Source organism: Stenotrophomonas sp. TEPEL, assembly GCF_004348785.1.
Taxonomy (GTDB): Bacteria; Pseudomonadota; Gammaproteobacteria; order Xanthomonadales; family Xanthomonadaceae; genus Stenotrophomonas; species Stenotrophomonas indicatrix.
In genome coordinates, this window is record NZ_QQXJ01000001.1 from 2,362,621 (window position 1) to 2,412,389 (window position 49,769).

Below are 49,769 nucleotides of genomic sequence, written 5' to 3' on the forward strand. Positions count from 1 at the left end.
GGCTTTCANGGGCGGGGCTCTTGCATCAATGTAATAGCGTGTTAGTACATTAACGCATTCTTGCGCACCGCGTCAAACCGTGAGGCCATGGGGTCAGATCCGTTTTCCAAGGGAGAACGGATCTGACCCCTGAACCGGCCGGCGGAAACGAAAACGCCCACCGGGCGGTGGGCGTTCGGATGCGGCAATGGACAGGGCTTCGATCAGGGCAGGCAGCGGACCTCTGCCTGCAGCGCGCCGCGCCGCAGGCATTCACCGAACAGGCTGCCCTGCCGGCTTGGACGAGGCTGCAGGTTCTGCAGCGCTCCTGCCCGGCCCGGGCACGCCCGCTCGGCAAGGGCCTGCAGGTCCTGCTCAAGCTGCGCCTGGTCGATCACATGGCAGCGATCAACCACCAGCTGGTACCGCGCCGGGCTGATCCGGGTGCTGCGCAACGCCGGATCGCTCTGGCATACCGCCAGCAGGAACAGCATCAGCGTTCCTGCAGCGGCACGCGTCACGGCATGACCCGCGACTGCTCCAGTTCCACCTGCAGGGTGCTGGCCAGTTCATCACGGGAGACCTCGAACTGCTGCTCGCGCAGCAGGTCCTTCACCGCCACCACGCCGCGCGCCAGCTCGTCTTCGCCAGCCAGCACCACGAAACGGATACCGGCCTTGGCCGCGTACTGGAACTGCTTGCCGATCTTCTTCGGCTCCATCTGCACTTCGGTGTTGATGCCACCGGCGCGCAGGCGGCGGGCGATGTCCAGCGACTGCGGCATGCCCTGCTCGTCCATCAGCGCCACCAGCGCCTGCACGCTGCTGGCCTCGATGCCCTCGATCAGGCCAGCTTCGCGCAGCTGCCAGAACAGGCGCGACAGGCCGATGGAAATGCCCACGCCCGGCAGCTTGGACTTGCTGTAGTGGCTGGCCAGGTCTTCATAACGGCCACCGGAACAGATCGACCCGATCTGCGGGTGGTCGGTCAGCGTGGTCTCGTACACCGTGCCGGTGTAGTAATCCAGGCCACGTGCAATGGAGAAGTTCAGGCAGTACGCGCTTTCCGGCACGCCCAGTGCCTGCACCAGCTGCAGTACTTCGCGCAGTTCGGCCACGCCGGCACGCAGGATCTCCGAGGAACCCGCACCGTCTTCCAGCGCTGCCAGCTGTGCCAGCGCATCGGCATGACCCTGCGAACGCACGGCGACGAAGGCCAGGATCTTCTCGACCTGTTCGGCCGGAATGCCGAAGCCCTCGCCCACCAGCGTCTCGCGCACGTAGTCGGGGCCACGCTTGTCCAGCTTGTCCACTTCGCGCAGCACTGCCAGCTGGCGTTCGCCCTCGGCCACGCCCAGGCTTTCGAAGAAGCCGCGCAGCAGCTTGCGGTTGTTCAACTGGATGCTGAAGTCACCGATGCGCAGTTCGGCGAACACCGCATGGATGACCGCCAGCACTTCGGCGTCGTAACGCACGCTCAGGCTGTCCTTGCCGATCACGTCGATGTCGCACTGGTAGAACTCGCGGAAGCGGCCGCGCTGGGCGCGCTCGCCGCGGTACACGCGCTGCATCTGGTAACGGCGGAACGGGAAGGTCAGCTCGTGTTCGTGCTCGGCCACGTAACGCGCCAGCGGCACGGTCAGGTCGAAGCGCAACGCCATCTCCGGCAGCGAACGATCGCCGGATTCGGCAGCGTTGGCCAGCGCGCCGGTGGACTGCACGAAATACACCTGGCGCTCGGTCTCGCCGCCGGACTTGGTCAGCAGCACATCGGACAGCTCGAACACCGGCGTCTCCACCGGCAGGAACCCGAAGCGCTCGTAGTTGCGGCGGATGACGTCCAGCATGCGCTGGAACGCAATCTGCTCGCGCGGCAGCAGTTCAAGGGTGCCGGGCGGGGTACGGGGCTTGATCACGGGCGGAGCTCCTGCGGAATCGGGGACGTGGGAGGGGGCGACATTCTAGCGCCCCGCATCGCTCAGCCGCAGACAAGGGGTGCAACGGCCGCTTGAAGTATCATAAAGCCCTCCCCCGCCCGCGATACGCCCACGCAACATGTCCCGGCCTTCCGGCGCTCCGCCCGCCACCAACGACCCCGCCGCGCCGTCCTGCGCCACGCTGGACTGCCTGCACTGCTCGGTACGCCACCTGGCGGTGTGCTCTGCGCTGTCGCCCGATGAGGTGCAGGCGCTGGAACAGGTGACCGTGTCGCAGCAGCTGGCGATGGGCAGCACTCTCGCCCGCAGCGGCGAAGAGCGCCAGCATGTCTATACATTGACCGGTGGCGCGCTGCGGCTGGTGCGCACGCTTGCCGATGGCCGTCGCCAGATCAATGGCTTCGTGCTGCCTGGCGATTACCTGGGCCTGAGCGGCAGCGACCACCATCGCTACGACATCGAGGCCATCGCCGACAGCCGCGTGTGCCGCGTTGCCCTGCCGCAGATGAAGGGCCTGCGCGCCCGCTATCCGCACCTGGAGCGCAAGCTGCTGCAGCGCGCCTGCCAGGAGCTGGACGCCGCACAGGATGCCGCGCTGGCGCTGGCACGCCTGCAGCCGGCGGAAAAACTCGCTGATTTCCTGCTTCGCCTGGCCGCGCGCGAGGCCAAGCTGGGCGGAGATGGCCTGCGCGTCTCCCTGCCGATGGGCCGCGGCGACATCGCCGATCATCTGGGCCTGACGATGGAGACGGTCAGCCGCACCTTCACCAAGCTGCGCCAGCAGGGGTTGATCGCCCTGCCCCATCTGAACGTGGTCGAGATCCTCGACGAGGATGGCCTGCGCATGCTGGCCGGTGACGTGCAGGGCTGAGCGCCCGGTCAGTATCAGGTTGCCGGCCAGCGGCCGGCACTACCACGATCGATTGGTGACATCTGCGGTTGCCGTCCAGCGGCCGGCACTACCCGTGATGCGTGCTTCTGGTAGTGCCGGCCGCTGGCCGGCAACCACGCAGACGCCTCCATCAACGCAACAGCACCTCACGCAATGCCGCGTAGTCCGCCGCCAATGGCTCGGCATGTGCCGGACGCTGCAGCAGTGCATCCAAGGCCGGCGGCACCGCCACTGATTCGCCGATCAACGGTTCCACCACCGCCTCGAACTTGGCCGGGTGCGCGGTAGCCACCACCGCCCAGTCACCCTTGGCGCCACCGGCGCGAAGATCCTGCAGCACCTTCACCGCCGTGGCCGTATGCGGGCAGAACAGTTCACCGTCGCTGGCATGGGCGCTGGCGATGGTCGCGCGGATGGTCACGTCATCCACCGCGAAGGCGCGGAACGCCGCCCGCAGCTCGGCATCGTCGCCCTGGTACAGCCAGCGCAGCCGCTCGAAGTTGCTGGGCGCGCCGACATCCATGGCGTTGGCCACGGTCGCAACGCTGGCCGCTGGCTGGTACGGGTCGCCACTGAAATAGCGCGGCAGCACCGCGTTGGCGTTGGTGGCCAGCACGATCTGCCCGATCGGCACGCCCAGCGCGCGCGCCAGCACTGCCGCCATCGCATTGCCGAGGTTGCCGGTCGGCACCACCAGGTTCAAGCGCCGCTGATGCTGCGCATGATGGCTCAGCGCCGCGTGCGCGTAATAGCTCATCTGCGGCAGCAGCCGGCCCAGGCTGATGCTGTTGGCGGAGCTCAGCGGCACCTGTGCCTGCAGATCGCGGTCGGCCAGCGCCTGCTTCACCATCGCCTGGCAATCATCGAACGAACCGGCCACCCGCAGCGCCTGGATGTTGTCGCCAAAGCAGCCGAGCTGGTGCGCCTGTCGCGGCGACACCCGCCCATCGGGATACAGCACAACCACGCGTACACCGGGCTGTCGATGGAAGGCCGCCGCTACGGCTGCACCGGTGTCACCGGAGGTGGCCACGACGATGGTCAGATCGCGGCCCTTGCCGGTCTGCAGCCGCGACAGCACACCGGCGAGGAAGCGCGCGCCGATATCCTTGAACGCCGCCGTCGGCCCATGGAACAGCTCCAGCACATGGTCACCGCTGTTGCGCAGCGCGCGCAATGGCACGGGGAAATCGAAGGCCTCACGGCAGATCGATGGCAAGGCCTCGGCCAGCACATCGCCCGCGAAGAACGGCGCCAGCAGGTCAGCAGCGGTATCGGCCAGGCTCGCGCCGGCCTGCAGCGCGCGCGGCGCCGGCAGCACCTCCGGTACGTACAGGCCGCCATCGGGGGCAAGGCCGGCAGCGATGGCCGCACTGAGTCCAACGGCCGGCGACTGGCCACGGGTCGAAACGAATTGCATGGGGTCGATATCCGGTAGGGGGGAAGAATTCAGCACAAGCAGGCTCCGGGTGCATCCAGCGGCGAGATCCAGGCATCACTGTCGAAGCCGGCACCGGCAAACGCCGCACGCACCGGCTGCGCTGCCGCGCGCGCCTGGTCGGCATCTTCGAACCAGGCAAAGACGCTGGGCCCGGCGCCGGAAATGCCCGCGCCCATCGCGCCGGCGGCCAGTGCAGCGTCGCGTGCCGCGTCGAAGCCCACGATCAGGCCCGCCCGCCGCGGCTCCACCAGCACATCGCGCAGGCCGGCGCGCACCAGCGAGGCGTCGCTGCGATGGCAACCGCTCAACACCAGCGCCAGGTGGGCACTCTGCGCAACGAATTCGCCCAGCGCATAGCTGCCCTGCAGCGCCTGTCGTGCCCGCCGGGTCTCCAGCACCGCATGCGGATGCACCAGCAGGCTGTGCCAGCTGGCCGGTACCGGCACCGGCACCAGGCGATCGGCCGTGCACAACGCCACGCCGCCCAGCAGCAGCGGGCCGACGTTGTCACCGTGGCGGCCACCACTGGCCACGGCTTCGCCATCCAGTGCGAACGGATACAGCGCTTCGCGCGACAGCGGCGTGTCCAGCAGTGCATTGGCTGCCACCAGCGCGGCCACGCAGGAAGCCGCCGATCCGCCCATGCCGGAGCCGAACGGAATGCCCTTGTCGATCTCGATGGCGAAACCGAAGCCCAGCCCCAGCGCTGCACGCAGTGCGACCAGCGCGGCGCCGGCGGTATTGCCGGCCGCATCCAGCGGCAGTTCAATCGCACTGCCACGGATCGCATCGATGCGCACCAACGGTTCGTCGATGCGGCGCACGCTTACCGTATCTCCGATACCGGCGATGGCGTGGCCGAGGATATCGAAGCCGACCGCCACGTTGGCCACCGATGCGGGTGCGAAAGCGCGTGCGATCACAGCCGCGCTCCTTCGCCGGCCGCCACCCGCAGCAGATCGGCGAACACGCCAGCCGCGGTGACTTCCGGGCCCGCGCCCGGGCCCTGCACCACCAGCGGGTTGTCGCAGTAGCGGCGTGTACGGAACTGCACCACGTTGTCGGTCAGCCGCAGGTTGGCGAACGCGTGGTCGGCCGGCAGCTCCTGCAGCGCGACCGACGCGCCATCCGGCCCCAGCCGCGCGACATAGCGCAGCACCGCACCGCGCTGGCGGGCATCGTGCAGCCGCGCCAGCAGCGCCTCATCGGAGGCACCCAGGCGGGCCATGAAATCGTCCACGCTTCCTTCGCGCAGCAACGCCGGCACCAGGCTCTCCACCTGCACCTGCTCCAGGCTGAGCGCGTGACCGGCCTCGCGGGCCAGGATCACCAGCTTGCGCGCAACATCCACGCCGGACAGGTCGTCGCGCGGATCCGGCTCGGTGTAACCCATCGAGCGCGCCTGCGCGACCAGTGCCGAGAACGGCTGGCTGCCGTCAAAACGATTGAACAGCCAAGCCAGCGTGCCGGAGAAGATGCCTTCGATCGCCAGCACTTCGTCACCGGTATCGACCAGGTCGCGCAGCGTGGTGATCACCGGCAGGCCGGCACCCACCGTGGCCTCGTAGCGGAAGCGCGCACCACTGGCCGCCGCCGCCGCGCGGATGCGCTGGTAGCGTGCCAGCGGCCCGGCGCCAGCCTGCTTGTTCGGGGTGACCACGTGGATGCCGGCGGCCAGCCAGCCTTCATAGCGCTCGGCAACCTCTGCACTGCCACTGCAGTCGATCACCACCGCGTGCGGCAGATGCGCGGCCAGCAGGTGCTCGGTGAAGTGGTCCAGATCGCTGGCCTGGCTGGCGTCCTGCAGCGCCTGGCGCCAGTCTTCATGCAGGCCGTCGGCCTCCAGGCGCATGCGCGAGCGTGACGCAAGCGCGCGCAGGCGCAGATCGACATTGGCCTTGGCCAGCAACTGCGGGCGCGCCGCCAGCAGCTGGTCCAGCAGCGCAGCGCCGACATTGCCCGGACCGATCACCCCCACCGCGAACGTCTGCGGCGACAGCCAGAACCCGGCATGCGCGGCACGCAGCGCGCGGGTCGCGTCGGCACTTGCCACCGCCACCGAGATGTTGCGTTCGGAGGACCCCTGCGCGATCGCCAGGATGTTCACCTGCGCCCGGCCCAGCGATTCGAACAGCCGTGCGGCCACGCCCGGCTGGCCCGCCATGCCATCGCCGACGGCGGCCAGTACGCTGACGCCCTCGCTGACCTGCACCCGTTGTACCTGGCCGGCAGCCAGTTCGTGCGAGAACGCCTGCACCACGGCATCGCGACCGCGCGCCGCTTCGCCTGCGCGGACAACACAGCAGATCGAATGTTCGGAAGAGCCCTGCGAGATCATCACCACCGACACCTGTGCCTGGCGCAGCGCGGCGAACACCCGTTCGGCGGTACCCGGCACGCCGATCAGGCCGGTGCCTTCCAGGTTCAGCAGGGCCAGATCCGTGCTCAGCGTCAGCCCTTTCACCGGGCCACGTGGCGAGCGCTCGGCGCTGATCCGCGTACCCGGATGGCCGGGCTGGAAGGTATTGCGGATGAAGATCGGCAGGCCCAGCCGGATCGCCGGTGACATCGTCTGCGGATGCACCACTTTCGCCCCGAAATAGGCCAGCTCGCAGGCCTCGTCGTAGCTCAGCGCGTGGAGCTGCACGGCCTCCGGTACCAGCCGCGGGTCGGCCGACAGCACGCCGTCGACGTCGGTCCAGATATGCAGTTCATCGGCGTTGAACAGCGAGGCGAAGATCGCGCCGGAATAGTCGCTGCCGTTGCGGCCCAGCGTGGTGACGCGGTCCTGGCGGTCGCGGGCGACGAAACCGGTGGCGACCACGCGCGACTGCGGGTGCTGCAGCCGCCACGCGGCAAGGCGGCCGGCACTGGCATCCCAGTCGACATCCACGCCCAGTTCGCCGTGGCCGACCACCAGCACATCGCGTGCATCCAGCACCGCGCAGTCCTCGCCCAGCGCGCGCAGGTGGGTACCAAGCAACTGTGCGGAGAACACTTCGCCCAGGCCCTGCACGCGGTCGAGCACCTCGCGTGGCAGTTCGCCGATCACCGCCAGCGCGGCCAGCACCTCGGCCAGCTGGTCGAAGCGCGCATCGATCCAGTCCACGGTATCGCCCACCTGCTCACCCAGCAGCGCTACCGCGGCACCCCGATGCCGCGCGCGAAGCGCATGCCACGCCTCCTGCCAGCCGGCATCGCCCTGGGCTGCCAGGTGCGCCAGCTCGATCAGCGCATCGGTAACGCCCTTCATGGCGGAGACCACGCTGACCTGCAGCGACTCGGGGCGGGCCAGCAGCAGGCCGGCGACATGGCGATAGCGCTCGGCGTCGGCCACCGAGGTGCCGCCGAACTTGTGCACGACAGTGGACGGCGCAGCCAGTGCGGACACGGCAGGCGAATGGGCGGGGGCGATGGAAGACATGCAGACCTCGGTTGGAGGCCCCGTCGCATGCAGGTGGTCGAGTTTCCCCGTCACCTGGATGGTGCGGGGCCGTTGTTTTCGGGAGTTACACGAAGACGACGGGCCGCACCAGGGCAGTGGTGGCGGTGGTGGTGGTAATGCTGGTGGTGATGGCGACCGGCGCAGTCGAACGGCCCGCGGCAGCGGGGGCGATCAGGCGGGCGTTGGCGGCATCAAGGACCATGGCGTACAGAAAACACCGCCGCGATGGTAGCTGTCAAGTGTTGCGGCGCAATATTTCCTTGCGGCGATCATCGGTCAACGTGCCGGCATTTGGTTGCAACTGAGACCAACAGGTGATCGTCGCCCTCAGTGCGTCGATTCAGCCGACATGTTCGGTGATTGCGCGCGACGTGCGATGCGCATGCGCGCACAACAGCACCCCGCCCACCAGCAGCACGATCGCCAGCAGTTCCAGCAGGCTGGGCCAGCGCCGCTGCCAAGCGAAGGCGTACAGCAGCGCGAACAGGGTCTCGAACACGATCATCTGCCCGGTCAGGGTCAGCGGCAGCAGGCGACTGGCCCGGTTCCAGAACGCATTGCCGAGGATCGAGGCGACCACCGCCACGCCGGCGCTGATGGCCCAGAACCCACCCCATTGAGCAGCCGTATGCGCCTGGTTGTGTCCACTGAACGCCATCGGCACCAGCAGCAGCGACAACCCGCCGGTAGTGACGCCGGTCAGCAGTGACCAGTCGTGGCTGGAAAGGTCGGGCCGCCGCGACAGCCAGCGGCTGTTGCCGATGGAATACAGCGCCCACGAGAACAACGCACCGAACGCGCACAGCAGGCCGATCAGGCGTTGCCGCCAGGGCGTGCCCAGATGCTCGGACATCAGCGCCTCCCAGCCGACCATCGCTACGCCGAGCACGCACAGCGCCAGCGCCGGCAGCAGCTGCTTCAACGGCACCGCACCCTGCTCGCGCACGCCCACCAGGGTGACCACGACCGGAATCAGGCCGACAATCAACGAAGCAGCGGCGCCACCGGCCCACTGCACCGCCGTGGCCAACAGCAGGAAGTACACCAGGTTGCCGGCCAGGCTGAGCCACAACAGGCCGATCCACTCGGCGCGACCGAGCATCGGCGCCAGCCGCTTCCAGCGCGGCAGCAGCAGGACCACGGCGATCAGGCCATAGACCAGATAGCGGCCAGCGGAAAGCTGCAGGGCATTGAACGTGCCCAACACGGCGGGCGCGAGGAAGACCACGCCCCACAGCGCACCGGCGGCGATGCCATTGGCGATGCCCAGGGCAATCGGGTTGTTGCGCATTGCAGGTTCACAGCAGGAACGGGCCGCGCAGTGTAAGCGCCCCCTTGCCGGCCGGTCTTGACCGAGGCTACTGCCGGTTCGCTTCCGCAGCGTTGGGTGTGGCTCGCCGCCATGCCGCCGGCGTCTGCCCGCATTCGCGGCGCAGCGCACGGGTCAGTGCACTCTGCTCGGAATACCCTGCGGCCAGTGCGATATCGCTGATCGATGCCGGGCTGACCCGCAACTGGTGCTTGGCCCAGCGCAGGCGGCTGGCACTGAGCCACGCCTGCGGGCTGAGCCCGAACTCACGCCGGAACACCGCATGCAGGCGGCTTTCACTGATGCCGACAAAGGCAGCCATGCGCGCTACCGACCACGCCTGCCCCGGCATCGCCTCGACCGCAGCGCACAGGCCCTGCAGGCGCGCACCACTACCGGCAGGCGCGAAGACCCGCAGCAGCTCCGGCAGCAGCGCTGGCACAGGCCGGCCGGTCTGCACCTGGGCAAGCCGCTGCCGCAGCGAGAGCGGGAGATGCAGCCAGCGCTGCCAGCACAGGTGCTCCTGGGTCGCATCATCGAGCACACCCGACCCGCAGTCGACAATCACGAAACCGTTGGGACCCTCGGCCATCTGGTCGTGCGCTTCGCCGGCCGCCACGAATGCCCCCTGCAGCAGGTCAAGACGGCCGCCCCTGCCTTCCATCTCGAACTGCAGCTCACCCTGCAGCGGCAGCACCCACTGCGCATAGCCGTGGCGATCCAGGCCGGTGGCCTGACCGTAGTGCCGTAGATGAAAGATGGCGCCCATTTGTCCAGTGTGCGCGTGACACTGGCGGCCCGCAACGATGCCGGGCACCGGCGGCCTCGCGCTACCCCTCCACGCCCAGGAAGGTGAAGGGTGCGCTGGGCACGAAATGGCCCAGCGCATCGCCGGCGAAGGTATTGCGCTGGTCACGGCCGAGATCGAGCTTGAGCACCTTTCCGCCGAAATCGACCTTGGTCAGGTCGACCCAGAAGGCGTTGGGCGTCAGTGCCGACTCGAAGAAATACAGGCGCCGCTTGTGGTCGGCGACCGTACGCCAGCGGGTGGACGAGATGTTGGGCTCGCCCGGCGTGGTGATGCCGAACGGTACCGACACGTTGCGGATCACGCTGAACACACTGGCCAGCGCCTCCACCGGATCTTCCGCTTTCGGAATCGCGTTGATGTAGAAGGAGGCCCGCGCGAAGCGGTCGGCCGAACGGTTGGTGCCCGGCAGCATCACCGTGCCACCGATCTGCTGCCAGTAGCTGTTCAACGCCAGCTGCTGCTCGAAGATCGGCGAATTGGTCATCACCTGGTAGCGCCGATCATGGTGGATCACCTGGCGTCCGCCGATGTACTCGACGATCGCGCTGTCACCCGTGGCGTCGGACAGCGACAGATGCAGTGTGGCCTGGCGGTCCTCGCCTGGCACCTTGTCGGTGACGATCGCGTACGGCTCGCGCTGCAGGGCGGTCACCGCCTCTTCCACCGTGGCGAAATTGTCCAGCACATACTGCGCCCACAACGAGATGGACAGGCCGGGCTTGCCGCTGCGCTGGGCCGGGTACTCCGACTCGACCAGCCACAGCAGGTTGGCGACCAGGCCCTTCTCGTTCATGCCATCGGTGGTGGAAATGTCATAGCCGGTGGCCACCACGCTGCCGTAGCGTGCAGTCCAGGCGATCGACCCCGGCCCCGCCTTTCCGGTGCGCGCGATGCCACGCGGCAACACGTAGAGATTGGTGGCCACGTCCACTTTCCAGTCCATCGAGCGGGCGGTGATGACATCGCCGTTGTCGCCCAGATACACCGCGCGCGTGCACGCCATCGCCGGCATTGCCGCCGTCGCCAGTGCCGCCGCCAGCAACGCGCCGCCTTTCCATTTCATCCGTGCCATGTCGTCCTCCGTTCCCCGGGAAAGGTGATCTGAACCCCGCAACGGTGAGACGAACGTGAAGCCTCAGCGCAGCCAGCGACCATGCAGCCAGAAACCGGCAGCCATCGCTGGCACGAACCACAGGGCTTCGCGCGCGCCCACCGCCAACGCGGCCAGCGCGGGCCCCGGGCAATAGCCGACCCAGCCCCAGCCGATACCGAACAGCACCGCACCCAGCAGCAACCGCGTGTCGACAGCCTGCGCCGTCGGCAGCTCGAAACGTTCGGCGCACCATGGCCGCTGCCGCCGCCGCAGCCAGAATTGACCCAGTGCACTGACCAGCAGCGCCGACGCCAGCACCCAGGCCAGCGTGGGATCGAAGTCGCCAGCCACGTCGAGGAAACCGAGCACGCGGCGCGGATCGGTCATCCCGGCCAGCGCGAGGCCGGCACCGAACAGGCCACCGGCCACACCAGCCGTCCACAGCCCGCGACTCATGCCAGGCCTCCGCCGTGACGCACCAGGAACGTGGTGAGCATCGCGCAGGCCATGAACACCAGCACCGCCACGAGGGATCGTCGTGAACCACGGGCGAGGCCACAGACACCGTGGCCGCTGGTGCAGCCGTTGCCCAGCCGCGTACCCACGCCCACCAAGGCACCGGCAGCGATCAATTGCCAGGCCGGCAGCGCGTCACGCAGCAACGCGCGTGGTGGCTGTCCTGCACCCGCCTGCCAACTCAACACCGCTGCCGCCGCCAACATCAGTCCGAGCAGGAAAGCCCAGCGCCAACCACGATCACCGCGCGGCGCGGCAGCGGCGCCGGCAGCGATACCGCTGATGCCCGCCACCCGACCGAGCGTGGCCAGCAGCAGCACCGCCGACGCACCGATCAGGCCGCCGCCTGCAATTGCCGCCCATGGCAGGTTCATGCCCTGCCCCTCCGCATCGCGCGCATCGGCTTGCCCTTCAATTTAGATTTTTCTAAATTAGACTTTCCTGAACTACCGGGTCAAGCCGTGCCCAGCATCACCACCGACAGTGCCGCGATGGCTACGCATGCCGCACAAGCGGCTGCCCTGCTGAAATCGCTGGCACACCCGGCGCGACTGCGCGTGTTGTGTCGCCTGGTGGAAGGCGAAGCACCGGTGCCGGAACTGCAGGCCCTGACCGGCCTGAGCGCATCGGCGCTGTCACAGCATCTGGCCGTGCTGCGCAATCTCAATGTAGTGGCAACGCGGCGGCAGGCACAGACACTGCACTATCGGCTGCTGGACGGTCCGGCGCTTGGGGTGCTGCAGGCACTGCACGCAGCGTACTGTGCGCCGCAGCGCTAGCGGTCAGCCTGCGCTGAGCACCGGCCGCACGACCTCGGCCAACAGATCCACCGCCGTAAGCACGACGCTGTCACCGTTCACCGAGCGGGCGAATCCCGACCAGTCGCCTGCGGAGAGCTGGCGCAGCAGCGCGGCATCGACCGGCAGCCCGCGCATTGCCCAGTACGGAAACTGGCGCTGGCCCAGCCGGCCACGCGCCAGCTCGACGATGTCGACGTGGCTGCCGGCCTGCAGGATGCGCTCATAGACCGAATCGATGCCATCCGGCGGGCCTTCGATGTACTGCAGGAAACGCTCGCCGTCATGCAGCAGCACGCCCGTCACTCCTGCCATCTTGTTGAAGCGTGCGGCGTCATCGACCAGGGTCTGCAGACGTGCGGCAGACAGATCCGGCTTGGCCTGGCTGACATAGGCGATGGCACGCAGTGGCATGGAGCTTCCTTTGCAAGAGTGGTGCCACGGTAGCAGTTGCGGACGAGCCCGTCTCAGTTCGCTCACGCGCCAGCTGAAGAATTCAGGAAACCGCCGGACTGCGCACATCGGATCGACGAGGCAGCAGCGCCTCGAACACTACGTGCCCTGCTTCGTTGCGCGCGCTCAACTGGCCACCATGGGCACGCACGAACTGGTCCACGATGTACAGCCCCAGCCCGAGCCCGTTGCTCTGGTGGAAGCTGGCCTTGAAGGGTTCGAACAGGCGCGGCAGCAATGCCTCATCGACATGGCCGGTGTTGCGTACGCGCAGCGCGACCACACGTGCATCGCCACCATCGACCTGCACCTGCACCGTCGCGTCGGCGCCATGGGTGAGTGCGTTGCCGACCAGGTTGGCGACGATCTGCCCAAGTCGATCCATGTCGCCCTGCAGCGTCGAATCGCCACGGACATCCAGCGCGATACGATCGGTTCGATGGCCGGCACCGGCCTCGACCAGCACCGCACGCGTCACCTCGGCCAGGTCACAGACGCTGCTTTGCAGGCGCAGGCCACCGCTGCGGATCCGCGAGAAGTCCAGCAGCTGCTCGACCATGCGTGCCATCCGCAGGGTGCTGGCTTCCAGGTAGCTCAGTGTCTGCTGCGCTCCGACATTGTCGTCCGGCAGTTCCAGCGACAGCTTGTCGGCACACAGCAGGATGGCCGACAGCGGCGTGCGCAGGTCGTGGGTGAGCACCGCGGCCATGGTCTCGTTGAGCTTCAACGCGCGCTCCAGCGCTTCGTTGCGCGCCTTCAGCAGCTGCCGCTGCTGGTAGAGCTCGATGAACACATTGACCTTGCTGAGGATCACCTGCGGTGCAACCGGCTTGTGCAGGAAATCCACCGCGCCGGTCTCGTAGCCCTTGAACACTCGCAGTGGATCGTCCGGCGATGCGGTCAGGAAGATGATCGGCACATCCCGGCTGCGCTGCGAGCCACGCATCAGCTCGGCCAGCATGAAACCGTCGATCTCCGGCATGTGCACGTCCAGCAGCGCCAGCGCTACCTCATGCTCCAGCAGCAGCTCCAGCGCCTGCGCGCCAGAGTCCGCCAGCAACAGGTTGACGCCCTCGCGGCGCAGCAGCGCCTGCATGGCCACCAGGTTCTGCGGCACGTCATCGACGATCAGCAGGTTGACCGGCGCCTGCGACTGGGCAGGGTCCGGCGGCAGCAGGTTCATGCAAACAACTCCTTCAGGCGGCGGCACATCAGTTCAAGGGGCAGCACGGCGTCGGCGCCGGCATGCTGCAGGGCAGAGGCCGGCATCATCGATGCCTCGGCCTCCTCGGGACATTGCAACCACGCCTGGCCGCCAGCGGCGCGCACGGCGGCCACGCCATCGCTGCCATCGCTGCTGGCACCGGTCAGCAGGATCGCCAGCACCCCCGTGCCGAACGCGGCTGCGGCCGATTCGAACAGCGGATCGATGGCCGGCCGCGAGAACAGCACCGGTTCGTCCATCGACAGTGCGATGGCCTGCGTGTCCTCCACCAGCAGGTGATAGTCCGGCGGCGCGAACGTCACCGTTCCGGCCTGCAGCGGCTGCTTGTCCTCCGCTTCGCGCAGCGCCAACGTGCAGTACGGCGCCAGCACCTCGGCGATGCGGCTGGAACGGTCGCGCGGCAGGTGCAGCACCACCAGCACCGGCACCGGCAGCGTGGCAGGCAACGCACCCAGCACGATCTGCAGGGCGGCCACGCCACCGGCCGATGCGCCGATCACCACGACCTCAGGGCGGGACATCGCCGCCATCAGGCCACCTTCCGGTACAGGCGGTGCTCCCGCGAACAGGCTTCGAAGGCATCGTGATGGCGACCGAACTGCAGCGACTCCTTGCTGCCCAGGCCGAGGAAGCCGCGATGTACCAGGGCTTCGCGGAACAGGCCCACCGCGCGATCCTGCAGGTCGCGGTTGAAATAGATCAGCACGTTGCGGCAAGACACCAGGTGCACTTCCGAAAACACCGTGTCGGTGGCCAGGCTGTGGTCGGCAAACACCACGTTGCGGCGCAGCTGGCGGTCGAAGACCGCGCCGTCGTAGGCGGTGCTGTAATAGTCCGACAGTGACGCGGTGCCGCCGGCGGCAAGATAATTCCGGCTGAACTGGGCCAGGCGGTCGATGCCATAGGCGCCGGCCTCGGCCGTGGCCAGTGCAGCGGGGTTGATGTCGGTGGCGTAGACGATGCTGCGCTCAAGCAGCCCCTCCTCGTGCAGCAGGATCGCCAGCGACCACACTTCCTCGCCGGTACTGCAGCCGGCCACCCACAGCTTCACCGAGGGATAGGTGCGCAGCACCGGTACCACCTGTTCGCGCATCTGCCGGAAATACTCCGGGTCACGGAACATCTCCGAGACCTGCACGGTGAAGAACTGCATCGCCTGGGCGAACAGCTCCGGCTCGTGCAGCAGCCGATGCTGCAGGTCCGACAGGCGCTCGCACTCGTAGCGCTGCATGGCCTGGCTGACGCGACGGCGCAGCGAGGACACCGCATAGCTGCGGAAGTCGTAGTGGTAGCGCTGGTACAGCGCTTCCAGCAGCACCTTCAGCTCCAGGTCGAACAGCGCCTGCTCGTTCATTGCCGCGAGCACCAGACCCGGCACAGCGATACCAGCTTGTCCACGTCGATGGGCTTGGCGATGTAGTCGTTGGCACCGGCCTGCAGGCAGCGCTCACGGTCATCGGGCATGGCCTTGGCGGTCAGCGCGATGATCGGCAGGTCCTGCAGGTGGCGCTGCGCGCGGATCTCGCGCATCGCCTGCAGGCCATCCTTCTCCGGCATCATGATGTCCATCAGCACCAGGTCCACCTCGCGCTGGGCCAGGCGGTCGACGGCCTCCTGGCCGTTGCGGGCGATCTCCAGCGTCACCCCCAGCGGCTCCAGCACGCTGGACAGCGCGAAGATGTTGCGCACGTCGTCCTCGGCCAGCAGCACGGTGCGTCCATCGAGTACGGTGTCGCGGCGGCGCGCTTCGCGCAGCAGGCGCTGCTGGTCGCTGGGCAGGTTGGCCTCCACGCTGTGCAGGAACAGCGTCACCTCGTCGAGCAGGCGCTCGGGCGAGCGCGCGCCCTTGATGATGATGCTCTTGGAGTAGCGGCGCAGGCGCTGCTCTTCTTCGCGGCTGAGGGCACGGCCGGTGTAGACGATGACCGGCGGGAAGCCGACATCATCGTTGCCTGCCATGTGCTCGAGCAGGTCGTAGCCGCTGCCGTCGGGCAGCGACAGGTCCATCACCATGCAGTCGAAGGTGACCGTGCTCAGCTGCTCCACCGCTGCGGCAAGCGTACCGACCGCGGCGATCTGCAGCTGATCGCGGCCCAGCAGCAGTTCCAGGTTGCGGCGCAGATCGTTGTCGTCCTCCACGATCAGCAGGCGCCGCACGTCGCGCTGGCTGGTCTGTTCAAGCTGTTCGATGGCGGCCACCAGGCGCTCGCGCGTGGTCGGCTTGATCGCAAAGCCGATCGCGCCCAGTTCGCGTACCACCTGGCCGCGGTCCATGCCCGAGACCACATGCACCGGAATGTGCCGGGTGTCGGGGTTGCGCTTGAGCCGTTCGAGCACGGTCAGGCCCGAGACGTCGGGCAGGCCGATGTCCAGCAGGATGCCATTGGGACGCAGGTCCGCCGCCAGCGCCAGCGCCTCTTCGGCCGTAGTGGCCACCACGCAGTCGAAATCGAGTTCGTGCGCCAGCGTCACCAGGGCTTCGGCGAAGACCGCGTCGTCCTCCACGGCCAGGATCAAGCGCCCCGCATGGTTGCGTCGGCCACGGTCATCGGCCACCGCTGCCACCGGCGCGGCACTGGACCGCTGGGCAAGGGGGGCTGGGGCAACGGTGGTGGCGGCTACCGGCTGCACGGGCACCGGCGCTGCGGCGCCTGCGGCGGCCTCGGCTGCCGGCGCGCCCTGCAGGGGCAGTTCGAGAATGAAACAGCTGCCCCGGCCCGGCTCGCTGTCCACCTGGATGTCACCGCCCATGCGCACCGCAAGGTCACGCGAAATCGACAGGCCCAAACCGGTGCCGCCGTAACGGCGGCGGGTGCTGCCATCGGCCTGGCGGAACGCTTCGAAGATCAGCTGCAGCTGGTCGCGTGCAATGCCGATGCCGCTGTCGGCCACTTCGAATCGAATCCGGCCAGTGCCGCCGCTGCGAACGTGCAGGCTCACCTTGCCGTGCTCGGTGAACTTGACCGCATTGGCCAGCAGGTTCTTCAGGATCTGCTGCAGACGCTGGTTGTCGGCCACCAGCTGGCTGGGGGCAAGGCTATCGGCCTCGATCTGCAGGGCCAAGCCCTTCTGCCGCGCCATCGGCTCGAAGGTTTCGCGCAGTCGCTGCAGCACGCTGTCGACCACCACCACTTCGTCGGCCAGTTCGACGTGCCCTGCTTCGATACGCGACAGGTCCAGGATGTCGTTGATCAGGGCCAGCAGGTCGTTGTTCGACGACAGGATGGCGCGGGCGTACTTGACCTGCTCGTCGCTGAGCGAGCCGTCCTTGTTGTCGGCCAATAGCTTGGCCAGGATCAGCGAGCTGTTCAGCGGGGTGCGCAGTTCGTGCGACATGTTGGCCAGGAACTCGGACTTGTAGCGCGAGGTGGCGGCCAATTCGTTGCTGTTGCGTACCAGCTGCCCCTGCGCGACCAGCAGCGCCTGCTTCTGCGCCTCCAGCTCGTGGGTGCGTTCTTCCAACTGCACATTGCTCTGTTCCAGCTCGGCCTGCTGCTGTTCCAGATGCGTCTGCGACTGCATCAGGCTGCGGCTCTGCTCTTCCAGTTCCTCGTTGGCCACCCGCAGCTCTTCCTGCTGTGCCTGCAGTTCTTCGCCCTGGCGCTGCGACTCTTCCAGCAGCACCATCAACTGTCCGCGCAGCATCGACGTGCGCAGGGCCATGCCGATGGTCTCGGCGCAGCGCAGCAGCAGCTCGTCATCCAGCGCGCGCTGCTCACCGACAGCCGCTCGGCCCAGCTCGATCACGCCCATGATCGCGCCGTCACTGCTGACCGGGGCGAGGATCCGTTCACGCACGGGCACGCGCCCCAGGCTGGTCTGCAGCTCCAGCGGGGCCGCTTCATCCCCCTGCAGATGCCGCGCCCGCTGGTCGCGCGCAACCTGCCCTGCCACCCCTTCCTGCAGGCCCAGTGTCTCCGGGATGCCGTTGGGCAACGCCAGTCCACCGGTCAGCTGCAGTCGCCCGCCTTCCAGCCGGTAGAGCGCACCGACATCGGCACCCAGCTGGGTCGCCAGCGTCGACACCGCCGCTTCGGCGATCTGTTCCGGCCCGAGCTCACCGCGCAGGCTGAGCGCCACGGCGTTCTCCGCCTCCTGCAGCCACAGCGCACGCATTGCCTCGCGCCGCGCCTGGATGGCGCGCGAGGCGATGAGCGCGATCATCAGGAAGGCCGCGCCACCGATCGACCGGTTGACGAACGAGAAGGATGAGTTGTTGCTGGCCGGCGCCACGTTGTAGCCCACCGCCAGCAGCACGCAGGCGCTGACAGCCACCACGAACGGCACCCGGGCACTGCGCTGGAACACAGTGACGCCGATGGCCATGAAATAGGCCAACCACACGGCATAGCCCAGGGGTACCACCAGTTCCAGCGCGGCCGTCGCCGCCACCAGCACCGCCGACGTCATCCAGATCCAGCGGTCACGCGTAGTCGCACCAGGACGCATGCAGGTCGGTTCCAGTTTGGAAAAGGGGGCTGATGTTACTCCTTGTCGCATTCAGCCGCATACGACCAATGGCACAGGCGTCGCATGCACGTCCTCTTCACACTCCACTGCCTACGTTCTCGTTCTTCACAGAGGTAATACGCATTTCACCGTGGTCGCTGCCGTTTCGACGCCGTCCGTGTTGACGGACCCCTCCCGACAGCTGCGATTGCTGATCGACAGCGTGCGCGACCATGCGCTGTACCTGCTCGATCCTGACGGCATTGTCTGCAGCTGGAATCCCGGCGCCGAACGCATCAAGGGCTATCGGTCGGAAGAAGTCATCGGCACCCACTTCGGGCGCTTCTACCTGCCAGCTGACCGCGATGCTGGTGAGCCGCAGCGCCTGCTGCGGCTGGCGGCGGAATGCGGGCACCATGCCGCCGAAGGTTGGCGGGTGCGCCGAGATGGGTCTCCCTTCCGTGCCAGCGTGGTCATCGAGTCGGTGGTGGAGAACGGCGAGCTCGTCGGCTTCGTCAAGATCACCCGCGACATCACCGAACAGTGGCAGGCGCAACGGCTGCTGCGCGATGCGCAGCGGGCGCTGCGCCAGACCCAGCAGTTCGAGACGGTCGGCCAGCTCAGCCGCGGCCTTGCCCATGAGTTCAACAACCTGCTGACCACCATCGTCAATGCGCTGGACCTGCTGTCGGCACGGATGGGCGATGACGAGCGTGCCAACACCCTGCTGGCCACCGCGCAGGCGGCCAGCGATCGTGGTGCGCTGCTGACCCGGCAGCTGCTGGCCTTCAGCACCGGGCAGACCCTGATCCGCGAAACGCTGGACATCAATGCGCGGATCCGCGACTGGTTGCCCGCCCTGCAGGCCACCTGCCCTGCCGGCGTCACCCTGGAAACCGCACTGGCTGCGGGCCTGCCTGCCATACTCAGTGATACCGTGCAGCTGCAGACCGCGCTCGCCAACCTGGTCGGCAACGCTGCGGACGCCACCGTGGGTGACGGCCGGGTAGTGATCGCCACCGCGCTGGAACACCGCATGGACCCCGACGCCGACACATCCCGGCAACGGACCTATGTGACGTTGAGCGTCTGCGATGAGGGCCACGGCATGGCCCCGGACATCGCCGAGCGCGCGACCGAGCCTTTCTTCACCACCAAGGACATCGGCAAGGGCAGCGGCCTGGGCCTGAGCCAGGTGTTCGGATTCACCACCCAGAGCGGCGGCTTCGTAGACGTGTCCACCACGCCCGGTGTTGGCACCACGGTCAGCCTGCTGCTACCCGCCACAGAGGAACCCAACCCATGACCGATGATCCGATCCGCGTACTGATGGTGGAGGACCAGACCGATCTGCGCGAAATGATCGGCATGGCCCTGCGCGACTTCGGCATCGACGTGGCTACCACGGCCGATGCGCAGGAAGCGGTCGCGCTGCTGCAGGGCGATACGCGTTTCGATGTGGTGTTCAGTGACATCAGCATGCCCAACGGCATGTCGGGCATCGAGCTGAGCGAGCATGTGGCACGCGACCAGCCGCAGGCGCGGATGATCCTTTCCTCCGGCTACGCGCGCTCGCAGTTGCCACCGCTGCCCGAGCAGGTGGAATTCCTGCCCAAGCCCTACCGCCTGCGGCAACTGGTGGATCTGCTCAGGCAGGCGTGAGTCGCCGTTGTCTTGCCAGGCATCGCCTGGCACTGTTCCGGCCGCCGGACCGCCCTTTCCGGCAATTCGTCACGCATTTTCGGAGCCGGCACGATGCGGCAGGCGCGGGGCGCACACAGAAAAACCGCCGGGCCATGGGCTACCGGCGGGAGCTGAAGTGGAAGGGGGATCGCGCCGCGCTTGGCGGCAGCCAGGCTTCTACCAGGGCACGAAGAGCAGGATCAGCACGATCGCCAGCAGCACGGCGGCGACAGTCAACAGCACGTTGCGCTGGCGCCACGAAGGCTTGGGGGTGCCGGGGGTGTTCATGAGGGCGCTCCTTGGCAACCGATGGGGACGGCACCAGACTGCCGAGTCCGCTTGCAGGAGCGCGTGCAGGCGATGTGCAGCGGGAGTGCAGAGCCCTGCCCTTTCCCGCTCAGGTTGCACGGCGGGCCATGAACAGCAGCTCAGGCGTGGAAGCGTCTTCGCTGGCGACGAAGCCGAGGTCGCGATATAGCGTCACGGCCGCCTGATTGTCCCGGTAGACCTTCAACGTCAGCTGCACGGCAGCGGTGCGGCGAACCGCTTCGGCGCACAGTGCCGTCATCAACACCCGGCCAAGACCTCGGCCGCGTGCCTGCGGCGACACGATGATGCGCCCGAGGTGCGTGCTGCCGGGTGCTGTCTGCCAATACTGGCCGAAGCCCAGGCAGGTGCCGTTGGCATCCTGCAGTGTCCAGCCGGGACGCGAAGGCAACCCCAACGCAGCGGCGAAGGCTTCGGCAGGCAAAGGGAAGGCAACACCGGGACCTGCCCAGCGCAAGGTCGCCTCAGGTGAGTCGAGCCAGCCGGCAACAACGGCAAAGTGCGAAGGCTGGACAGGCTGCAGGACGTAATCCATGGCGCCGGCGCTGTTGCGGGGGCGCGTCGATGCGCCCGACGTGGATGGTGACCCCGGCCCGATTCGAACGGGCGACCTTCCCCTTAGGAGGGGGACGCTCTATCCAGCTGAGCTACGGGGCCATGCAGCCGCCAAGTTTACAGGCAAGCCGCCCTGCCCTCCAAGTATTCATCTGCCACGCCACTGCCACTGGCGCGGCGCACCATGGCCAATCCGGACGCTCTGCTACCATCGGCGGCTCAGTTCGTCGCGCCCCCACCTGCCCGTGACGGCACCAAACACAACGTAACGAAACACAGGAGTCTGCATGTCTTCCGAGCTGCTCAAGTCCCTTGGTCTGGACGCGATCAACGCTGGCACCTACCTGGGCAACGGGGAGTGGTCGAGCGCTACCGGCGGTGAACTGATCACCCCGATCAATCCGACCACGGGCGAGCCGATCGCGCAGGTCCGCGCCACCACCGAAGCCGAGTACGAAACCGTCATCGCGCGCGCCCAGGAAGCCTTCAAGGTCTGGCGCACCACGCCGGCCCCGCGTCGCGGTGAAGCCGTGCGCCTGTGTGGCGAAGCGCTGCGCAGGAACAAGGACGCCCTCGGTTCGCTGGTCGCGCTGGAAATGGGCAAGAGCAAGCCCGAAGGCGACGGTGAAGTGCAGGAGATGATCGACATCGCCGACTTCGCCGTGGGCCAGAGCCGCATGCTGTACGGCTACACCATGCATTCCGAGCGCCCCGGCCACCGCATGTACGAGCAGTACCAGCCGCTCGGCCTGGTCGGCATCATCAGCGCGTTCAACTTCCCGGTGGCGGTGTGGGCATGGAACGCGTTCCTGGCCACGATCTGCGGCGACATCTGCCTGTGGAAGCCGTCCAACAAGACCCCGCTGACCGCCATTGCCTCGATGCGCATCTGCAATGAAGCGCTGCGCGATGCCGGTTTCCCGGACCTGTTCTTCCTGATCAACGACGCCGGCACCGCACTATCGGAAAAGATGGTGGCCGACAAGCGCGTGCCGCTGATCAGCTTCACCGGCTCGACCCAGGTCGGCCGCACGGTCGCCGAGAAGGTCGCCCACCGCCTTGGCCGCTGCCTGCTGGAACTGGGCGGCAACAACGCGATCATCCTCGACGAAACCGCCGACCTGAAGCTGGCCATTCCCGGCATCGTGTTCGGTGCGGTCGGCACCGCCGGCCAGCGCTGCACCACCACCCGCCGCCTGATCGTGCACGAATCCATCCATGACGACGTGCTGGCCACGCTGGTCAAGGCGTACAAGCAGGTGGAAGGCAAGATCGGCGATCCGACCGACCCGGCCAACCTGATGGGCCCGCTCAACAGCGACGGCGCCGTGCAGCAGTTCCTGGCGTCCATCGAAAAGGCCAAGGCCAGCGGCGGCACCATCGAAACCGGCGGCACGCGCATCGACCGCCCCGGCAACTTCGTGCTGCCGGCCATCGTCACCGGCCTGAAGAACAGCGATGAAGTAGTGCAGCACGAGACCTTCGCGCCGATCCTGTACGTGATGAAGTACAGCACGCTGGAGGAAGCCATCGACATGCAGAACGGCGTGCCGCAGGGCCTGTCCTCGTCGATCTTCACCACCAACCTGAAGACCGCCGAGCGTTTCCTGTCGGCCGCCGGTTCGGACTGCGGCATCGCCAACGTCAACATCGGCACCTCGGGCGCGGAAATCGGTGGCGCCTTCGGTGGCGAGAAGGACACCGGCGGTGGTCGCGAGTCCGGTTCGGATGCATGGAAGGTCTACATGCGCCGCCAGACCAACACCATCAACTATTCGGATTCGCTGCCGCTGGCCCAGGGCATCAAGTTCGACCTGTGATCGCGAACGGTCCGGCCATGCACATGGGTCAGAGCCCCTCCGGGGATCCGACCCATGCCGTGCCGACCACTCAGGGTCGGATCCCCGGAGGGGCTCCGACCCTCGATTTCACCGGCCGCCGGGTGCTGATCGCCGGTGGCAGCAAGGGCATCGGCCGCGAACTGGCGCTGGCCTTTGCCCGCGCCGGTGCGCAGGTGTCGGCCTGTGCCCGCGGCCAGGCCGGGCTTGACGCCCTGCAGGCCGATGCGCAGGCCCAGGGCACGCCGCTGCACACCTTCGCCACCGACCTGGGCGACCGCGGCCGCATCGGCGCCTGGCTGCAGGCCGCCGCCGACGCGCTCGGCGGTATCGATGTGCTGGTCAACAACGCCACCGGCTACGGCATGGCCGATGACGAAGACGGCTGGGCCGCCAGCCTGCAGATCGACCTGATGGCGGCAGTCCGCGCCTCGCGCCTTGCGCTGCCGTGGCTGCGCGCCTCGTCCGACGCCTGCATCCTCAACCTGTCCTCGATCGCCGCGCAGCAACCACGTCCCGGCGGCGCACCGTATGCGGCGGCCAAGGCCGCGCTGTCGCACTACACGACGTCGCAGGCCCTGGCGCCGGCACCGGACCGGATCCGGGTCAACGCCATCGCACCGGGCTCGATCGAATTTGCCGATGGCCTCTGGGATCGACGTCGTGTCGAAGATCCCGCCCTGTACCACGGCACCTTGGCGAAGATTCCGTTCGGCCGCTTCGGGCAGCCGCGCGAGATCGCTGATGCCGCGCTGTTCCTGTGCTCGCCGCTGGCGCGCTGGATCACCGGCCACGTGCTCAATGTCGATGGCGGCCAAGTGCTGATGGGCTGATACCGGCACCCCGGTAGCTGCCAACCTCGGTTGGCATGCCGTTCGTCGACCAAGGTCGACGCCTACCTTCGTATCCGCCAGGCATGGGATTGCCCGGGCAGACGCACTATCATGTGCACACTGCCAAGGAGGACCCCGATGAGCGTGGCACCCCGACAGACAAGCACCCTGGCCGTGGTCAGCCTGGTCATGGGCATCGCCAGCTGGACCGTCCTGCCTTTCGTGGCCAGCATCGTCGCGATCATCACCGGTCACATGGCCCGCGCCGAGATCCGCCGCCGCCCGTACGAAATTGAAGGCAACGGCATGGCCGTCACCGGCCTGGTACTGGGCTGGGTGATGGTCGGCGCCGTGCTTGCCGCCATTCTCATCATCATCCTGTTCTTCGGTGGCCTGGCGTGGCTGGCGGCGGTATCGAACTGACGCCATGACCTCCGCCGACAGCACTGAACGCTTCAGCAGCCGCGTCGCGGACTATGTCCGCTACCGCCCGGACTATCCGCCTGCCCTGATGGACTGGCTGCATGGCCCCATGGCCGTGGCAACCAGCGCGCGTGTCGCTGACATCGGCGCCGGCACCGGCATCTCCAGCCGGCAGTTCCTGGCCGCCAGCCATCCACTGGTCGCCGTCGAACCCAACGCGGCGATGCGCGCTGCCGCCGAACACTGGCTGGCGCCGCAGTATCCGCAGTTCTCCGCCGTCGATGGGCGCGCCGAGGCCACCGGCCTGGCCGATTCCAGCGTGGACCTGGTCAGCGCCGCGCAGGCCTTCCACTGGTTCGACACCGTGGCCGTGCGCGCCGAGTGGCAGCGCATCCTGCGCCCGGGCGGGCTGGCGCTGATCTACTGGAATTCGCGCCTGCTCGATGCCAGCCCATTCCTGGTCGGCTACGAACAACTGCTGCTGGACTACGGCACCGACTACACCGCCGTGGCCGAACGCTACCAGGACGACGCCACCATGCAGGCCTGGTTCGGCTCCGGCCTGCGCGGCATGGTGCAGCTGCCGAACGTGCAGCATCTGGACCTGGACGCCCTGCGCGGGCGCCTGCTGTCTTCTTCCTACGCGCCGCAGCCCGGCCACCCGCGCCACGCACCGATGCTGGCTGCGCTGCAGGACCTGTTCGCCGCCCACGCGGTCGACGGCCAGGTCGCTTTTGAATATCGAACCCGAGCCTTCCTCGGCACGCTGGACTGAAACCAACGCATGTATTCGCTTGCCCGCCCCTTCCTGTTCTCGCTCGACGCCGAACGCGCCCACGGTCTCGGCCTGTCCGCTCTGGACCTGGCCTATCGCACCGGCACCACGCCGCTGGTGGCCGCACGCATCGCGCCGATGCCCAGCACGGTGTTCGGGCTGACGTTCCCCAATCCGGTCGGCCTTGCTGCCGGCCTGGACAAGAATGGCGAGCACATCGATGCACTGTTCGCGCTGGGCTTCGGCTTCGTGGAGATCGGCACGATCACGCCGCGAGCGCAGGCCGGCAACCCCAAGCCGCGCCTGTTCCGGCTGCCTGCGCACAACGCGATCATCAACCGCATGGGCTTCAACAACGCCGGCGTGGATGCGCTGGTGCGCAACGTCGAACGCGCGCGCAACCGGCGCGGCCTGCTCGGCATCAACATCGGCAAGAACAAGGACACCCCCAACGAACAGGCGGCCGATGACTACATCGCCTGCATGGACAAGGTGTACCCGCTGGCCGACTACATCACCGTCAACATTTCCTCGCCCAACACGGCCGGCCTGCGCGAGCTGCAGGAAGAGACCGCGCTGCGGCAGCTGGTCAGCCAGCTGCGTGAGCGCCAGGAAGCGCTGGCCGCGCAGCATGGCCGACGCGTGCCAATGCTGGTGAAGGTGGCCCCGGACCTCAGCGAGCGCGACATCGACGCGGCCGCGCGCGTACTTGGCGAACTGCAGGTGGACGGCGTGATCGCCACCAACACCACCATCGACCACAGCCGGGTTGCCGGAGATCCGCTGGCCAATGAAGCCGGCGGGCTGTCCGGCGCACCGGTGCTGGAACAGTCCACCCTGGTACTGCGCCGCCTGCGTGCACGCCTGCCCGAATCAGTGCCGCTGGTCGGTGTCGGCGGCATCCTGTCCGGTGCCGACGCCGTGGCCAAGATGGCCGCCGGTGCGGCGCTGGTTCAGTGCTACAGCGGCCTGATCTTCAAGGGCCCGGCATTGGTCGCCGACTGCGTGGAGGCGATCCGCCGCCGACGCGAGGCGCCCAGCCGCGGCGCGGTGGCACCCCTGTGAGCACGCCCATGGACGACACCAACAATGCTGCAGCACCGCTGCGCTGGACCCTCACCCACAACGCGCCGCTGCAGGCCCTGAACACGTTCCACGTGCAGGCCAGCGCAGCGCAGTTGCTGGAACTGCACGACGCCGCGCTGCTGCCGGAGGTTCTGGCATTGCCGGAAGTGGCCAATGGCCCGCTGCTGGTGCTCGGCAGCGGCAGCAATGTGCTGATCGCCCAGGACCTGCCCGGCACCGTGCTGGTGTTCGGCAACCGCGAAATCAGTTTCCTCGAACACCGTGCCGACCATGCGGTGATCCGCGCCGGCGCCGGCGTCTCCTGGCACGGGCTGGTGATGTGGTCGCTGCAGGAAGGCCTGTCCGGCCTGGAAAACCTGGCGCTGATTCCCGGCACCGCCGGCGCATCGCCGATCCAGAACATCGGCGCCTATGGCGCGCAGGTCGGCGAGTTCATCCAGACCGTGGAGGCCTGGGACTGCCAGGAAAAAACCTGGGTACGGCTGGACAACGAACAGTGTGGCTTCGCCTACCGCGACAGCGTGTTCAAGCAGCAGCCGGACCGCTACCTGATCACCGCCATTGAACTGAAACTGCCGCTGCTGCACGACCTGCGCATGGGCTACGCCGGCATCCGCGAAGAACTGCAGGCGCAGGGCGTGGAACTGCCGAGCGCGGTGGACGTGGCCAATGCGGTGATCGCGATCCGTCGCCGCAAGCTGCCCGACCCCGACGTACTGGGCAACGCGGGCAGCTTCTTCAAGAACCCGGTGCTGCCGCTGGAACAGGTGGAGGTGCTGCTGCAGCACTTCCCCGAGCTGCCGGTGTTCCCGGCGGACCGCGACGACCGCCGCAAGGTCTCGGCGGCCTGGATGATCGAATCCTGTGGCTGGAAGGGCTTCCGCGAAGGTGATGCCGGCGTTGCGCCCAGCCACGCGCTGGTGCTGGTCAACCACGGCAACGCCACCGGCACTGAACTGCTGGCGCTGGCACGGCGGATCTCCGCTTCGGTACTGGAGAAGTTCGGCGTGCCGATCGAACCGGAGCCCCGCCTGCTCGGCGCACAGTGGTGAGCACACCCGCCCTACCCGCCAGCGCCACCCCATTGCGGGCGGCGCTGCTGATGCTCGGCAGCACCATGGCGTTTGGACTGATGGCGGTGGCGATCCGCTACGCCACCCGCTACGTGCCGACCCAGGAAGTGGCGTTCTTCCGCAATGCCTTCGGCCTGCTCGCCCTGCTGCCGATGCTGCTGCGCCCAGGCCATGCACCGTTGAAGACCCAGCAGCTGCCGCGCTATTTCCTGCGCAGCGCAATCGGCCTGGGCTCGATGCTGTGCGCGTTCTGGGCATTGGGCCACCTGCCCCTGGCACAGGCCGTTTCGCTGTCCTACTCCACCCCGTTGTTCGTCACCATCGCGGCGGTGCTGTGGCTGGGCGAAACGGTACGCGTACGGCGCTGGGCAGCGGTGGTGGTCGGCTTCATCGGCGTGCTGGTGATCGTGCGGCCGGGCACGGCCGGCTTCACGTCCGGCAGCCTGATCGCGGTGGCCGCCGCCGTGCTCAGCTCGCTGGTGGCGATCCAGATCAAGCAGCTCACCCGGATCGACAGCGCCGACACCGTGGTGCTTTACACCTACGTGTTCTGGGTACCGCTGTCGCTGATACCGGCCTTGTTCGTATGGGTGTGGCCCACCGGCATCGCCTGGGTCTGGTTGCTGGCCACCGGCGTGCTGGGCACCATCGGCCAGTTGCTGTGGACACGTGCACTGCGCCTGGGCGAAGTCTCCGCGCTGACCCCGATCAGCTTCCTGCAGCTGCCGCTGGTGACCTTGTGTGGCTGGCTGTTGTTCGCCGAGACGGTGGATCGCTGGACCATCATCGGCGCGGGCATCATCCTCGCCGCCAACGCCTACATCGCCCATCGCGAAGCGGTGCTGTCACGGCGTGCAGCGAGCGTCGCCGCGAGCGCAGCGGCCAAGCCGGCAGAGTAAGGGTTCCGGGTACTGGCCGGGCTGCGCCCGGCACCCGTGGTAGTGCCGGCCGCTGGCCGGCAACCTCAACAGCAACAGCAACAGCGGGCATTTCGTGGGATGGCGGGGCGGTGTCGGATTGCGGGGACGCCGCAAGTACGTCCCTGTAGGCTTGGCAGCCGCATCCATGCGGCTGACACCCCGCAATCCGACACGTGTCGGATTGCGGGGCCGCCGCAAGTACGTCCCTGTAGGCTTGGCAGCCGCATCCATGCGGCTGACACCCCGCANTCCGACACCGCCCCGCCTTCGACAGTTNNCCGGTGTGTGNTNGATNCACGCCATGCGTGGATGAATTTCCATCTAAATCGAATATTTCGACAATTGATCAAATGATCGAAGAGCATCCACGCATGGCGTGNATCTACCGTGTCGACCAAGGTCGACACCCACCAAGAGCAGGCCATGCCATNCCGACAGATNNCGGNAANNTGTCGNAGGCGGGGTGGGTCCGGTGGCGGGGGCGTGAGCGCCATGGATGGCGCGACCGAGCCTCCATGGATGGATTCACGGCGTCCCCCGCCACCGGACCCACCCCGCCATCCCACAGGAGGCCAGCTTTTGCTGTTGCTGTTGCTTCGGCTGTTGCTGTTGCTTCGGCCTCTGCAGGTGCCGGGCGCAGCCCGGCCCGACCCCCTACAGCACCCGATACGCCCGCTCGGCCGCATCGAACACATTGCCCGGCGCGAACTGCTCGCCCAGGTAATGCAGTGCTTGCCGGTGCTGCTGCAGCGAGCGCTGCGCCGCGCCAGGGCCCAGCAGCATCTGCTCGAATTCGATCAGGTCCTGCAGGATGCGCCAGTGCCGATACCACGCAATCCAGCGCGGATCGCCGAGGTCGCCGCCATACCCTTCGGCGAAGCCCAGCGGATGCTCGCGCCCCCAGCGACCACCTACCGCGGCGCCGACAAACATCAGGTCGCGCTCGCGCGGCGCCAGTGCCAGTCCGTCCCAGTCGATCAGGTGCAGCGCATCGTCCTGCCCCATCAGCAGGTTGCCCGCATGCAGGTCGGTGTGGCACAGGCACAGCGCCGGTGCTTCGCCCTGCAATTGGCGGTGCAGCGCTTCGGCACGCTGGTGAAGTTCGGCGATGCGCGGCCGCTGCTGCTGCCACAGCGCCAGGAATGCACTGCCGGACCGATCCTGCGCCTGCGCCAACGTCGACGGATCGCGCAACCACGCTCCCACCGTGTCGACCGCTGCGGTTTCAAGCCGCAGCGTCGGCAGGGCCTGGCGCAACGCCGGCGGAATCTCGGCCTCATGCAGGCGACGCAGCACTTCACCCAGCTGACGCCATTGCGCACGGCTCAGCGGTGCCTCGAAGCCCGACTGCCCTTCAATGTAGGGGAACAGCGTGAACTGCAGGCCCCAGCGCTGCACCGACGCGCCGCCGGTTGCTGCCGGCCACGGCGCAACAATCTCTTCGATGCCCAGGCTGCCACGCAGCCAATGCAGGCTGTCCCACACTGCGGGCGCTACCTGGAAGTTGCGGCACTTCAACCACCAGTGGCCGTGGCGGGCATCGATGCGGAACACACACGCGTTGGCGTCGGCGCCCACCGGACGCGGCACCACCGCGGTCGCGTTGATGTCGTAGGACTGCTGCAGGACTTCAACGATCTGCTGCGCCGAAGCGAATGACATGGGTGCAGGCGTGCTTTGGTGACGACACCTACTATCGCAGATGGCCTTGCATCCGCACAGGCAATCCGGTCACAACATCAATGTCCCGCGTCGAAGACCGATCCTGCCGCACCCTGCTGCGACTGCGTACCTTGCACGCACCTTGAAGAACTCGTCCAGCAGGCGGTAGAACGCGAACCTCCGCGCACCGCCATCAGATCCGGCAGGCACGCATCGGCGTGCGCTACCACCAGAACCTCATCCGCCGGACACGTTGCGATCAGCCCGGCGTACACGTGCTCGGCGCTCTGCCCCAAGTGCTCATCGTCGAGATCATCGGCAACGATCAACTCTGCGGCAACGCGCGCAGCACCACCCTTCAGGCCATCCGCATCGACAGCTCCACATCGTCGGCGAAGGGCACGGACAGATAGCCGGCAGTGCCCGAGCGCATGCGTTGCTGGTAGCGCGGGCTGTCGTCGGCGTTGTCGGCGATCACCAGGGCGCCCGGGCGCAGCCGCTCGTGCAGCAGGTCCAGCACATCGTCGTACAGCACCTTGGCACCATCGAGCAGCACCAGGTCGATCGTATCGGGCAGGTCCACCGCCAGAGTCTCCAGTGCATCGCCCACGCGGATCTCGACCAGATCGTCCAGGCCCGCTTCACACAGGTGACCGGCAGCACGGCGGGCCTTCTCCGGCTCGAACTCGGTGGTGATCAGGCGGCCGCCGCCGTTGTCACGCAACGCCGCAGCCAGATGGATGCTGGAGATGCCGAACGACGTACCGAACTCAACGATGCTGCGCGCGCCACTGCTGCGCGCCAACAGGTACAGCAGGCGGCCGGTTTCCGGCGACACCGGCAGCCACAGGTCCTTCAGCAGCTCGCCATACAGGCGCCGGTATTCGGTGCGGCTGCCCAGCAGGCGCTGCCGCTCTTCGTGGGGGACGGAGGTCAAGGCCGGGCTGAGCGCGCTGTCGGCTTCGGCAAACAGGCGTGCCAGCAGGGGCGCGACCGGGGCGGAGATCAGGGTGGACATGGGCGGGTGTTCCTTGCGATGACGGGGTTAGAATGCGAATGATTCGTCGCAATCAAGAATACGGACGATCCCCGGTTCCGCCTATTCGCATTGGAAAAGCCCCATGTCCGAACGTCGTCCGCCGCAGATTTCCTCGAGAAAACAGCCTCGCCAGTCACGATCGAACGACCTGGTCGCGGCCATTCTCGAAGCCGCTGCTCAGGTTCTGAAGCACGAAGGCGCCCCCCGGTTCACCACCGCACGGGTGGCCGAACGCGCCGGCGTCAGCGTCGGCTCGCTGTACCAGTACTTTCCCAACAAGGCGGCAATCCTGTTCCGCCTGCAGCGCGACGAGTGGCAGCAGACCGGCGCGATGCTGCGCGACATCCTGCAGGACACACGACAACCGCACCTGCAGCGCCTGCGCACGTTGGTGCATGCCTTCATCGTGTCGGAATGCGAAGAAGCGCAGACCCGTGGCGCGTTGAACGATGCCGCGCCGCTGTACCGCGATGCGCCGGAAGCGCAGGAAGCACGCAGCGAGACCGACGAAGCGATGCTCGTGTTCATGGCCGAGCTGCTGCCGCAGGCCTCGGCGGGCACGCGCCAGTTGGCGGTGGATCTGATCGATACCACGCTGGGTGCCACCGGTCGCGAATTTTCCAGTGAACCGCGCACTGCCGCCGAGATGCGCGTCTATGCCGATGCGGTCGCGGATATGTTCTGCGCCTATCTCAGGCAGCTGGGCGCGCACTGACGTGCAGCCGCCGGCTTACACCGCGTAGAAGCCCAGGAACATCGCCACCGCCGACTCGGCCACGCGCGTGCGTTCGGCCTGCGCCAGCGGCGCCTGGCCCATCGTCACCTGCGGCCAGAACGCGAAGCTCTTCACCAGGCCCTGCAGCTGATGGCCGGCGAATTCCGGATCGACCTGGCGCAGCCGCCCATCGGCAATCGCCGCACGGATCCAGGCGCTGACGCCGCTCTCCTTCTCGCCCATGCGGCAGACGATCGCCTGCGCGCGCTCGGGTGAATGGATGATCTCGGCCATCGCCACCCGCGCCAGATCGATGAAGTTGGCATCACCCAGCAGGTCCAGCTTCTGCCGCAGCAGCTGCAGCAGCTGCACATCCAGCGGCTGGTCGGCGCGGTACGGCAGCTCGACGCTGGCCACGCTGCTCTGCCAGAGCTCTTCCAGGATCAGCGCGAACAGTTCTTCCTTGCTCGGGAAGTGGTTGTAGACGGTGCGCTTGGAGACACCAGCCACTGCCGCGATGCGATCCATGCTGGTCGCGTCGTAGCCGGCCGAACGGAACTCTTCCACCGCCGCGCGGACGATGGCCTCGCGCTTGCGGTCGGTAAGGCGTTGCGGAGTACGGGGCATGGCGGAACCAGACAGCTGAACGGATGCCACCATTTTACACCCAGCAGTGTACTTTCTGAAATCCGGAAACTACACTGTGCAGTGTACCCTGCGGACGTCACCCATGAAGCGCCTGCTCCTTGTCCTCCTGCTCGGAATCCTCGCCGTGACCGCCTATACCTTCTGCAAATCCTGGTCCCTCCCCGACTTCCCCGATTCGCCGCAGTACCGCGAAGGCAAGTTCCGCAATGCCGTGCCGAAACCGGCAATGGGCCTGCGTGATGGCCTGGAGATCTGGTGGACCTTCCTGTTCAACAAGCCCAAGGGCACCGTGCCCGACCACCCCATCCCGGTGCAGGCGCTGGACCGCGCCACCCTGGACGCGGCGCCCGACCGCAGCCTGTTCCGGCTGGGGCATTCGACGATCCTGCTGAAGCTGCGCGGGCAGTACTGGCTGACCGATCCGGTGTTCTCCGAACGCGCCTCACCGGTGCAATGGATGGGCCCGGCACGCTTCCATGCGCCGCCGATCAGCATCGACGAACTGCCGCCGATCGCCGGCGTCATCCTCTCGCACAACCACTACGACCACCTCGACCACGCGGCGGTAATGAAGCTGGCCGGCAAGACCGCGCGCTTCATCGCACCGCTGGGTGTGGGCGACCAGCTGATTGCCTGGGGCGTGGATGCAGCCAAGGTCGAGCAGCTGGACTGGTGGCAGTCCACCGAAGCCGCTGGCCTGCGCCTGACCGCAACCCCCGGCCAGCATTTCTCCGGCCGCGGCCTGGGTGACAGCGATCGCAGCCTGTGGGCGTCGTGGGTGATCCAGGACGGCGATTTCCGCATCTTCTTCAGCGGCGACACCGGCTACTTCGATGGCTTCAAGGCCATTGGCGAGAAGTACGGCCCGTTCGACCTGACGATGATCGAAACCGGTGCCTACGATCAACGCTGGGCATTCGTGCACATGCAGCCCGAACAGACCCTGCAGGCGCACCTGGACCTGCGTGGCAAGTGGCTGCTGCCGATCCACAACGGCACCTTCGACCTGGCCCTGCACGAGTGGCAGCAACCGTTCGAACGCATCAGCGCATTGGCTGCCGCAAAGAACGTGCCGGTGGCCACGCCGATGATGGGCGAGGCACTGGACATGCAATCACCGACCGCTGGTACGCGCTGGTGGGAGCGTGTGCAACTGTAACGGCCTGTCGCGCAGCGACCCTCAGCCGGGATGCTGAACCAGCCGTTCCTGCTCCTTCGCCACATTGATCTGCAGCGCCGCAGCAGCGAGCTCCGCCAGCTCGCTGCTGACCTTCTGGCTGCCGCGCGCCTGCATCCACGAAAGAATATCGGCCAGATGCCAGATCGACGCGCTGCCTTCGTGCACCGGTGCCGGAAACGTTTGCGGGTGCGCGAGCAGCAACTTGCGCATGTTCTGCCGTGACATGCCCAGCAGATCAGCGACATCCGTCAGCCCTACCAGATCGGGACTGACTTCGATCAGCTCTGCATCGGGTACGGCTTGTCGTACATCTGCAAGCGCGGAAAGTACGGCCTCCCGGGCGCTGGCCGCCTGACGGCAGAATTCAAGCGCCAACCTGCCCGGCCTGCCAATGCCCAGCAGCGCATCATCACAACCGGCATCGGCAAGGCGTTGCTCAAGCGAGCCAGCATCGGTACCTGTATCCGGCAGACGGTATTTGAGAATGAAGGTGAATTCCATCATCGATGTGTCCTTGGGAGGATGGCGACTGCCTCATCGCTCACGGCTGCAGTTCTCGACAACGCGACACAAGGCCCGCGCGTGGTTCAAGGCATTCCGGGGCGTGCTCCATACGCTCACCACACAGAATTCCCCGCATCGGCAGTCCTTGTCGTTGTAGGGACAGTACATTCGTCCCCAGGCATGACTGCCGCCGATCCGCAGCCACCATCCACGCGACTCGGCGAAACGGAGGGCAGCTTCAATGTCTTTGTCCGGATGGCGCGAACGGGGCATTCCTTTCCCTCGGAGTCTGGATGCGATCGCAAGGGTTGTCAAGTGACAACCCTTGGTGGTGCGATCAGTCGCTTCGACCCTACAGCCTCTCCGCCATGGGTCCAGAGCCATCCGCGTCAGTGATCCGGCTGCACCTGTTCCTGCAGGTGAACTCCCAACCCTGCCTCGCCCTCGGCCAACTCAGGCCGCAGCTCAAGCGATGGGATCAGATAATCACCGCCGTTCTGCCGCCGGTAGGCAATCACCGGATCGCTCGCCAGCCCATCCAGCCGCGCGCCCAGCCCCTCCAGCACGCCAGGCAACGACGCCTCATCGATACGGCTGCTGCGGTAGATCACATGCGCGGGCAGCACGTCAAAGCCGGGATAGAACAGGATGCCGTGCTGGATCGGGAACAGCACATCGTCGATCGGCCCATTGATGCCGCGCGGACCGTAATGCGACTCCCAGCCACCGGTGGTGACCACCAGCATCGCGCGCTTGCCGGACATCGCGCCCTCGCCATAGCGGTCGCCCCAATGCCGGTCGGAATGTTCGCCCACGCCATAGGCAAAACCATAGGCATACACGCGATCCACCCACCCCTTCAGGATGGCCGGCATCGAGAACCACCACAGCGGGAACTGCAGGATCACCGCGTCGGCCCAGCGCAGTTTTTCCTGCTCGGCGGCGATGTCGGCGCTCTGCCGGCCCGTCCTGAAGGCGTCGCGCGAATCCAGTGACGCGTGGAACGGCACCGAAGGATCCCGCCCGGGGTGATCGTCGGCATCGATCTGCGCCTTCCATTGCATGGCATGCAGGTCGGACACCTGCACGGTGTGGCCGGCGCGTTGCAGGTGCTCGACGGTGAAGGTCTTCAAGGTGCCATTGAGCGAGGTGGGTTCGGGGTGGGCGTAGACAAGCAGGACGTTCATGGGGGTACCAGGGAGGGAATGCCGGCCATGTTGGGTGCCGCCACGCTATAGTTGAAATGAATTCCTGCAATCCCCGGCATTGCCATGGACAATACCCTGCGCCGCATCGACCTCAACCTGCTGGTAACCCTGCAGGCCCTGCTGGAAGAGCAGAACGTCACCCGCGCGGCCGAACGCCTGCATCTGGCCCAGCCCACGGTCAGCGTGCAGCTGGCGCGCCTGCGCCACCTGTTCGATGATCCGCTGCTGCTGCCGGGGCCACGCGGCATGCGTGCCACCGCACGTGCCGATGCGCTGCGCGAACCATTGGCCGAAGCACTGGCTGCACTGCAGCGTGCGGTCGCACCGGTGCAGGCGTTCGATCCGGCCCAGGCCACGCAGACCTGGCGGATCATGGCGTCGGACTTCGGCGAAACCACGATCGTCCTGCCGGCATTGGCCGACCTGCGCGTGCGCGCACCCGGCACGCGCCTGGCCGTGGTCAGCCTGGCGCCGGCGCAGATGGTGGCGCAGAGCGAACGCGGCGAGATCGATCTCGCCCTCCACATCACCTCCGACGCGCCTCCCTCGCTGCACCATCGTCCGCTGTTCCAGGAGCGCTACGTCCTGGCCGGGCGTCGCGACCATCCACGACTGAAGCGGCGGCCGACGCTCAAGCAGTTCTGCGCGCTGGACCATGTGATCGTGTCGCCTGATGGCGGCGGTTTCCATGGCGGCACCGACAGTGCGTTGGCGCATGTTGGCGCGCGTCGCAACGTGGTGCTGTCGGTGCCGCACTTCCTGTTCCTGCGCAGCGTGCTGCTGCGCACGGACCTGGTGGCGATGATGCCCTCGCGCCTGGTCGCGCAGGACCCGGCCTTGAAGGCGGTTGCGGCGCCCATTGATGTGCCCGGGTTCGAGATGGTGATGCTCTGGCACGAACGCGTGCATCGCGATCCGGCACATCGCTGGCTGCGCGAGCGCATCTGTGCGCATTCATGAAACCTCGTGCCAGGACCCGCCCGGGAAATATTGCGACGCGTCATGTAACCGGTTACATCCCTTGCTAGCGTAGGCCCGCCCGTTCCCGGGCCCTGCCGATGTGAGGCCTTCGCAATGACGTTGTGCGCTGACCGCTGGACCGCTCCACGCCTGCCGAACCGGCGCCTTGCCGCGGCCCTGCTGCTCGGCCTGTCACTGGCCGCCACCGCCACCGCACAGAACCTGCCACCGCGCGCGCAATGGCAGGCCAGCGCGTCGTCGCAGCAGGTTCCGGCGATGGCGATCAGCCACCTGATCGACAACGATCCGAAGACGGTGACCGGCGGCGCGTTCAGTCCCGGCCACTGGTTCCAGGTCGATCTCGGCAAGCCTGCGATGCTGGCCGGTGCACGCCTCACCTGGGATGTCTCCAACCCCGAAGGCTATTCGCTGCAGACCTCGCTCGACGGCAAGCAGTGGCAGAGCGCCTACGTCATGGGCGATTCGCTGGGTGGTATCGAGACCCTGTACTTCGCGCCGCGACAGGCCCGCTACCTGCGTCTGGCCAGCCCGCAGCGCACCTCCGACTGGGGCGTATCCATCTTCGAAATGGAACCGCTCGACACCACGCTCAGCGCACGGGTGACCGGGCTGGACGCCACCCAGTCCGCTGCGCTGTGGCAGGGCGGCGGCACGGTTGCCATCCCCGCAGGCAAAGGCGGCATCCACACGCTCGACATCACCCTGCCCCGTGCTCAGCCCAGCACCGGGCTGGCGGTGGACTGGGCCAACGTGCACGGCGCTGCACGCCTGCAGGCGCAGGACGCACAGGGCCGCTGGTACGAACTGGCGCGCGACGCGCAGGCGGCGACCCGGCAGCAGAGCTGGCTGGCGGCCGACGCGCCACTCGACATCAAGGCACTGCGCCTGACCGTGGAGGGCGATGCCCCCCAGGTCAAACGCATCCGCCTGCTCGGCCCGAAGGCGGTGATGACGCCGATGAAGCGCTACCAGATCGCCGCCAGTGGCGCGCAGCGCGCGTTGTTCCCTGCTTCGTTGCACATGCAGCAGACCTACTGGACTGCAGTCGGCGTGCATGCGGGCCGGCAGAAATCGATCTTCGACGAATACGGCAACATCGAAGCCTACAAGGGCGCACCACTGGTGCAGCCGATCTGGCGCAGTGCCGATAGCCGCGCGACCGGTGCCGCTGAACAACCGGTGCAGCACGCACTGCGCGATGGCTGGAAGCCGATGCCGTCTGCCACGTGGTCACCGCAGCCCGGGCTGGAACTGCGCAGCGAAGCCTTTGCCATCGAGCGCGACGGGCAACCGGTCACCTTCGTGCGCCATCGCCTGCGCAATACCGGCAGCGCGGCCATCGAAGGCACGCTGACCCTCGCAGTGCGACCGATGCAGATGAACCCGCCGTGGCAGAACGGCGGCCTGTCGCCGATCCGCGAGGTGGCCGTCGAAGGCAATCGCGTGCGCGTCAATGGCCGCACGCTGCTGCAGTCACTCAGCGCAGTGGATGCCGCTGGCACTGCCCCCTTCGGCAACGAAGGTGACACCGAGATCACCACGGCCATCGCCAGCGGACAACTGCCTGCCGCACAGCAGTCCAGCGATGCCGCAGGCCTGGCAGCGGCGGCGTTGAGCTACCGCGTCACCCTGGCCCCCGGTGCCAGCGACGCGGTGGTGGTGGCCTTCCCGCTCGGTACCGCCACCGCCGATGCCAATGGCGTGCTGCCGGAAGCACCGGCCCTCAACCTCGCGTCGCTGCCGCGCGACGGCGACAAGGCGTTCGACACGCTGGCCAGCCGCGCCTCCGCTGATTGGCAGGCGCGGCTGGGCCAGGTCGGCCTGCGCCTGCCCGACCCTTCACTGGTGGACATGCTGCGCGCACAAGCCGCCTACATGCTGATCAATCAGACCGGCCCGGCCATGCAGCCCGGCCCGCGCAACTACAACCGCTCCTTCATCCGCGATGGCATGGCCACCTCGGCCGTGCTGCTGCGCATGGGCGAAGCCAAGGTGGCACGCGACTACCTGGCCTGGTACAGCGAACACGGCGTGCACGGCAATGGCCTGGTGTCGCCCATCCTCAACGACGATGGCAGCGTCAATACCGGCTTCGGCTCGGACATCGAGTACGACAGCCAGGGCCAGTACGTCACCCTCGTTGCCGACGTCGCCCGGCTCGATGGCGGGCCGGAAAGCGTGCGCGCCTACCTGCCCAAGGTGAAGGCCGCGCTGCGCTTCCTGCAGGAACTGCGCGAACGCACGCTGGTGCCGGGCTACATGGCCGACCAGCCATCGCCGGAGCGCTTTGCCGGCATCCTTGCGCCGTCCATCAGCCACGAAGGCTACCCCTCACCCACCCACAGCTACTGGGACGACTACTGGGGCCTGAAGGGCTGGCATGACGGCGCGTGGCTGGCCGAATCGCTGGGCGACCACGAAACCGCCACGTGGGCGCGCGAACAGTACAAGGCGCTGTATGACGCACTGCATGCCTCGATCCGCGCAACGATGGCCTGGAAGGGCATCGACTTCATTCCGTCATCGGCCGACCTTGGCGATGGCGACCCGACCGGTGTATCGATCGCGCTGGACCCCACCGGTGCACAGAGCGTGTTGCCGGCCGAGGCCCTGCGCACCACCTTCGCCCGCTATCTGGACGATGTGCGCAAGCGCAACCAGCCCGGTGCGCTGTACGCCTACACGCCGTATGAAATCCGCAACGTGCTGAGCTACGTGCACCTGGGCCAGCCCGAAGCGGCCGACGAACTGCTGCAGGGCCTGCTGCACGATCGCAGGCCGCTGGAATGGCAGGTGCTGGCCGAGGTCGTGCACTCGCGGTTGCGCTTCCCACGCTATCTGGGCGACATGCCGCACACCTGGATCGGCGCCGAATACGGCCGCACCCTGTTCGGCATGCTGATGCGCGAGGACGACGATGCGTTGTCGCTGCTGCCGGGTACGCCCCCTTCGTGGGTCGCTGGCGAGGGCCTGGCCGTGGACCGCCTGCCCACCGCCTATGGCACCCTGCAGATGCAGGCGCGGCAGCGCGACGGCAACCTGACGGTGTCGCTCGGCAAGGGGCTGCGCAAGGGCACGCCGGTACGCGTATGGTGGCCCAGCCGTACCCTGCCCAAGGACGTGCGCGTGGATGGGCGATCGGTACGGAACTTCGACAAGGACGGCGTGCTGCTCGATGGCCCGTTCCGCACCCTGGAGGCACGTTGGCAGTAATGCCGATGCAGGAACCGAAGTGATCGAACTTGTACTCGATGGCAGCCCTGACCCCGGTAGAGGCCGACCTTGGTCGGCATGCCCCGCCTCGCATTCCGGTGGGTGCCAACCGTTGGTTGGCACGCCCTCCGGTAGATGCCGACCTTGGTCGGCACGCCTTCCGTCGAGCAAGCGCGACGCCTACCAAGCGGCATCGCTAGAACCCTGGCAACCCCGGCGGATTGGTCTGCGACTGCGGCACCGCTTCTTCGGCCACATTCCAGCGCGCCAGCACCTTTGCGTAGGTACCGCTGCTGATCTGGGTGTTCAATGCCTGGGTCACCGCATCGGCCAGGCCACTGCCCTTGCGGGTGGTCACCGAAATCGCCGCTGCGTCCGGCCAGCCACCCGGGAACAGGCCGACCCGGCGCACCTTGCCATCGCGCGCCGAATAGGCGCCGGTGGCATTCGGCTCGAACGACACGTCGGCGCGGCCGGTGATCACTGCCAACCGCCCGATCACCGCATCATCGAAGTACTGGTACTCCACCGGTTTCAGGCCTGCGGCGATGTTCTGCTTGTCCCATTGGCGCAGGATCTGGTCCTGGTTGGTGCTGGCCCCCACCACCACTTTCAGCCCTGCAACGTCGGCCGGTGTGGCGATCTTCTGGATCGGGCCATCGGTGCGGGTATAGATGCCCAGCAGGTCGAAACGATAGCTGGAGAAATCGAACTTCTTCTTGCGTTCTTCAGTGACCGTCACGTTCGACAGCACCGCATCGTACTTGCCCGATTCCAGCCCCAGCGGCCAGTCGGCCCAGGCCACCGGCACCACCACCAGCTTCAGGCCCAGGCCATCGGCGATCAACCGTGCGATGTCCGGCTCCACGCCCACCACTTCCTTGCTGTCGGCCCCGTAGTCGGCCAATGGCAGCTGGCCGGGATGGGTGGCGATGGTGAACGCGCCGGGGGTGACGAAGCGATAGCCGGCCGGAATCAGCGCCTGCGCCTTCGGATCGGGCGTGCCCCTAAGTAGCTGCGCGTTGCTGGCGGCCAGCGAGGTCGCCGCAACGGGCACGCCGTCGGGGCCCTGGCGCACGCGCGAATAGACGATGCCGGCAATGCCGATGACCAGCACACCGACGATCAACAGGGTGCTGCGGGCGGGACGTCGCTGCGATGCTGGGCTCATGGCGGTTCTCGAAAAGGATTACAGGGTCTTGGCCAGGAAATCGGCGGTGCGTTGCTGGCGCGGGTGTTCAAACAGCGCGTCCGGCGTGCCCTGCTCGATCACCCGGCCCTGGTCCATCATCACCACGTGGTCGGCCACGCGGCGGGCGAAGCCCAGTTCGTGGGTGACGATCACCAGCGTGGTGCCGGAACTGGCCAGTTCCTCGATCACGCTCAGCACCTCCGACACCAGCTCCGGGTCCAACGCGGAGGTCGGCTCGTCGAACAGCAGTACCTTCGGCTGCAGGGCCAGCGCGCGGGCGATGGCTACACGCTGCTGCTGGCCGCCGGACAGCTGGCGCGGGAAAGCATCAGCCTTGTCGGCCAGCCCCACCCGCTCCAGCAGGGTGCGTGCCTGCTGCTCGGCCTGGGCGCGCGGAATGCCGCGCACCGCGATGGGCGCTTCGATGATGTTCTCCAGTGCGGTCATGTGCGGGAACAGGTTGAAGCCCTGGAACACCATGCCGACTTCCGCGCGGCGACGGCGGATCTCGCCTTCCGGCAGCTCGTACAGGGTGTCGCCGTCGCGGCGGTAACCGATCAGCTGGCCGCCTACGGTGACGAAGCCGCTGTCAGCGCGTTCAAGATGATTGATCAGCCGCAGCAGGGTGGACTTGCCCGCACCGGACGGACCAATCAGCACGGTCACGCTGCCGGCCCTCAGTTCCAGATGCACGTCATCAAGCACCGTCTGCTCGCCGAAGGCCTTGCCCACCCCATGCAGGGACACAGCCGCGCCCGTTCCGGCCTCGATCGGCACGGCAAATGCCGCACGGCTGGGCACGCGTGCAGCGGTCGCCGCTGCCCGCGGTGCTGCAGACGATACCCGCGACACGTTGCGCTCGTGCTGCAGCTGGCCGCGGGCAAAGCGCTGCTCCACCCGTCGTTGCAGCAGCGAAAGCACCGTCAGGATCACCAGGTACCAGACCGTGGCCACCATCAGCAGCGGCACCACCTCCAGGTTGCGCCGGTAGATCACCTGCACGGTGTAGAACAGCTCCGGCAACGCCAGCACGTAGACCACCGAGGTGCTCTTGGCCAGGCCGATCACATCATTGAACGCAGCAGGCAGGATCGAACGCATCGCCTGCGGCAGGATGATGCGGCGCACCTGGCGCCCACGCGGCAGGCCCAACGCTGCGGCCGCCTCGTACTGGCCGTGGTCGACCGACAGGATGCCACCACGGATTACCTCGGCCGAGAACGCCGCCTGGTTCAAGGTGAGGCCGAGCACGGCGGCAGTGAACACGCCGATCAGCTGCGTGGTCGGGTACGAGAACAGGCTGATGTCGGTGAATGGAACGCCCAGTTCGATGGTGCTGTACAGGTAGCCCAGGTTGTTCAGCAGCAGCAACAGCACCAGCAGCGGAATCGAACGGAACAGCCACACGTAGCCCCACGACACCGCCGACAGCAGTGGTGAGCCGGAGACGCGGGCCAAGGCCAGCAAGGTGCCCAGCGCGAAGCCGAGGCCGGTACCGAGTGCGGTCAGCAGCAGCGTTCGCCCCAACCCTTCCAGTACCGGCCGGGCAAAGAACCACTCGGCGAACGTGCCCCAGCCCCAGCGCGGATTGCCCAGCACCGACTGCAGGCCGATCAGGATCAGCGCGAGTGCCAACACCGTGCCGATCACCTGCAACGGATGCCGCGCCGGCACGATCTTCAGCGCCGTGGCCGGCTGGCGGACAATGCCCTCGATGGCAGTGGAAGGCGTACTCATGCCGCCGCTCCATGCAGTGCGAGGGCGGCTGCGTCGCCCGCCTGTGGCTGTGGCACCAGGTGCTTCTCGAACGGCAGATGCGCGATGGTTGCCGGGTCCGCATGCAGATCGAACAACGCGGTGTAGCCGTGGCTGAGGTACAGGCCGACCGCCTCGGGCTGGCGGAAGCCGGTGGTCAGGAACACACGCCGATAGCCCTGCCGTGCAGCCTGGTCTTCCAGTTCCTGCAGCACGCGCCGGGCGATGCCCTGCCGACGCAGGCCAGGCAGCGTCCAGATTCGTTTGAACTCGGCGGTGTCCTCATCGCGATGCGGCATGAACGCCCCACCGGAAATCGCCACGCCGTCGCGCAGCAGCAGCACGAATGCACCGACCGGGGCAGCGAAGGCTTCGGCCGGATAGCGCTGCAGCTCCTCGCGGGCACTGCCACCGATACGCCGGCGCACGTCCGCATAGCGGTGGTCGTACTCCTGCTCCAGGCCGTCGAACAACGGGCGCGCCAGCGGGTCGTCCACCGAGGTGTACAGGAAGCGATCATTGTCGTACCGCACGCTCATGCCACGTCCTCCACCAGATAGTGCTCGGCCAGACGCGCCCACAGGCTGGCCGCCGGGGCGATGGCCGCGTCGTTGAACACATAGCGCGGGCTGTGCAGCGGCGCGCTGTCGCCGTTGCCGACGAACACGAAGCTGCCCGGCCGCGCCTGCAGCAGGAAGGCGAAGTCCTCGCTGGCGGTACGCGGCGCGAAGGCCTCCACCACCTGCCCTGCACCGAACCCCTGTACCGCCACCTCGCGGACGTAGGCCGTCTGCTCGGGGTGGTTGATCACGCTGGGGAAGCCGCGCGGGAATTCGATCTCGGCACGCGCACCGAAGGCAGCGGCGGTCTGCTCGGCAATGTCGGTCACCCGCCGGCGCAGCGTATCGCGCACCTCCGGCAGGTAGGCGCGCACGGTCAGCTTCAGCTCCACCACATCGGGGATGACATTGGCCGCCTGCCCACCGTGGATCGAGCCGACGGTGACCACGCCCATCTGCCGCGGATCGACATTGCGCGACACCACGCTCTGCAGCGCGGTGATGGTGTGCGCGGCAGCCAGGATCGGATCGACGCTGCCCTGCGGCTCGGCGCCGTGGCCGCCCTTGCCGATCACCCGCAGACGCGCCCAGTCCACCGATGCCATCGCCGGTCCGTCGACGAAGCCGAAGTGCCCCACCGGCACGCCCGGCCAGTTGTGCAGGCCATAGATGGCATCGACCGGGAAGCGTTCGAACAGGCCATCGGCGATCATCTTCGAAGCACCCGAGCCGGTTTCCTCGGCCGGCTGGAACACCAGCTGCAAGGTGCCATCGAAACGCCCGTGGTGCGCAAGGTAGTGGGCAGCCGAGAGCAGGATGGCGGTGTGTCCATCGTGGCCGCAGGCGTGCATCAGGCCTTCGCGCTGGCTGGCATAGGCCAGCCCGGATTCTTCATGGATCGGCAGCGCATCGATGTCGGCGCGCAGACCCAACCGGCGACGGCCCTGCCCGCGCTGCAGCGTACCGACCACGCCGGTGCCACCGATGCCGGTGCTGACCGCGTAGCCCCATTGCTGCAGCAGCTCGGCCACGCGGGCGCTGGTGCGGTGTTCTTCGAAGGCCAGTTCCGGGTGCTGGTGCAGGTCGTGGCGGATCGCGATGGCCTGGTCGGCGCGTGCTGCGATTTCGGGCAGTACGCCCGATGCGGGCAAATTCCGCCGGGCATGGCCCGGCGCTACCGAACTGTCTCCGCTCATCGCCTTATCCCACCTTCCGCGCCGGCTCGGCGTCGGTGCTGTAACGGCTTGCCTTGCGTGGCAGGCCCAGGTGGTCGCGCAGGGTCTGTCCTTCCAGCGCACTGCGGTGGTAACCGCGTGCTTCCAGCAGGGGCAGCACCAGCGTTACGAAATCATCCAGGCCTTCGCGCTGCGCGGCGAAGCCGAGGATGAAGCCATCGCTGGCGCCGGCGTCGAACCAGCGGATCAGCTCGTCGGCCACGTGCTCCGGCGTGCCGATGAAGTTCGGCCGCGGGCTCACCGCCTGCAGTGCCACCTGGCGCAGGCTCAGGCCCTGCTCGCGCGCGTCCTGCTTGATGTGGTCGGTGGTGGAGCGGAAGGAATTGGCGCCGATGTCGCCCAGCTCCGGGAACGGCGCATCCGGGTCGTACTGGCTGAAGTCGTGGTGGTCGAAGAAGCGGCCGAGATACGCCAGGGCATCATCCAGCCCGGCCAGCGCAGCAATCGCCTGGTACTTGGCCTCGGCGTCTTCCGCCGTACGGCCAACGATCGGGCCGATGCCCGGGAAGATCTTGACGTCACCGGCGCTGCGGCCATGGGCGATCGCCGAGTTCTTCACCTTCTGGGTGAACGTGCGGGTCTCCTCCAGCGACGGCGCGTGGGTGAACACCGCATCGGCGTACTTGCCAGCCAACGCAATACCATCGTCCGACGATCCGGCCTGGAAAATCACCGGCTGCCCCTGCGGCGAGCGCTGGATGTTGAGTGGGCCTTCCACCTGGAAGAAGCGGCCCTTGTGGTCGAGGCGGCGGAACTTCTCCGGTGCGAAGAACGTGCCGCTGTCGCGGTCACGCACGAACGCATCGTCATCCCACGAATCCCAAAGGCCCTGCACCACTTCCAGGTACTCATCGGCAATCTGGTAACGCAGCGCATGCTCGGGGTGCGGACGCCCGTAGTTGCGGCCCGATCCTTCCAGCGGCGAGGTCACCACGTTCCACCCTGCACGGCCACCGCTGAGCAGATCCAGCGAGGCGAACTGGCGCGCCACGGTGAACGGATCGCTGTACGAGGTGGAGAGCGTGCCAGCCAGGCCGATCTTCTTCGTCGCCGTCGCCAGCGCCGACAGCAGCGAGATCGGCTCGAAGCGGTTGAGGAAATGCGGAATCGACTTCTCGTTGATGTACAGCCCGTCAGCAACGAAGCCGAAGGCGATGCCGTTGTCCTCGGCGGTACGCGCGATGTCGATGTAGTAGCCCAGGTTGACGCTGGCATCGGGCACGTTGGACGGGTGCTTCCACGCATGCATGTGGCTGCCGGGGCCCTGCAGCATGATGCCGAAAGGGATGGGACGCGGGGTCCTGCTCATGGGGTGGCTCCAGCAGTCAGGCCACCGCCGCGCGGGGCGCGGGCGACAGCAGTTCAAGGGACGTCAGGCGTGCGTCGAGGTCGGCCACCGGCGCGTCGAGGATGAATTCACCGACGCCGAAGCGGCGGTGCAGCGCATCCAGCTCGCTGCGTACATGCTGTGCATCGCCAGAGAGCACGCTGGGGCGTGTTTCTTCGATGCGGAAATCAGCAACCCCTACCTGCCGTGCGTATTCGGCAGCGGCTTCGGGGCTGGGCAGGTTCACCGTCTGCCCTGGGCCCAGGTGCAGCTTGTAGACCCGCAACGCGCCGATGTGGCGGGCGGCGGCCTCGCTGGTGGGCGCGGCAAAGGCTACCGTCGCCAGCAGCGGGGCGTGCGCGGACACCGCGCGATAGGCCTCAAAGGCGGCCTCGATGTGCTTCGGGTCGCCATCGAAGTGGGCGGCGTAGACGAAGCGCCAGCCAAGTTCAGCGGCCTGCCGCGCACTCTGTGGACTCGCGCCCAGCAGGAAGCGCTCCGGCGGCGTCTGCGGAATCGGCCGTGCCTGCGCGTCGGCCTGCGCGTCGGACAGATATCCTTCCAGGTCGCGCAGCTGCTGGTCGAAATCGGCGAACGCCGGGCGCCCGGCGGCCAATGCGGCAGTCGACGCCGGTAGACCGCCCGGTGCCTTGCCCACGCCCAGATCCACGCGCCCTGGCGCCAGTGCCGCCAGCAGATTGAAGTTCTCGGCCACCCTGTACGGTGCGTAGTGGCGCAGCATCACCCCGCCACTGCCGATGCGGATGCGTCGGGTCTGCGCCAGCACCCACGCCGCCAGCACTTCCGGTGCCGGGCTGGCCAGCGTCGGCGCGGCATGGTGTTCGGCAAACCAGTAGCGGTGGTAACCCAGCTGCTCGGCGCGCTGCGCCAGTTGCAGGCTGCTGCGCAGCGCCTGTTCGGGCGTGCTGCCGTCGGCCACCGGGCTCTTGTCCAACACGCTGATGAGGTAGCTCATCGTCACGTCCTCGCTCAGGGATGGGCCACTGGAATGCCGAGCAGGCCATTCAGTGCCGCCAGGATCGGCTCGGCACCGGAGATGTACTGGCGTTGCTGGTACTCGCCACTGGCGTGCTCGTTGAACACGCCCTGCGGCAGCACCAGCTTCGGCAGCGACTGGTCCTGCTCACCGATCTCGGCGATCACCTCGCGGCGCGGCCGGCTGAAGCCGATGCGGCGCACGTCCAGTTGTGCGTCCAGGCCCTCGATGCTCGACAGCGCACCTTCCAGCAGCAGGCTGTGCCGGCAGAAGAAGCGTTGGCCGGGCAGCTGGCCGTCCTCGAACTCGCGGTCCAGCAGGAACAGGATGGGTTTGTGGGTTGCGTCTACAGCCACGGGATCGTCCTCGTAGGGGCCGGCAATGCACTGCCGCTTCGATATCGATGCTAGAGAAGGACGACCCGATGCCAGCGCCGGAATTCGACAATCCACGGTCGGATCCGGCCATGCAGATGCAGGTTGGCAATAAGGTCATGGCGCGGCGCTAGGCAATCCGACGGAGTGGTGGTGCTGCGGATGTCGCCAGCGTCGCCACATGTCCCGCTGCACGCTCAGCCGCCAGTTGGATGCGCGCCTGCAGTGCGGCGCTGTTGATCCGGTCGCCGTCGAAGTCGGCCGGCGTGGCATACACCCCGATCGGCAACGTATGCGCCTGCAGGAAGCTGAAGAGTGGACGCAGCTGATGATCGATCACCAGCGCGTGGCGCTCACTGCCACCGGTAGCCGCCAGCAGCACTGGCGTATCCACCAGCGCGTCCAGCCCGATGAAGTCGATCAGGTGCTTGAACAGGCCCGGATACGACCCGCGATACACCGGCGCGGCCGCCACCAGCAGCTGTGCAGATTCAATCGTGGCCAGCGCGCGCTCCACCTGCGGCTCCACTTCACTACGCTGCAGCGCCTGCCCCAGCGAGCGCGCGATCGGCGCCAGCTCGACCAGCTCCACGCTGATGTTGATCCGCTCACGCAGTTCTTCCAGCAGATGCCGCACCAGCAGCAACGTGCGCGACGTCGCCGAACTGGTCGGCGATCCCACCAATGCAACCACCTTCAATGCAGAAGACATGACCCCTCCTCGGTAGCGCCGGGCCATGCCCGGCGACGTTTCACATGAACCTCAGAACCGGTAATTGACACGCCCGTACCAGAACGTCCCGACGTTGCTCAGCACATCACCGCTGTCCCAGGTGGTCTCGATGCTGGCCACATCTGTGGCGCTGCGTGCGTACGCAGGCACCTTGCGGGTGCGCTTGTCGAACACGTTGTTGATGCCCAGCGCCGCACTCCAGCCCGCGCCCAGCTCTACGCCACCGGACAGGTTGGTCACCAGCACCGGCGGCTGCTTGTACTCCACGCCGTTGTTCAGGCGCTTGATCGGGCCGTAGTAGGTGAAGTCCACGTTCGAACGCCAGCGCCCGTTCTGCCAACCCAGTCCCGCCACCTGCGTATACGACGGCGTGCGGAAGCGCAGCGCGTACTCGCTCGACCTGGTCAGCAGGTTGATGTTCGGCAGTCCCTGCAACGCCTGCGGAATCGCGCTCACCTTCTGGATGGTGGTGCGGCCCACGTTGGCCGCGTAGCTCCAGCGCAGCTTGCCCCACTGCGTTTCCTGGTTCGCTTCCAGGGTCAGCTCCACGCCGCGCGTGCGGGTGTCGCCCACGTTGGTGAAGTAGCTGGCGTAGAACGCATCACCGGGCAGGATGCTGATGCCGGCCGTGCCCAGCAGCGCATCGATGGTGTTCTTCTGCGCGGCGGTCAGCACGGTGCCACTGTTGTCGGTCACCCTCGCCGGGTCCTGCGCGTTGTAGCCGATCTGGCTGGACTGGCCCAGCTGGCCACGGATGTCGATCTGGTACGCATCCACCGCCAGATGGAAGGCCGGGCTCGGGTCCCAGGTCACGCCGAGGCTGTAGTTGGTGGCCTTCTCCGGCTTCAGCGGCGTAGCGCCCAGCGCCACCGCCGCCGGCGAGGCGACCTGCGCCACCAGCGTGGTACCGCACGGGCAGCTGCCGGTGGCCTGGTAGAACTGCGCGCCCAGGCTCGGCGCGTGGAAGCCATTGCTGACCGTGGCACGCACGCCCAGCGCATCGGTGAAGTCGAAGCGCGTGGTCAACCGACCGGTCGACACCGTGCCGAAGTCCGAGTGGTCTTCCCAGCGCGCGGCGGCATCCAGGTACCAGCGCGACATGATGTTGGTCGCTGCACCGGCGTACACCGCCTTGCTGTTGCGGGTGGCCTTCACCGCATCGGCGGTTGAATAGCCCACGAAGGCGGCCGCACCGAAACCGGTGTACGACTCCCACTGCCCTGCCCCGCGTTCGTACTGTTCGTGCTGGTACTCGGCACCGGCGCTCACTTCCAGTGGCGATGCGAAGGCCGCCACCTCGAAGCCGCGACGCAGATCAAGGTTGGCGATGCCCTGCTGGTAATCCAGCTTGCCGTCATAGAAGTCGGTCGGCGAGCCGGGGTACGGCAGCGAGTAGTTCACCGAATTGCGGGTGTAGGTGCGCACTGTGTTGCGGTTGCCGGTCAGGCTGACGTCGTAGTCCCACCCCGCAACCTGGCCCTTCACCCCGGCCGTGCCGGTGTACTGCTTCTCCTTGGTTTCCAGCACCGGCAGGAAGCCATCGGGAAACACGCTCAGCACGCCCGGTGCCTTGTAGGTGGTGAAGATCGTTGCCGGCAGGCGGAAGTTCTGGATCGCCTGCGCGGTGCGGTCGCTGGCGGTCGCATTGGCGTAGAACTGGGCGTTCTCGCCCAGGCCATGGCCCACGTTCACCGCGAAGGCCTTCAGCGCATACGACGGCGAGCTGAGGATGATGTTGGCCTCGGCATCGCGCCCGGCCTCGGCCGGGTTCGGCGTCGCTCCAGCCGGCAAGCGGTTGTTTAGACGCAGCGCCACCAGGTTGCCGTTGCCATCCACGGCGGGATAACTCAGGTAGCCGTCGATGTAGCGCCGCGTACGGATCGCATGGTGCTGGCGCGTGCTCTCGCCGGACAGGTTGATGAAGCCGTCCTCGCCCCACGGCAGGCCGATGTTGGCGCGCACGCTGGTGCGGCTGCCGTCGCCATCGGTGCTCTGCCCGCTCTCCACCGACACATCGCCACCGTGCGCCTGCGACTTCAGGATCACGTTGATCACTCCGGTGATCGCGTCCGAACCATAGATGGCCGAAGCGCCGTCGCGCAGCACCTCCACATGGTCGATGGCCGACACCGGAATCAGCGCCAGATCGGCCCAGGCATGGCCGGGATAGCCGCCACCGTTGGCGCCACTGACATACGCGCTGGCGTTGCGGCGCTTGCCGTTCACCAGCACCAGCGTGTAACCCGGCGACAGGTTGCGCAGCTGGTAACCGCGGATCAGGCTTTCCTGGTCGCTCTGGTAACCGCCAATCTGGCTGAGCGATGGCAGGCTGCGCTGCAGCGCTTCCAGCAGGTTGGCCTGGCCGGTCGCGGCCAGGTCCTCGGCGGAAATCACGTCGATCGGTGTCGAGCTGTTCTTCACCGTGCGCGTGCTGGTCCGCGAACCGGTCACCACCACCGCATCCAGCGTGGACGCAGCAAGGTTGGCAGAAGCAGCAGTGGTCGCCGACGGTGCATCGGCCTCAGCCGCATGCGCCGGGGCAGCGGCAAGCGTGGCGGCAATCAGCAGGGAGAGCGTGGACAGCGCA

At 67.3% G+C, this 49,769-nt stretch carries 47 protein-coding genes and 1 tRNA gene; 15 read left to right on the forward strand and 33 right to left on the reverse strand.

All coding sequences use genetic code 11. The annotated features are described in order from the left end of the window. Positions 1-203 precede the first annotated feature (203 nt). Both TEP_RS10610 and hisS read right to left on the reverse strand, forming a co-directional pair. Positions 204-473: a hypothetical protein gene (locus TEP_RS10610; protein ID WP_132825258.1), complete on the reverse strand. Its 270-nt coding sequence runs from the start codon at positions 471-473 to the stop codon at positions 204-206. A gap of 23 nt (positions 474-496) precedes the next feature. Next, positions 497-1,894: a histidine--tRNA ligase gene (hisS, locus tag TEP_RS10615; protein WP_025874842.1), complete on the reverse strand. Its 1,398-nt coding sequence runs from the start codon at positions 1,892-1,894 to the stop codon at positions 497-499. 139 nt (positions 1,895-2,033) lie between these two features. On the opposite strand from hisS, the gene TEP_RS10620 reads away from it, so the two are divergent. Beyond that, a complete protein-coding gene (locus TEP_RS10620; protein ID WP_025874844.1) occupies positions 2,034-2,786 on the forward strand; it encodes a helix-turn-helix domain-containing protein in 753 nt (250 codons plus the stop codon). A gap of 151 nt (positions 2,787-2,937) precedes the next feature. Here the strand turns inward: TEP_RS10620 and thrC are convergent, their stop codons facing one another. The 9 genes from thrC to TEP_RS10660 form a co-directional block, all read right to left on the reverse strand. Next, complete coding sequence (thrC, locus tag TEP_RS10625) at positions 2,938-4,227, reverse strand: threonine synthase (RefSeq protein ID WP_132825259.1); 1,290 nt, start codon at positions 4,225-4,227, stop codon at positions 2,938-2,940. Positions 4,228-4,256: 29 nt separating this feature from the next. Continuing rightward, positions 4,257-5,171, reverse strand: coding sequence for a homoserine kinase (locus TEP_RS10630; protein WP_132825260.1), 915 nt, complete (start codon positions 5,169-5,171; stop codon positions 4,257-4,259). After that, the gene (thrA, locus tag TEP_RS10635) at positions 5,168-7,672 is read right to left on the reverse strand and encodes a bifunctional aspartate kinase/homoserine dehydrogenase I (RefSeq protein WP_132825261.1); all 2,505 of its coding nucleotides are present in this window, start codon (positions 7,670-7,672) and stop codon (positions 5,168-5,170) included. Before thrA ends, TEP_RS10630 begins: the two co-directional genes overlap by 4 nt. A gap of 85 nt (positions 7,673-7,757) precedes the next feature. Next, positions 7,758-7,895 (reverse strand): hypothetical protein, encoded by a 138-nt coding sequence (locus tag TEP_RS19770; RefSeq protein WP_165933916.1) that lies wholly within the window; start codon positions 7,893-7,895, stop codon positions 7,758-7,760. Between the two features lie 138 nt (positions 7,896-8,033). Further along, a complete protein-coding gene (locus TEP_RS10640) occupies positions 8,034-8,984 on the reverse strand; it encodes a DMT family transporter (RefSeq protein WP_132825262.1) in 951 nt (316 codons plus the stop codon). Positions 8,985-9,051: 67 nt separating this feature from the next. Beyond that, the gene (locus TEP_RS10645) at positions 9,052-9,771 is read right to left on the reverse strand and encodes an AraC family transcriptional regulator (RefSeq protein ID WP_132825263.1); all 720 of its coding nucleotides are present in this window, start codon (positions 9,769-9,771) and stop codon (positions 9,052-9,054) included. A 61-nt stretch (positions 9,772-9,832) separates the two neighbouring features. Then, a complete protein-coding gene (locus TEP_RS10650) occupies positions 9,833-10,885 on the reverse strand; it encodes a linear amide C-N hydrolase (protein ID WP_132825264.1) in 1,053 nt (350 codons plus the stop codon). Positions 10,886-10,948: 63 nt separating this feature from the next. After that, positions 10,949-11,362 (reverse strand): DUF6691 family protein, encoded by a 414-nt coding sequence (locus TEP_RS10655; RefSeq protein ID WP_132825265.1) that lies wholly within the window; start codon positions 11,360-11,362, stop codon positions 10,949-10,951. Continuing rightward, entirely contained in the window at positions 11,359-11,796 is a 438-nt protein-coding gene (locus TEP_RS10660; RefSeq protein WP_132825266.1) for a YeeE/YedE thiosulfate transporter family protein, read from the reverse strand. The genes TEP_RS10655 and TEP_RS10660 overlap by 4 nt, the downstream gene beginning before the upstream one ends. A gap of 117 nt (positions 11,797-11,913) precedes the next feature. Here TEP_RS10660 and TEP_RS10665 point away from each other — a divergent pair, with 117 nt between their 5' ends. Continuing rightward, positions 11,914-12,201: a metalloregulator ArsR/SmtB family transcription factor gene (locus TEP_RS10665; RefSeq protein WP_132826510.1), complete on the forward strand. Its 288-nt coding sequence runs from the start codon at positions 11,914-11,916 to the stop codon at positions 12,199-12,201. 3 nt (positions 12,202-12,204) lie between these two features. Here the strand turns inward: TEP_RS10665 and TEP_RS10670 are convergent, their stop codons facing one another. The 5 genes from TEP_RS10670 to TEP_RS10690 form a co-directional block, all read right to left on the reverse strand. Continuing rightward, positions 12,205-12,633: a BLUF domain-containing protein gene (locus TEP_RS10670; protein ID WP_132825267.1), complete on the reverse strand. Its 429-nt coding sequence runs from the start codon at positions 12,631-12,633 to the stop codon at positions 12,205-12,207. Positions 12,634-12,715: 82 nt separating this feature from the next. Beyond that, positions 12,716-13,855 carry a hybrid sensor histidine kinase/response regulator gene (locus tag TEP_RS10675; protein WP_132825268.1) on the reverse strand — a complete coding sequence of 380 codons (1,140 nt, stop codon included), beginning with the start codon at positions 13,853-13,855 and terminating at the stop codon, positions 12,716-12,718. After that, positions 13,852-14,427: a chemotaxis protein CheB gene (locus TEP_RS10680; RefSeq protein WP_132825269.1), complete on the reverse strand. Its 576-nt coding sequence runs from the start codon at positions 14,425-14,427 to the stop codon at positions 13,852-13,854. The genes TEP_RS10675 and TEP_RS10680 overlap by 4 nt, the downstream gene beginning before the upstream one ends. After that, a complete protein-coding gene (locus tag TEP_RS10685; RefSeq protein ID WP_032951761.1) occupies positions 14,427-15,251 on the reverse strand; it encodes a CheR family methyltransferase in 825 nt (274 codons plus the stop codon). The genes TEP_RS10680 and TEP_RS10685 overlap by 1 nt, the downstream gene beginning before the upstream one ends. After that, positions 15,248-18,346: a response regulator gene (locus TEP_RS10690; protein ID WP_132825270.1), complete on the reverse strand. Its 3,099-nt coding sequence runs from the start codon at positions 18,344-18,346 to the stop codon at positions 15,248-15,250. Before TEP_RS10690 ends, TEP_RS10685 begins: the two co-directional genes overlap by 4 nt. 178 nt (positions 18,347-18,524) lie before the next feature. Here TEP_RS10690 and TEP_RS10695 point away from each other — a divergent pair, with 178 nt between their 5' ends. Together TEP_RS10695 and TEP_RS10700 are read left to right on the forward strand one after the other, a co-directional pair. Next, positions 18,525-19,652, forward strand: a complete 1,128-nt coding sequence (locus TEP_RS10695; RefSeq protein WP_132825271.1) for a PAS domain-containing sensor histidine kinase — start codon at positions 18,525-18,527, stop codon at positions 19,650-19,652. After that, entirely contained in the window at positions 19,649-20,008 is a 360-nt protein-coding gene (locus tag TEP_RS10700) for a response regulator (protein WP_132825272.1), read from the forward strand. The genes TEP_RS10695 and TEP_RS10700 overlap by 4 nt, the downstream gene beginning before the upstream one ends. 418 nt (positions 20,009-20,426) lie before the next feature. Here TEP_RS10700 and TEP_RS10705 read toward each other — a convergent pair whose 3' ends face one another. Next, positions 20,427-20,891 (reverse strand): N-acetyltransferase, encoded by a 465-nt coding sequence (locus tag TEP_RS10705; RefSeq protein WP_132825273.1) that lies wholly within the window; start codon positions 20,889-20,891, stop codon positions 20,427-20,429. Between the two features lie 45 nt (positions 20,892-20,936). Continuing rightward, positions 20,937-21,013: transfer RNA gene (locus TEP_RS10710), tRNA-Arg, on the reverse strand. A gap of 185 nt (positions 21,014-21,198) precedes the next feature. Here TEP_RS10710 and TEP_RS10715 point away from each other — a divergent pair. The 7 genes from TEP_RS10715 to TEP_RS10745 all read left to right on the forward strand — a co-directional run bounded on the left by TEP_RS10715 (position 21,199) and on the right by TEP_RS10745 (position 27,838). After that, positions 21,199-22,731: an aldehyde dehydrogenase family protein gene (locus TEP_RS10715; protein ID WP_132825274.1), complete on the forward strand. Its 1,533-nt coding sequence runs from the start codon at positions 21,199-21,201 to the stop codon at positions 22,729-22,731. Further along, positions 22,731-23,582 carry an SDR family oxidoreductase gene (locus tag TEP_RS10720; protein ID WP_132826511.1) on the forward strand — a complete coding sequence of 284 codons (852 nt, stop codon included), beginning with the start codon at positions 22,731-22,733 and terminating at the stop codon, positions 23,580-23,582. Before TEP_RS10715 ends, TEP_RS10720 begins: the two co-directional genes overlap by 1 nt. Before the next feature lie 138 nt (positions 23,583-23,720). Next, complete coding sequence (locus TEP_RS10725) at positions 23,721-24,005, forward strand: DUF4190 domain-containing protein (RefSeq protein WP_132825275.1); 285 nt, start codon at positions 23,721-23,723, stop codon at positions 24,003-24,005. Between the two features lie 4 nt (positions 24,006-24,009). Further along, positions 24,010-24,780 (forward strand): class I SAM-dependent methyltransferase, encoded by a 771-nt coding sequence (locus tag TEP_RS10730; protein ID WP_132825276.1) that lies wholly within the window; start codon positions 24,010-24,012, stop codon positions 24,778-24,780. 9 nt (positions 24,781-24,789) lie between these two features. Further along, positions 24,790-25,845: a quinone-dependent dihydroorotate dehydrogenase gene (locus tag TEP_RS10735; protein WP_032976098.1), complete on the forward strand. Its 1,056-nt coding sequence runs from the start codon at positions 24,790-24,792 to the stop codon at positions 25,843-25,845. 8 nt (positions 25,846-25,853) lie between these two features. Further along, on the forward strand, positions 25,854-26,918 hold the full coding sequence (gene murB, locus TEP_RS10740) for a UDP-N-acetylmuramate dehydrogenase (protein WP_132825277.1): 1,065 nt from the start codon (positions 25,854-25,856) through the stop codon (positions 26,916-26,918). 32 nt (positions 26,919-26,950) lie between these two features. Then, entirely contained in the window at positions 26,951-27,838 is an 888-nt protein-coding gene (locus TEP_RS10745; protein ID WP_080148972.1) for a DMT family transporter, read from the forward strand. A gap of 675 nt (positions 27,839-28,513) precedes the next feature. Here the strand turns inward: TEP_RS10745 and TEP_RS10755 are convergent. Together TEP_RS10755 and TEP_RS10760 are read right to left on the reverse strand one after the other, a co-directional pair. Next, complete coding sequence (locus TEP_RS10755) at positions 28,514-29,521, reverse strand: aminoglycoside phosphotransferase family protein (RefSeq protein ID WP_132825278.1); 1,008 nt, start codon at positions 29,519-29,521, stop codon at positions 28,514-28,516. 358 nt (positions 29,522-29,879) lie between these two features. Beyond that, positions 29,880-30,539 (reverse strand): O-methyltransferase, encoded by a 660-nt coding sequence (locus tag TEP_RS10760; protein WP_132825279.1) that lies wholly within the window; start codon positions 30,537-30,539, stop codon positions 29,880-29,882. Positions 30,540-30,642: 103 nt separating this feature from the next. On the opposite strand from TEP_RS10760, the gene TEP_RS10765 reads away from it, so the two are divergent. Continuing rightward, the gene (locus tag TEP_RS10765) at positions 30,643-31,275 is read left to right on the forward strand and encodes a TetR family transcriptional regulator (protein ID WP_025874904.1); all 633 of its coding nucleotides are present in this window, start codon (positions 30,643-30,645) and stop codon (positions 31,273-31,275) included. 15 nt (positions 31,276-31,290) lie between these two features. Here TEP_RS10765 and TEP_RS10770 read toward each other — a convergent pair whose 3' ends face one another. Further along, entirely contained in the window at positions 31,291-31,902 is a 612-nt protein-coding gene (locus TEP_RS10770; RefSeq protein ID WP_132825280.1) for a TetR/AcrR family transcriptional regulator, read from the reverse strand. 103 nt (positions 31,903-32,005) lie between these two features. On the opposite strand from TEP_RS10770, the gene TEP_RS10775 reads away from it, so the two are divergent. Continuing rightward, positions 32,006-33,082: an MBL fold metallo-hydrolase gene (locus tag TEP_RS10775; protein WP_132825281.1), complete on the forward strand. Its 1,077-nt coding sequence runs from the start codon at positions 32,006-32,008 to the stop codon at positions 33,080-33,082. A gap of 21 nt (positions 33,083-33,103) precedes the next feature. Here the strand turns inward: TEP_RS10775 and TEP_RS10780 are convergent, their stop codons facing one another. The 3 genes from TEP_RS10780 to TEP_RS10790 all read right to left on the reverse strand — a co-directional run bounded on the left by TEP_RS10780 (position 33,104) and on the right by TEP_RS10790 (position 34,794). Beyond that, positions 33,104-33,604 (reverse strand): DNA-binding protein, encoded by a 501-nt coding sequence (locus tag TEP_RS10780; RefSeq protein ID WP_025874910.1) that lies wholly within the window; start codon positions 33,602-33,604, stop codon positions 33,104-33,106. 33 nt (positions 33,605-33,637) lie between these two features. Continuing rightward, positions 33,638-33,880: a hypothetical protein gene (locus TEP_RS20015; RefSeq protein WP_080148987.1), complete on the reverse strand. Its 243-nt coding sequence runs from the start codon at positions 33,878-33,880 to the stop codon at positions 33,638-33,640. A 116-nt stretch (positions 33,881-33,996) separates the two neighbouring features. Next, complete coding sequence (locus TEP_RS10790; RefSeq protein WP_132825282.1) at positions 33,997-34,794, reverse strand: NAD(P)H-dependent oxidoreductase; 798 nt, start codon at positions 34,792-34,794, stop codon at positions 33,997-33,999. Between the two features lie 84 nt (positions 34,795-34,878). On the opposite strand from TEP_RS10790, the gene TEP_RS10795 reads away from it, so the two are divergent. Next, on the forward strand, positions 34,879-35,775 hold the full coding sequence (locus TEP_RS10795) for a LysR family transcriptional regulator (RefSeq protein ID WP_099842360.1): 897 nt from the start codon (positions 34,879-34,881) through the stop codon (positions 35,773-35,775). A gap of 114 nt (positions 35,776-35,889) precedes the next feature. Further along, positions 35,890-39,009 (forward strand): discoidin domain-containing protein, encoded by a 3,120-nt coding sequence (locus TEP_RS10800; RefSeq protein ID WP_132825283.1) that lies wholly within the window; start codon positions 35,890-35,892, stop codon positions 39,007-39,009. A 196-nt stretch (positions 39,010-39,205) separates the two neighbouring features. Here the strand turns inward: TEP_RS10800 and TEP_RS10805 are convergent, their stop codons facing one another. From TEP_RS10805 to TEP_RS10845, 9 genes are all read right to left on the reverse strand, one after another. After that, the gene (locus TEP_RS10805) at positions 39,206-40,180 is read right to left on the reverse strand and encodes an ABC transporter substrate-binding protein (RefSeq protein WP_132825284.1); all 975 of its coding nucleotides are present in this window, start codon (positions 40,178-40,180) and stop codon (positions 39,206-39,208) included. A gap of 18 nt (positions 40,181-40,198) precedes the next feature. Continuing rightward, positions 40,199-41,938 (reverse strand): amino acid ABC transporter permease/ATP-binding protein, encoded by a 1,740-nt coding sequence (locus tag TEP_RS20020; protein ID WP_132825285.1) that lies wholly within the window; start codon positions 41,936-41,938, stop codon positions 40,199-40,201. After that, positions 41,935-42,495 (reverse strand): GNAT family N-acetyltransferase, encoded by a 561-nt coding sequence (locus TEP_RS10815; protein ID WP_132825286.1) that lies wholly within the window; start codon positions 42,493-42,495, stop codon positions 41,935-41,937. The genes TEP_RS20020 and TEP_RS10815 overlap by 4 nt, the downstream gene beginning before the upstream one ends. After that, complete coding sequence (locus tag TEP_RS10820) at positions 42,492-43,712, reverse strand: M20 aminoacylase family protein (protein WP_132825287.1); 1,221 nt, start codon at positions 43,710-43,712, stop codon at positions 42,492-42,494. The genes TEP_RS10815 and TEP_RS10820 overlap by 4 nt, the downstream gene beginning before the upstream one ends. Before the next feature lie 4 nt (positions 43,713-43,716). Continuing rightward, positions 43,717-45,060 (reverse strand): LLM class flavin-dependent oxidoreductase, encoded by a 1,344-nt coding sequence (locus TEP_RS10825; RefSeq protein WP_132825288.1) that lies wholly within the window; start codon positions 45,058-45,060, stop codon positions 43,717-43,719. 16 nt (positions 45,061-45,076) lie between these two features. Continuing rightward, a complete protein-coding gene (locus TEP_RS10830; RefSeq protein ID WP_132825289.1) occupies positions 45,077-46,054 on the reverse strand; it encodes an LLM class flavin-dependent oxidoreductase in 978 nt (325 codons plus the stop codon). A 14-nt stretch (positions 46,055-46,068) separates the two neighbouring features. After that, positions 46,069-46,431 carry a DUF3088 family protein gene (locus tag TEP_RS10835; protein WP_132825290.1) on the reverse strand — a complete coding sequence of 121 codons (363 nt, stop codon included), beginning with the start codon at positions 46,429-46,431 and terminating at the stop codon, positions 46,069-46,071. A gap of 148 nt (positions 46,432-46,579) precedes the next feature. Further along, positions 46,580-47,161: an FMN reductase gene (gene msuE / locus TEP_RS10840; protein WP_132825291.1), complete on the reverse strand. Its 582-nt coding sequence runs from the start codon at positions 47,159-47,161 to the stop codon at positions 46,580-46,582. Positions 47,162-47,212: 51 nt separating this feature from the next. Continuing rightward, positions 47,213-49,769, reverse strand: a 2,557-nt coding sequence (locus TEP_RS10845) for a TonB-dependent receptor (protein ID WP_240790687.1), incomplete at its 5' end; no start/stop codon positions are given.

What these genes read in the sequence shown, in the direction of transcription:
- TEP_RS10610 (WP_132825258.1), bottom strand. Translation starts at nt 473, where the DNA reads ATGCTGTTCCTGCTGGCGGTATGCCAGAGCGATCCGGCGTTGCGCAGC.
- TEP_RS10620 (WP_025874844.1), top strand. Translation starts at nt 2,034, where the DNA reads ATGTCCCGGCCTTCCGGCGCTCCGCCCGCCACCAACGACCCCGCCGCG.
- thrC (WP_132825259.1), bottom strand. Translation starts at nt 4,227, where the DNA reads ATGCAATTCGTTTCGACCCGTGGCCAGTCGCCGGCCGTTGGACTCAGT.
- thrA (WP_132825261.1), bottom strand. Translation starts at nt 7,672, where the DNA reads ATGTCTTCCATCGCCCCCGCCCATTCGCCTGCCGTGTCCGCACTGGCT.
- TEP_RS19770 (WP_165933916.1), bottom strand. Translation starts at nt 7,895, where the DNA reads ATGGTCCTTGATGCCGCCAACGCCCGCCTGATCGCCCCCGCTGCCGCG.
- TEP_RS10640 (WP_132825262.1), bottom strand. Translation starts at nt 8,984, where the DNA reads ATGCGCAACAACCCGATTGCCCTGGGCATCGCCAATGGCATCGCCGCC.
- TEP_RS10645 (WP_132825263.1), bottom strand. Translation starts at nt 9,771, where the DNA reads ATGGGCGCCATCTTTCATCTACGGCACTACGGTCAGGCCACCGGCCTG.
- TEP_RS10650 (WP_132825264.1), bottom strand. Translation starts at nt 10,885, where the DNA reads ATGGCACGGATGAAATGGAAAGGCGGCGCGTTGCTGGCGGCGGCACTG.
- TEP_RS10655 (WP_132825265.1), bottom strand. Translation starts at nt 11,362, where the DNA reads ATGAGTCGCGGGCTGTGGACGGCTGGTGTGGCCGGTGGCCTGTTCGGT.
- TEP_RS10660 (WP_132825266.1), bottom strand. Translation starts at nt 11,796, where the DNA reads ATGAACCTGCCATGGGCGGCAATTGCAGGCGGCGGCCTGATCGGTGCG.
- TEP_RS10665 (WP_132826510.1), top strand. Translation starts at nt 11,914, where the DNA reads ATGGCTACGCATGCCGCACAAGCGGCTGCCCTGCTGAAATCGCTGGCA.
- TEP_RS10670 (WP_132825267.1), bottom strand. Translation starts at nt 12,633, where the DNA reads ATGCCACTGCGTGCCATCGCCTATGTCAGCCAGGCCAAGCCGGATCTG.
- TEP_RS10675 (WP_132825268.1), bottom strand. Translation starts at nt 13,855, where the DNA reads ATGAACCTGCTGCCGCCGGACCCTGCCCAGTCGCAGGCGCCGGTCAAC.
- TEP_RS10680 (WP_132825269.1), bottom strand. Translation starts at nt 14,427, where the DNA reads ATGGCGGCGATGTCCCGCCCTGAGGTCGTGGTGATCGGCGCATCGGCC.
- TEP_RS10685 (WP_032951761.1), bottom strand. Translation starts at nt 15,251, where the DNA reads ATGAACGAGCAGGCGCTGTTCGACCTGGAGCTGAAGGTGCTGCTGGAA.
- TEP_RS10690 (WP_132825270.1), bottom strand. Translation starts at nt 18,346, where the DNA reads ATGCGTCCTGGTGCGACTACGCGTGACCGCTGGATCTGGATGACGTCG.
- TEP_RS10700 (WP_132825272.1), top strand. Translation starts at nt 19,649, where the DNA reads ATGACCGATGATCCGATCCGCGTACTGATGGTGGAGGACCAGACCGAT.
- TEP_RS10705 (WP_132825273.1), bottom strand. Translation starts at nt 20,891, where the DNA reads ATGGATTACGTCCTGCAGCCTGTCCAGCCTTCGCACTTTGCCGTTGTT.
- TEP_RS10715 (WP_132825274.1), top strand. Translation starts at nt 21,199, where the DNA reads ATGTCTTCCGAGCTGCTCAAGTCCCTTGGTCTGGACGCGATCAACGCT.
- TEP_RS10725 (WP_132825275.1), top strand. Translation starts at nt 23,721, where the DNA reads ATGAGCGTGGCACCCCGACAGACAAGCACCCTGGCCGTGGTCAGCCTG.
- TEP_RS10730 (WP_132825276.1), top strand. Translation starts at nt 24,010, where the DNA reads ATGACCTCCGCCGACAGCACTGAACGCTTCAGCAGCCGCGTCGCGGAC.
- TEP_RS10735 (WP_032976098.1), top strand. Translation starts at nt 24,790, where the DNA reads ATGTATTCGCTTGCCCGCCCCTTCCTGTTCTCGCTCGACGCCGAACGC.
- murB (WP_132825277.1), top strand. Translation starts at nt 25,854, where the DNA reads ATGGACGACACCAACAATGCTGCAGCACCGCTGCGCTGGACCCTCACC.
- TEP_RS10755 (WP_132825278.1), bottom strand. Translation starts at nt 29,521, where the DNA reads ATGTCATTCGCTTCGGCGCAGCAGATCGTTGAAGTCCTGCAGCAGTCC.
- TEP_RS10760 (WP_132825279.1), bottom strand. Translation starts at nt 30,539, where the DNA reads ATGTCCACCCTGATCTCCGCCCCGGTCGCGCCCCTGCTGGCACGCCTG.
- TEP_RS10765 (WP_025874904.1), top strand. Translation starts at nt 30,643, where the DNA reads ATGTCCGAACGTCGTCCGCCGCAGATTTCCTCGAGAAAACAGCCTCGC.
- TEP_RS10770 (WP_132825280.1), bottom strand. Translation starts at nt 31,902, where the DNA reads ATGCCCCGTACTCCGCAACGCCTTACCGACCGCAAGCGCGAGGCCATC.
- TEP_RS10775 (WP_132825281.1), top strand. Translation starts at nt 32,006, where the DNA reads ATGAAGCGCCTGCTCCTTGTCCTCCTGCTCGGAATCCTCGCCGTGACC.
- TEP_RS10780 (WP_025874910.1), bottom strand. Translation starts at nt 33,604, where the DNA reads ATGGAATTCACCTTCATTCTCAAATACCGTCTGCCGGATACAGGTACC.
- TEP_RS20015 (WP_080148987.1), bottom strand. Translation starts at nt 33,880, where the DNA reads ATGCCCCGTTCGCGCCATCCGGACAAAGACATTGAAGCTGCCCTCCGT.
- TEP_RS10790 (WP_132825282.1), bottom strand. Translation starts at nt 34,794, where the DNA reads ATGAACGTCCTGCTTGTCTACGCCCACCCCGAACCCACCTCGCTCAAT.
- TEP_RS10795 (WP_099842360.1), top strand. Translation starts at nt 34,879, where the DNA reads ATGGACAATACCCTGCGCCGCATCGACCTCAACCTGCTGGTAACCCTG.
- TEP_RS10800 (WP_132825283.1), top strand. Translation starts at nt 35,890, where the DNA reads ATGACGTTGTGCGCTGACCGCTGGACCGCTCCACGCCTGCCGAACCGG.
- TEP_RS10805 (WP_132825284.1), bottom strand. Translation starts at nt 40,180, where the DNA reads ATGAGCCCAGCATCGCAGCGACGTCCCGCCCGCAGCACCCTGTTGATC.
- TEP_RS20020 (WP_132825285.1), bottom strand. Translation starts at nt 41,938, where the DNA reads ATGAGTACGCCTTCCACTGCCATCGAGGGCATTGTCCGCCAGCCGGCC.
- TEP_RS10815 (WP_132825286.1), bottom strand. Translation starts at nt 42,495, where the DNA reads ATGAGCGTGCGGTACGACAATGATCGCTTCCTGTACACCTCGGTGGAC.
- TEP_RS10820 (WP_132825287.1), bottom strand. Translation starts at nt 43,712, where the DNA reads ATGAGCGGAGACAGTTCGGTAGCGCCGGGCCATGCCCGGCGGAATTTG.
- TEP_RS10825 (WP_132825288.1), bottom strand. Translation starts at nt 45,060, where the DNA reads ATGAGCAGGACCCCGCGTCCCATCCCTTTCGGCATCATGCTGCAGGGC.
- TEP_RS10830 (WP_132825289.1), bottom strand. Translation starts at nt 46,054, where the DNA reads ATGAGCTACCTCATCAGCGTGTTGGACAAGAGCCCGGTGGCCGACGGC.
- msuE (WP_132825291.1), bottom strand. Translation starts at nt 47,161, where the DNA reads ATGTCTTCTGCATTGAAGGTGGTTGCATTGGTGGGATCGCCGACCAGT.